This is a genomic window from Pseudarthrobacter enclensis (genome assembly GCF_001457025.1).
GTDB lineage: Bacteria > Actinomycetota > Actinomycetes > Actinomycetales > Micrococcaceae > Arthrobacter > Arthrobacter enclensis.
In genome coordinates this window covers 285,060-341,401 of record NZ_KQ758599.1, presented here as the reverse complement: position 1 = coordinate 341,401, position 56,342 = coordinate 285,060, and the positions used below count along the sequence as shown (strand labels likewise).

Genomic DNA, 56,342 nt, shown 5'->3' with positions numbered 1-56,342 from the left:
CCCCCTGCTGGGTGCCGGGCTGATCCTTGCCGGCGGCTTTGCCCTGCTCTTCGGCGTCCTGGCGGCGCTGGCCGCGGCCACGGCCGTCTGGGTTCTCGCCGCCGTGCCGCACCTGGAGCCGCTGCCCCGGCCGCGGTACACGGTGATGGACCTGGTGCGGCAGGTGGGCGAGCGGAGGTTCCTGGTTCCCACGCTGGTGCTGGCCGCCTCCACCGGTGCCCTGGGCGCGGCCATTGGGTTCCTCCCGGCGCTCGCCACCCGGCACGGCCTCGACGCGTTCGACGGCACCGCGGCGGTCAGCGTCCTGGCGCTGGGCTCGGTGCTCACCCAGCCGTGGATGGGCCGGCTCCGGGACCAGGGCCGGGTCACGGACAACAAAGGCACGACGGCGGGACTGCTGTTGATTGCCGCCGGCATCGCCCTGCTCGCGGCTGCTCCCGCCGCGGTCACCATTTTCGTGGCCGCCGCGGCCATCGGCACCGGTATCGGCGCCGCGACCCCGTTGGGGTTCGCGCACCTGGCTGACAGCACCCCGCCCGAGCGGATGGGCCGGACCATGGGATCGGCCGAACTGGGACGGGAGCTCGGCGACGCCGGCGGCCCGCTGCTGGTGGGCGGCGTGGCCACGCTGACTGCGCTGCCGTGGGGCCTCGGAGCCCTGGCCGTGGTGGTGGCTGCGGCCAGCATCCCGCGGCTTCCTGGCCCCGCCAAGTAGCCTCCCAGCTTTTTGTGTCACCCTTAACGGCGATGACTTCCTCACGGCAAACGCAGCTCAGGACGCCTGCCCGGCCCGCACCGGGCTCGGGTTTCCTCTTCACGCTTGCCACGCTGGCCTGCATCGCCGGCCTGGTCGCGACGTACCACTACTTCGTACAAACCACCACGGGCCAGTTCATTGACGAGTCCGCGCTGGTGGAAGCCGTGGACATCCACGGTCCTGCCGGCAAGGCGAGCACGCGGTTCCTGGACCTGCTGCCCACCATCTCCCTGGTGATGGCCGCCGTCGTGGTCCTGTTTGTCACGGTGATCCGGAAGCACTGGGCCGAGGCCGGCATCGCGGTGTCGGCCTGCATAGCCGCCAACATCGCCACCCAGGTGCTCAAGGACCTGTTGCCGGCCCGACCGGACAAGGGCGTGGTGACGCTGGAACTGAATTCCCTGCCGTCCGGCCACACCACGCTGGCGGCCTCGGCGGCGGCGGCGGTGTTCCTGATGGCCTCGCCGCGGTGGCGGCCCATGGCCGGGTTCGTGGGCGGCACGTTCGCGATTGCCTCCGGCGTCTCCACGCTGATCAACCAGTGGCACCGCCCCGCGGACGTGGTGGCGGCCTTCCTGCTGGTGGGCGCGTTCATGATCCCGGCCGGGTGGCTGATCCTGCGCCGCGGAACGTGGATCGCGTGGGAGGGCTTCAACCGGCATATCGGGTCGGCCAGGGTGTGGCTGGTCCTGCCGGTGCTGATCGGGCTGGTTTCCGCCGCGGTGGCGGTGTATTCGCTGATCCGGATCGCGCCCAGCCCGTGGCAGGAAACCAGCACCACCAACTACTTCTGGGCGGGCATCTCGCTGATCGTGATCGCGGGCTACCTGGCGACGGTGGCCACCACGTCCCTGTTCGCGTACGCCGCACGCCGCCGGGACTGACCGCACTCCCCGCCGTGCGGGCGCCGTCGGGTCCCCGGCGCTAACGCACGCCCGGAGGAGGACCCGGCGTCCCGCCGTCGGGCGCGTCATCGAGTGCCGCCGCGAGCTCAATGTCATCAAGGCAGCGGGCCGCGGGCCTGCCGGTCAGGAAGGCCAGCTCTTCGAGGCTGGCGAGGTGCTGGCGTGCGAGTTCGATGGCGACCTGTTAGACGATTCCTGCGCCGTTCCGCCGGGCGAGGCCTTCAAGGAACACGTGCAGCCTCTCCCCGGGCCGCCCACCGGTTTCAAGGTTTTCGGCCGCAAGCCTGGTCAAGGCGGCCGCAGCGCGGGCGGGCTTGTCGCTGAAGAGTTCCACCGCCACCCCTTTCCCGGTTCCCGGGGCCGCCAACCGGCCGCAGGTGCTCCGACGGTAGCGCGGATCAGGGCCGCCCGGAAGTGACTTCCTGCCCTGGGTGGGACACCTGTGCACAGCCCCGCACCGGTGCCGCAATCGTGACGCAACGTTGAGTGTTTCTTGCGGCAGATCCGGCGGAATGTTGATCCTGCTGCCGGATAGTAGCTGTTACCGGGTTGCTGGGACCCGGCCCCTGCGGCTCCTGACGGAGACGCCCCCAAAGCTCCTGGCGGCGTCTTGAAGTGGGCGCCGCCAGGAACCCCACCGGCAGCCATGAGAACCGCGCCCCACCGGGACGCGGTTCTTTTGTGTGCCCCGGCACGGCTGCCGCGCGGGACCCCAAAACGCCGCAAGCCCGGCAGAAGCCGGCGCCGCCAGTGGGGGGAACTGGCGGCACCCGCTTCCGCCGGGCTGGCGGGGTCGGGGTGGAATCAGAGCGTCGCGGACACGCAGGTGACCTTGTTGCTGTTGTTGCCCTGTTCGATCTGCAGCACCGCCGTGGCAGTGCTCTGGGTCTGGTCCGCGTAGGTGGCCGTCACACGGATGGTCAGCTGCGCCGTGTTCCGGTTGGCAGCGATGACGGGGGTATTGAAGTTGAGCACCACCGTGCTGGTGGTCCCCAGGGTGACCGAGTCCGAATAGGACGGCCCGTAGCTTCCGTTGGACTGCAGCGCCGCATACACCAGCGAGGCGGGCTTGGCGGTCGCGGCAGCGGACAGGGTGGCGTTGGTCCGGTTGCTGTCGTTGGAGCATGTGAAGCCGGTGAAGGCCTGCGCCGGCCAGGTGACCGTAATGGCCACGGTGGCGCTCTGCTGCCACAGCGCGGATGCCGCCGCTCCCCCAAAGCCGAGCATGAGGGTCAGCACAAACGCGCCGACCGCCAGCGCGGCCCCCGGCAGGTTCCGGAACTTCCGCATGTCAGACAACCGCCCGGAACCGTGCACTGCTGGGCCGCCGGACGGACCTGTACACCGTGATCGCTCCGTAGCCGATCAGCAGTACAGCCGCCACGATGGTCCAGGTGCCGCGGTCCGAGTTGCCCAGCGCGTTGGCCAGGAATCCCACGTACGGTACGGCGTAGAACAGCTTGCCCTTGACCTGGATGGCGCGGACGGGCTCGGGATCGTTGGCGCCGTTGTTGTCGCCCTTGGTGATCAGGGTCTTCTCGCCCTGCTGCGTCGCTCCGAAACCGATGATGCGGTGCGTTTCCACCTCAGGCCGGCCGGAGTACATCTGGAAGGTGATCACGTCGCCTGCCTTCAGCTCATCGAACGCGGCCGGCTTCATCACCATGAACGTCCCCGGCGGGAATTTCTGCTCCATCGACTGGGTGAGGATGGTGTAGGTGTGCGAGCCGGTGGCCACCGGGATCACGATGAGCACCACGGCGGCGAACAGGGCCACCAGCATCGCGGACATGCTCGCGATGCGTCCGACGGCGGCCCACGCCCCCGTGCCTTTGCGGCGGCTTACGGCGGCGGACGACGGCGACGCCTGGGCCGGGCGGGACGTCTTGCGTGCAGCGCGGGGAGGCAGGGCCCGGCCGGCGGTCAGGTCAGCAGCCACCGGACACCCCGCATTGACGGGCGGTGAGCGGAAGGGTGATGTTCACTGCTTGTCCTTTCACGGAGGTGGGGGCGCCCGGGTTCAGGCTGACCTGGAAACAAAAGATGGCCGATGCCGTCTTTGCCACGGGGAGCGAGGCCAGCCCTGTCCCGATGCCCAGGTACCCGGTGGCGTTGCCGCACTCGGCGGTGGTGGCGGCCAGTTTCCCGCTGACGCTGATGTAGCCGGCCAGGGTTCCGCCGTTGACGTTCGCGACAGCCGGCGTGCCGGCCGTGATGACGGTGTTGAACTGGCCGCCGGCGTTGGTGTCGTTGGTGACCACCAGGGCCCCGTGGACGGGAGTGCCCGGGCCCAGCGTCCCGTTGGGCGACAATGCCACTGTGGCAGCGGTCCCGTTGGACAGAGTCATGGTGGTGGCCTGGCCGGTGCCCGGGGTGAGCACCATGTCGAACGACGCGGCGCTGACCGTACCGGGGGTTGCCACTGCCGTCGCGTTCCAGAGGGCGTAGGTGCCCTGAACGGTGAAGAGGCCCAGGAGCACTGCAGCGGCGATCAGTGCCGCCGCCTGCAGTGAGCGCTTGATGCGCATTATGTCTCCTCCTGGTCAGTGTCCTCATCCTGGGTGGCCGGGCAGCCAATGGACCGCCCGGCCACGTTTCATCAGGAGAGACCGGGCTGGGTCACCTGGGTCAGCTGGAAGGCCACGTTGTTGAAGTTGTAGCTGGCAGTGGTGTCTGCGCGGCCGGTGGTGCTGGACAGGAATTCGAAGGTGATCGTCGCCGTCACGGTCTGGGCCGAAACCGTGGGCTTGAGCGGGTTGGCCACCGGGGCGGAGCCGACAGTGAGCGCCGGGGCGGAAACGGAAACGTTGGCGGAGGTGAAGCCGTTGGTTGCCGTGATGCCGGTGGTGCTGACGTCGGCCGCCATCTTGTTGCCGACGAGGGTGACGGTCAGGTCCTGGGTGAAGGTGAGCTTGTCGCCCGGAACCACCTTGTAGTTGTTGATGTCAGGGATGACGGTGCCTGCGCGGTCCTTCCAGACGCCGGCTGCGGTCTTTGCAACGTTCAGGTCGCCGGCGACGATGGTGCCGGGAGCGGTGGTGGCCTCTGCGTTCCAGTTGGCCAGGGTTCCGCCGCCGCCCAGCAACAGTGCTGCGCCAACGGCGATGGCTGCGGTTCCCTTGATCAGAGTGCTGTTCTTCATGATGTGTCCCCTCAGACTTTGCTTACTTTGGTGGAAGTGGTCCTGCTGGGGACAACAATGCACAGCCAAACTCAGGAACATAGCCCGAAAACGGGCAAAGAATGCTCAAGGTATTTGAAAGTTAAACCACGCCCTGAACAGCGGCGATGCCGCGAGGAACCAAGCGGGGGCTCACAGCTCGGGCAAAGCCAGCTGTTCGGTGATGATCCGCGCGGTTTCCGGGTCGCCCAGGATCCGGAAGTGTCCCGCCGTCGGCAGTTCGATGTTGGTGGCCCCGGGCAGGATGCTGCCCTCCGGGATGTGGGGGTCGAAGGGGCCGTAGACGGAGGTTATCCGGCTGTTGATGGTTTCCTCGCGTGCCAGCTCCAGGGTCAGGGCGTTGCGGGGAGAGAAGATGCGGAGGCTGGGCAGCAGCATGTAGCGGGCGTACCGGGAACCGGAGAACGGGGTGCACACGGTGATCATCCTGTTGATCCGGTGCTCCGGGTCCAGCATCAGCATGGCGTACTTGCCGATCAGGCCGCCCTTGCTGTGGGCCACGATGGCGGCGTCGTGCAGCCCCGCCTCCTCAATGTGCTGCGCCACCAGCCGGGCCCCCGCCGGAATCTCCAGCTTGTTGCGCTGCAGCACCGTGACCACGTGTACCGGATGGCCGGCGTCGTGGATCCGGTGGATGAGGGGCAGCATGAACTGCCAGTTCTCATAGACGCCGGGGATGATCACCACCGGGTTCCGGGTGCCTTGGTGGAACGAGCCGGGCTGCACGCGGGAGAGCAGCCCTTCCGCCTGGCAGAGCGCTGCGTAGGCGTAGTCCTGCCCCCACCACAGCGCTTTCTGCAGCAGGCCGATCCGGGCTGGCGTCCCCGTTGCACTCATGTGTCGAGGATAACCGGGGACCGCCGTCTACCCACCAAACCCGCCAGGCAAACACCCGTTTTGCCTGTCAGCGGACCGCGCGAACGTCAGGCGCCGGCGGGGTGCTCCGGCCGGAACCCTACGCCGATGAAGCGTGCGGTGGCGCGGCGCAGGACCGGGGAGAGACCGCGCAGGGCCCAGGACACGGGCCGGGGAACCAAGCGGCTCCCCCGTGGCCGCCGGGCGATGGCCCGGTGCCCCAGTCGCTGGATCCGCTGCATCTTCCTGACGGGAACCTGGCGGCGCTTCTGGACGTCGGCCAGCGTCCGGTCTGACACGGTCCCGCGGGCCAGTTCCGGGATGACGGCGTTGGCGAGCGCCACGGCGTCCTGGATGGCGTAGTTGATGCCCACGCCGAACATGGGTGACATGGCGTGCGCGGCGTCGCCGATCGCGATGAACCCGGGCCGGTGCCACGTGTCCAGGCGGTTGATCCTGACGGACAGCAGCTTGATCTGCTCCCAGCCGGTGATGCTCCGGGCCGGGCCGGCGAGGTGCGGAGCGGCGGCGGTGAGGCGGTCCCGGAACGCCTCGATCCCCTGGGCCTTGATGCCCTCGAAGCCGTCCTTTGGAATGACCATCCCGGACTGGTAGTAGCTGCCGCGGTCGAGGGTCAGGACCAGGCCCCTGGCGGAGGCGTAGCCCAGCGTGGCGGGAACCGGCTGCGGCGGTTTGGGCAGGTGGAACCACAGCACGTCGATCGGTACGCCGAACCCGGTGGGATGGAGGCCTGCGTCGTTGCGCAGTATTGATGCGCGCCCGTCAGCGGCGACCGTAAGCGGTGCGCGCAGCTCGAGGCTCCCCTCCGGTCCGGTGGCCCGGACGCCGGCGATGCGGCCGCCGTCGTACACCAGTCCGTCTGCCCGCGTGCTCATCCGCAGTTCGAATCCTGGGAGGGACGCCGCTTCTGCCGCCAGGAAGTTCAGGAAGTCCCATTGCGGGGCGAAGACCAGGAAGTTGTCCGGCCCGGGCAGCGTACCGAAGTCGGCCATGGTGAAACGGTCGCCGTCGAACACCACATCCAGGGTGCTGATGCGGGTTAGCGGCAGGTCCAGGAAGCGGTTCCGCAGGCCCAGTTCGCCCAGCAGGGTGATGGTGGAGGGGTGGACCGTGTCGCCGCGGAAGTCGCGAAGGAAGTCCGCATGCTTTTCCAGGACGGTGACCCGAAGTCCCGCACGGGCCAGGAGGTAGCCCAGGACCATTCCGGCCGGTCCCCCGCCGGCGATCACGCAGTCCCGCTCGATTTTCCGGTTGGCATCAGCATCCATGGGACCAGTGTCCTCCACACCCCGTTGCCCCATCACTTGGAGTCCCCAAAATGCGGTTTTAGGGACTCCAACTGATAGAGCAAGTCAGTAGTTGCGGCGGTGCTTCAGGCGTGGAATCACGACGGCGAACACGGCCGCCGCGGCAAAGCCCAGGACGCCGGTGGCGGAGATCCCCGCGCCCAGGGATGCGGCGGCGGTCACCGCGGAGAGCAGCACGGGCCCGCCCGTTGACCCGGCATCGGCCATGAACCGCCACAGTCCCAGGAACTGGCCGCGGCCGCGGTCCGGCGAGAAGTCGGCTCCGAGGGTCATGACCAGCCCGGAGCTGATGCCGTTGCCGAATCCGATCAGCAGCGCCGCCAGCAGCAGCCCGGTGAAGGAGCCGGTCAGCGGGATCAGTACCAGGGCGGCGCCCATCAGCAGCGTGGATGGGACCGCCACGAACTGCCTGCCCTTGCGGTCCATGAGCTTCCCGGCCGGGTAGAACACCAGCATGTCGATGGCCCCGGACAGACCGTAAATCAGTGACGCGGACGTGGCGTCCATGCCCAGGTGGTCCGCCCACAAAGGAATGACCACCTGCCGGGACGAGCGGAGGGCGGACAGCAGCAGGATCCCGATCCCCACCGACAGAAAGACCCCTGCGTGGGAGGCCGCGACGCTCCGCAGCGTCGGCTGCGGTCCCGCCGCGCCGCCGTCGGACGCGTCCGGAGCCGCCAGGTCCGGGATGGTGAGGGACAGCAGGGCCGCGGCGGCCATGGCCACCACCCCCACCCAGTAGGCACCGTTGGTGCCCCCGAACTGCATCACGGCTGCGCCCAGGAACGGCCCGATGAACACGCCGATCCGGTTCACGCCGCCCAGCGTGGACAGGGCGCGGGCACGGAACTCCACCGGCACGGCCTCGGTGAGGTACTTCTGCCGGGCCAAGCCAAAGACGCTGCCGGACATTCCGACGACGGCCATCGCCACGGCCAGCAGCCACAGTCCGTTGGGCGCCAGGGAAGAGAGCCCTGCGGCGGCAAGTGCGAGGCCGGCGGCGACAGCTGCTCCCACGATGGACCAGCGCTCACCGAACCGGAGCGTTACCAGGGATGCCGGGAGATTGAAGAACCAGGAGCCCAGGCCCATGAGGGTGACGATGAGGGCTGCCACCGGCACCGAGGCGCCCAGGTCGCGGGCGGTCAGGGCCACCACCGGAAGGATGGCTCCCTGGCCGAGCCCGAACAGCAGGGTTGGTCCGAAAGCGGCCACGGCAATGCCGCGCAGGCTGAACGGTTGGGAGTCGTCGGGGGAAGTCATCAGATTTATCCTAGGGCTGCGCCCCTGTTGCCCTGCGCACGGCGTCAACCTGCGAAACAGTCTGTGGCAGGAGGCGGCCGCCGGCTCCCTCCGGGCCGGCCGGTTACTGCCGTGCCCGGGAACCGGCCCCTGTCAAGGAACGAAACAACGCCACTATCTCCGCCACCGCACCGATGACGGTTCCTGCCATGCCGAGCACCAGGAAAGCCCTGGCCACGGCGGTCCACCCGGACCAGCCACCGGAAAAGTCAAAGGGGGAAGACGTCCCAGAGCCGGATCAGGGCGGCCAGTCCAAAGGCGAGAACCACCAGGTTCCCGAGGGCCTGCAATCCCCGCGACCTCACAACCGCGAAGAGGAGGTTTGCGGTGATGCCGGCGATGAGTGAGGCGTTGACAGCGCCGAGCACCAGCTCCACGTCCCCGGTGAGGAAGGGAACCGCGCGCCAGCCCGGCCAGATATTGATGGCCCACAGCAGCACGGCGTTGACGAGTGCGGAACCGATCCCACCGGCTGGGCCCGTCGACGTCATGCCAACAGGGTGGCCCGCGTGCTGGCCAGACGGTAAGGGGCGAAGGTCCCGCAGGAGGGGCGTCCCGCGGCATCGAGGCCAACGTGAGTGCCAGAAATTCGGGGGTCACAAACGGCGCCAGGAGGAGTAAATTTCGCCTTAGGGGTGCTGTTCCGCGCCCTAAGCCAAGGGGAGGTCATTCGATGGGTGAAGTGTGGATCCGCACGCTCGGCAACGGGCTGGTCCGGGCAGACAGAATCACCGAGATTTCGTCCACCCGGGGGTCCCTCCATGAGGACCAGGGGTTTTTGCTGAAGGTCATTGTGGAGGGCAAAAGCCACGTCCTCATCGATGACTCCGAACTGCAGGGCAGCCTGGGCGAACGGCTGGAGTACGCCCGGCACATGGAGGACGCCCTTTTGCTGGCCATGGACGAGGCACGGGCCAGCGACGCGTCCGCGGTGGTTTCGTTTGAGCCGGAGCGGCAGCGCTGGTCAACGGCGCCGGTGGCGGTGCTGACGGGCCGGCTTCCCGACGTCGCCGGCAGGCTGCCCGAGGTGGTGGGCTGAGCCCGGCGTCACAACATCAGCATCGGCGGCTTCGGTAATAAATTCGTAAACCTGTTGCGTGGATCACATTCAGCCCCTAATCTGTATGAGGCTGAAGAAAACGGCCATGCAAAAAGCTGCAGCGTCGCAGCCTATGCCGGGGAAGGCTTTACCACTTGAATTCGAAGCTGAACATTGTTGTCCGTGTAGATCTCGACCGTGCGCGTGCGAAGGTGATTGCAAAGGGGCATATCACCGTTCACAGCGTCAACGCCTTATACGTAGTAGCAAAGCGGGCCAATTCCCTCAGGGAAGGCCTGGACCTGGAGCTGGATATCTCGCAGGCCTTCGTGGATGAAGCTGCGCTGGACATGCTCCATACCGCGTCCCAAACCCGCCACCTGCCCGCCAGGATCGATCCCCACCAGGCGCCGTGCACCATCAGCGTCCTGGCACCGCGGCGGCCCGTTCCCACAGCGGCCGCCCGCCTGGCCGCATAGCGCAGGTCCGGCACCATAGAGCCCCCCGATCGGGCCAGAGTGCCGGCCAAGTCTTTGATAGTCCCGCCCTCCGTCCTGTCCCACGATGCCGCTGTACCCGCAGATACGGGTAGCTGCACCGGACAGGGCGGAGTGTGCTTTAAGCGTTGGCGCTGAGCCATTCCCTGAGCCGCTGCTCCGGCAGCGGGCGGGCGAACAGGTAGCCCTGCGCAAGGTCGCAGCCCATGGTCTGCAGTGCCTCCACCTGGCCTTCCGTTTCCACTCCCTCGGCCACGGCCCGGATTCCCACCGCGTGGGCCAGGCCGATGCAGCTTCCCACAATGGCTGAGTCACCGGTGTCGGAGCCGAGCCCCATGATGAAGGACCGGTCGATTTTCAGTTCGTTGATGGGGAACTTCTTGAGGTAGGTAAGGCTGGAATAGCCGGTGCCGAAGTCGTCCACGGCCAGCCCGACGCCCAGGTTCTTCAGGGCGGTGAGTGACTCCAATGCCGCTGTGGGGTCCTGCATCAGGGCCGTCTCGGTAATTTCCAGCAGCAGCATCGCAGGGTCCATCTCCGTGCGCCGGAGTGCCCCCTCCACCATGGACACCAGCCCCGGATCGTTGAGCTGCCGGGCTGAAAGGTTCACTGCAAACTCCAGCGCGGCGCCGGCTTGGCTGTCCCGGCGCAGGCTCTCCGCCAGTTTCAGGGTTTCGTCGAGTACCCACGCACCCAAGGGCCTCACCAGCCCGGATTCCTCGGCCATGGAGATGAATTCCGACGGCGGCAACAGGCCCCGGGTGGGGTGCTGCCACCTCACCAGCGCCTCCACTCCGCTGGGCCGGCCGGTGTGAAGGTCGATCCGCGGCTGGTAGTGCACCCGGAGGGCGCCTTCGCCGATGCCGCGGCGCAATTCGCCCAAGGCCCGGAGCCGGTCCACGTTGGGGTCGGACGGCGCCGGCCGATGCAGCTCCCACCGGTTGCGGCCGCGTTCCTTGGCACGGTACATGGCGATGTCGGCCCGGCGGATCAGGTCGTCCACGGTGTCTTCGCCGTCCCTGGCGATGGCGATGCCGATGCTGGCCGACGTGATGATTTCCAGGCCCTCGATGTTGATGGGCGCTGCGAGCACTTCCAGCAGCCGGCCAGCGAGCGCTGTTGCGTCTTCGGCCCCGGGTAATGCCCCCAGCACGACGAATTCATCCCCGGACAGCCTTCCCACCAGGGCCGTTCCCTCGACGGCGGCGGCCAGCCGTTCCGCCGCGGACACCAGCAGCGAGTCCCCCGCCCCGTGGCCCAAACTGTCATTGACTGCCTTGAAGTGGTCCAGGTCGATGAAGAACGCCGCCAGGGTCTCCCCGCTGCCCCCGGACGTTAGTTCGTCGAGGCGTGCCTTGAGTCCTGCGCGGTTGGGCAACCCGGTCAGTGCATCGTGCAGGGCCAGCCGCTGGAGTTCCCGTTCCGCCTGGGCACGCCTGGCGTCCGAGTCCTCGGCGGCCCGCAGGGCGGACACCAGTTCTTTTTCGAACTGCCGGCGCTCGTGGGCGCTGAAGATGATGACCCGGACACTGTCCGTGCCGCCGCCGGCAGGCGCAAAACGGGAGGCGGACAGGAGCGCGGGGCGGCGGATGCCGTCGGCACCGATAAAGTCCACCGCCACTTCGGAGACAGACCCGGTGATGCCTAATTGCGGGATACAGTGCGTTGCATACAGGATCTGGTCGCCCACGGGCATGAGGGACTGCAGGGTGCGCCCCAGCAGGGCCGCCCGGCTGAAACCGGTCCACCGCACAAAGGTGTCATTGACGGCGGCGATGCGGCCGCCGTCGTCCGTGATCAGGTAGCCGCACGGCGCCTGGTGGAAGAGTGCTTCGAAATTGGCCACGGGCCGTCCGGCGGTGTCCGTCATGGGCGCTGCCGAAGGTATCGGCGGATGGCCTGCGCGGTGGCCCCGGGTGCGCTGACGTGCGGGCAGTGCCCGGTGGCCTGCAGGCGGACCAGGGAGCTGTGGCCAAGGTGCCGGTGCACGTAGGATCCCACTTCCGTGGGAGCCAGCAGGTCATCAGAGCATTGCAGCACCAGGCTGTCGGAGCGGACCCGGTCCAGGATGTAGCGGCTGTCCGAGAGGAACGTGACCCGGGCGAAGTGGCGTGCAATGGCCGGGTTGGTCCGGCAGAAGCTGCTCCGGAGCTCTTCTGCGTATTCGGGCGCGTCCGGGTTCCCCATGGCCATGGGAGCGAGGGCTTCGGCCCAGGCGAAGTAGTTGCTGTCCAGGGATGCCAGCAACCCGTCGATGTCTTCCTGCGTGAAGCCGCCAAGGTAGCCGTCAGCGGCGTCGTTGGTGTAGCGGGGCGACGGGGCCACCAGCACCAAGCGGGAGAACCGCTCCGGTTCGTTGGCTGCGGCGATCAGGGCGATGATGGCGCTGACGCTGTGCCCCACGAGGACGACGTCGGTCAGGTCAAATGCCGCGCAGATCTCCAGGATGTCGGCGGCGTAACCGTCCAGTGTCCCGTATTTTTCCCTGTCGTAGGCCTCGATGTCGGAGTGGCCGGCGCCGACGTGGTCGAAAAGCACCACCCTGTAGTCGTCGGCGAAGTAGGGTACCAGCCGCCGCCACACGTCCTGGTCGCACCCGTAGCCGTGGGCGAACAGCATCACCGGCCCGTCCTGGCGGCCTAACACCGTGACGTTATTGCGCCGGGCCACCGCCTCCGCGGTGAGTGCTTCGACCATGATCCAACCCCAAACCAGTAAGCAGGGTGACTTCTTACTCAGATACTAATGGCGCGGGCCCTGGAACCAACCACAAGTTTGCCGCAAGAGGCAGGGCACCCGGCCAGCGGCTACCTGGCGGCGTCGGTGAGCAACTGGCGGAACTGCTGTTCGGTGTCCAGGGTGAGCTTCTTGCCATTGAGGAAGAACGTCGGTGTACCGGTGACGCCCAGCGCCTTGCCGTCGGCGATGTCGCGGCGGATCCTTTCCTTGGTCTGCTCGTCCGCGACGGCGGCGTCGTACGCGGCCAGGTCCAGGCCGAGCTCTTGGGCAAACTGCCGGAACACCCCGGCCTGGGAGTCCTGCTTCCCGCCCCACTGCGGCTGGGTTTCGAAGAGTCTGCCGGCCATCTCCTGGTACTTTCCCTGCTGGGCCGCCGCTTCCACAGCGAGCGCGGCAGTGCCTGAGTTCCGGTGGCCGGGCAGCGGGAAGTAGCGGTGGACGAACGTGATCCGGTCCCCGTATTCCTGCTTGAGTTTGGCGACGAGGGGTTCGGCGGCCAGGCAGGACTCGCATTCGAAGTCGAGGAATTCCACGAGCTGTGCCTTCTCCGTGGCGGGAGCAGTGACCCGGTGGCTGTCTTCGCGGACCAGCCGGGCATCGGTTGCGGGCTGGACGTCCGGCGGTGAGGGTTGGGCGGCGGTGGCGAGGACGTACCACGCCACTCCCCCGGCAACAATCAGGCCGAGGAGGATCCAGATGGCCAGGCGAATCCGGGCGGCGCCGCCCGGGGCTGTGCGGGATGTGGTGGGTGTCTGTGTCATCAGTGTCGGATGGTTTCCTGGTCGCGGTGGGCGGCGGGCTCGATCTGGAAGGTGGAGTGTTCGATGCTGACGTCGAAGTGCTCGGCAACGCAGCGCTGCAGGTCTGCCAGGATGGTGGCGGCATGCCCGTCCTTCATGCAGGTGTCCTGAACCGTGACGTGGGCCGACAGGACCGGCGTGCCGGACGCCACCAGGGAGGCGTGCAGGTCATGGACATCGATGACGTGCGGCAAGGCGAGGATGTGGTCGCGGACCTTGCCCAGGTCCAGTCCGGCAGGGGCGTTCTCCATCAGGACGTTAACGGTGTCCCGCAGCAGTTTCAGCGTCCGGGGAATGATCAGCGCGCCAATGAGCAGGGAGACCAGGGCGTCGGCGCGGGTCCAGCCGGTCAGGGCGATGATGACGGCGGCAGCAATGACGGCCACCGATCCCAAAGCGTCGTTCAGGACTTCAAGGAACGCTGCTTTCATGTTGAAGTTGTGGTGCCGCCCGGACGCCAGCACCGCCAGGCCTACGGCATTGCCCGCCAGGCCGATGACGCCGAACCACAGCATGGTGGATCCGGCCACTTGCGGCGGTTCGAGGAGCCTGCGGATGCCCTCGACGATGACGAACCCGCCCACCCCGAGCAGCAGGGCCGCCTGCCCCGCGGCCGCAACGATCTCGGCTCGCTTGTATCCCCAGGTCCGTTCCAGGGTGGCGGGCTTGAGGGCCAGGGACGCCGCGATCAGTGCGATCAGCAGGCCGGCGGCGTCGGTGAACATGTGTCCAGCATCAGCCAGCAGCGCGAGGCTTCCGGTGAGGAGCGCGCCGATGATCTCGGCAACCATGACTGAAGCCGTGACAGCGAAGACGATGATGAGCTTGGTCCGGTTGCTTGCTTCGTGGCTGTGGTCGTGTCCGCTCATTTTCCGTCTCCCTTGGCCGGCAGCGGCATGCCCAGGGACTGCCGGCCGGGCTGCTGCCCGGCTTCTGCTGCGCAGCCCTCGCAGCAGCCTCCGGCGGAGGATTCCTGGCCGGCGGTGTCCGCAGCGTGCGGGACGGAGCAGCACACATCGCCACGCCAGGCGCTGATGCCCTCGCGGACGGCGATGGCGGCGATGACCAGGGCGGCCCCGGCATCTGCCCACCACCAGCCCAGCGTGCTGTTCAGGACCAGGCCCGCCAGGAGCACGGCGGAGAGATACGTGCAGAGCAGTGTCTGCTTGGAATCGGCGACGGCGGTCCTGGAGCCCAGTTCCCTGCCCGCCCTGCGCTGCGCCCAGGACAGCACAGGCATGACCGCCAGGCTGAGTGCGGCAATGACAATGCCCGGGAGCGAATGCCGGGCTTCGCCGCCTCCGGCCAGGGAGCGGACGGCGTCGAAGGACACGAACGCTGCCAGGGCGAAGAAGGACAGGGCGATGATCCGCAGCGTCAGGTGTTCCCGGCGTTCGGGGTCCCTGGACGAGAACTGCCACGACAGGGCAAGGGCGGACGCCACTTCAATGACGGAGTCGAGCCCAAAGCCGATCAGCGCCGACGAGTCGGCGACGCCGCCGGCCCACAGGGACACAACCGCCTCGATGATGTTGTAGGTGATGGTGGCGGCGGCGAACAGCCGGATGCGGCGGACCAGCACGGCACGGCGCCCGGGCGCCGCGGTCAATTGCAGGCCGCTCACGCCACACACTCCCCTTCAGGGGTGCAGCACGCGGGGTCGACGGCGAGCACCACGCCCAGCAGGTCACGGATGGCATGCCCCAACCGGGCATCAGAGAGTCCGTAACGGGTCCGGCGGCCGTCCGGGACGCCCACCACCATCCCGCAGCCGCGAAGGCAGGTCAGGTGGTTGGACATGCTCTGCCGTGAGACGCCCAGCGTCTCGGCGAGCTCCGCCGGGTAGGCGGGGGCCTCCGCCAATGCCAGCAGGATCCGGGCACGGGTGGGATCGGACACGGCATAACCGAACCGGGCCAGGACGGGTGCATGGGTCAGGGTTGTCACCCCTACAAAGTACATTCTTGGATGTACTGAGGCAATCGGTCCACCGGCCCCACCCTTGTACGCTGGTTGTCATGGTGTTGACAACCCAACAGCCGGCTATGACAAACCTGTAGATTCGGGCGGCGTTCTTTTGTAGGCTAGTCCTGTCAGTGCTTGGGGGGCCGACAAACCGGAGTCAACTTTGTCCGGCAGACCGAGCAGGAACAACATCGGTCAAAGACAGGGTCCCAGGTATGAAAACGCCGTCCGCACGCGTCCGTAGAATCGCTGCTTTCGCATCAGCTCCCGTTGCCATCCTGATCGCCGGAGGAATGGTCTGGCAGGGGTCACAAGCTGCCTTTAACGCCACCACCCGCAACGCCGGCAGCTCCTGGAGCACCGGCAGCGTGGTCCTTACCGACGACGACAACGGCGCCGCAGCATTCACCGTGGAGAACATCGTTCCCGGCCAGACCGGCCAGAAGTGCATCGTAGTGACGTCCCAGTCGAACGTGCCGGGCGAGGTCCGCGCCTACACCCAGAACCTCGTCACGTCCAAGGGGCTGGAAAACCGGATCTACTTCGACCTGGAGCAGGGCACCGGCGGTTCCTTCAATGACTGCACCGGGTTCACCCCCACAGCCAACCAGGTTCCTGAACTTCCGCTGTCCCAGCTGGCCACCGTCAACCGCGACTTTGCCACAGGCGGCGCTCCGTGGGATACAGCCGGCACTCCGGGAGAAACGCAGAGCTACCGGGGCACCTGGCGGTTCGACACCACCGGGATGAGCCAGGACGAGGTCAACGCCCTGCAGGGCGCACGCGTCAGCATCGACCTCGTCTGGGAACTGCAGTCCGACAACGCGCCCACGCCGTAATCCGGGCGCAACAACAGTAACGCGGTGAAGCGGGAGAGGCCCGGGTCTTCCCCGGGTCCCTCCCGGACCGGGGCGATATTTTCGGTCGACGGATGGGGATTGTTCCTGGCGTCCCTGGCGTCCCGGCTGTACCTGGGCATCCTGCTAAGCCTTGCCCTGTTCGCGGTGGTTCCGGCAGCGTTCGGCTGGCACGGCACCGTAGTTCAAAGCGGTTCCATGGAACCGCACATCTCCCCCGGCGACGTCGTCCTGGCTTCCGACCTGGACCCTTCACAGCCGGTGCCTGTGGGAAGGGTGGTGCAGTTCCGCAGTCCCGCCTCAGCGGAACCCAGCGGGGTTGAGAAGACCCGCCTGCACCGCATCGTCACGGCCAATGACGACGGCACCTACGTGACAGCCGGCGACGCCAACGCCGATGTGGACAGCACTCCCCTGACCCGCGAACAGATTACCGGGCAGGCACGCCTGCTGGTCCCCGGCGTCGGATTGCCCGGACTCTGGCTGAACAGCGGTAACTTCCCTCCCCTTGCCCTGTGGTCCGTCATCACCCTGGCTGCCGTGGCCGCCGCCGTCTTCGGCGGTGTCAGCCCCCGCGGGAACGGCCGGGAGTACCCCGGCGGCGGGGACACAGGAGACGGCGGAGACAGTCCGGGAACGGACGACGGCGGCCCACCCCCCTTTGCGAAGGCCGGGACCGCCGTCGGAATCATCGCAGCCCTGTGCACCGTGGTAGTGCTGGGCGCCAGCGTCTTCTCAGCGGCGGCGTTCACCGCCAGGACGGCCAACGCCGCCAACTCGTTCGCCACCGCCGCGGACTGGTCCCCGCCGTCAGTCAGCCTCAGCAGTCCCGGGCCCACCGTACGCGGCACCGTGGTGCTGTCCGCGGAGGCCACGGACCCTGAGTCCGGCATCCGCAACGTGGCCATCCAATACGCGGCAGCCGGAAGCAGCACCTGGGCGACGCTCTGCACCCCGGTGTCCGCCCCGTACTCCTGCGCCTGGAACACCACCGCGGTTCCAGACGGCCAGTACACCCTGCGGGCGATCGCCACGGACAACTCCGGACTCACCAGCACCACACAGCCTGTCAGCACCGCAGTGTCCAACACGTTCTCCGTGGTCCTCAGCGATCCCGGTGAGACGGTACGCGGCACCACCTCACTGGCCGTGGCCCTCAACAACGCCGGCGCAGGCCTCTACACGGTCCGGGTGGAATACTCGGCGGCCGGGGCCAACAAATGGAACACCCTGTGCCTGAACCTGCTCTCCCCGTACAACTGCACGTGGAACACCGCCGCCTTCACCAACGGGTCCTATGACCTGCGCGCCGTCGCCGTTTCCGGCCTGACCACCACCTACTCGGCCATCATCGCCGACGTCATGGTGGACAACACGGCACCCTCCGTCACCTTGACGGACCCGGGCGCCACCCTCCGCGGTACCAGTACCTTCGCTGCAACGGCGTCGGACGCGGACTCAGGAGTGGCGCAGGTGCAACTGCAGTACCAGCGCACCGGGACCAGCACCTGGACCGCAATGTGCACCGCTGCAGATGTGCCCTATTCCTGCAGGTTCGACACCACCACCCTGGCCAACGGCACCTACAACTTCCGGGCGGTGGCCACCGATGCCGCAGGAAACACCGCGGTCTCAACAGTCGCCTCCACCAGGACGGTGGACAACACCGTGGCCTCGGTGTCCATGGAGGACCCCGGCGAATACCTCACCGGCACCGTCCCGCTGACCGCCTCGGCCAACTCACCGGCCGGGATCAGCAGCGTGCGCATCCAGTCCGCTCCGGCAGGGACCGCCACCTGGACCACCCGGTGCACCATCACCACCGGCCCGTACACCTGCGCCTGGAACACCACCACTGTGGCGGACGGCCTCTACGACTTCCGCGCCATCCTGCTGGAACCCACCGGCAGGGAAACCACCTCCGCCACCCTTGCTTCACGCAGGGTGGACAACAGCCCGCTGCGTGGCGCCGACGTCCAGGCCGTCAACGGCACAGGCACCGCTGGACGCCTTGACGCCGGCGATGTCCTGACGTTCACCTACAGCCAGCAGGTCAATCCGGGGTCAGTCACGTCCGGCTGGAACGGGGCGGCACTTCCCGTGACCCTCCGGCTGCGCGACGGGAACCTCCTGGGCTTGGGCAATGGAGCCGACACCATCGACCTTCAGCGCACCGGCGGCACCGTCAACCTGGGTACGTTGAACACCAAGGGCAACTTCGCCAAGAGCCGCAAGACCGTAACCTTCAACGCCACCATGACGGCCACCACGGTCACCGTCAACGGAATCCCCCGGACAGCGGTCAGCGTTACGCTCGGGTCTGTTGCCAGCGGTGCGTCATCGCTGCGGACGGTCTCCACTGCAGCATCCATGGTCTGGAGCCCGACGGCGGCCGTCACCTCGCTGGCCGGCGTCCCCTCCTCCACCGCCCCGGCAACGGAAACCGGAGCCCTGGACCGCGACTTCTAGCGTCAGGCCTCGGCCGGTTCCTCCACGTCGGCGTGGGCGTAGGACTCCGAGACCCTGCGGTACACCGGCGTGAGGAAGGCCAGGAGTGCTGCCACGATCATGATGATGCCGGCCACCAGGAACACCAGGGCGATGCCGCGGGACGTCCCCTCGCCCAGGAGCGGCGCCAGCTGCGCGGAACCTTCGCTCGACCGGGCCCAGGGGATGATCCAGTACTGCGCCAGCGGTGCGATCAGGAAGGCGGTGACGGGCGCCGCTGCGGACTCGAAGGCCATGGCGAAGCCAAAAACACGGCCCTGGCGGTGCAGCGGAACGACGCGCTGGATGACCGTCTGTTCGGCGGCTTCGACGCAGGGCACCAGTGCCAGGTAGAGCCAGATGCCCAGTACGTAGAGCCATGCCCATTCCCGGATGGTGAACAGTGCCCCGAGCGCACCCATCAGCACCACGGCGATCAGCAGGGTCCGCAGCGGGTTGGCGCCCAAGCCGAACTTTCCGATCAATGCTCCGCCCACGATGAACCCGGTGGAGCCCACGGCAAAGAACACGCCCCACAGCTCGACGGGGAACATCTCGAGCCCGTACGGATCCATCAGGGCCATGTACACGCCGCCGATGAAGTTGTTGAACGTGGAGAAGATGATGAGCGCGAACAGACCGCCCACGGCCAGGACAGCGGCGATGGCGCCGCGCACGTCGAAGCCGCCGTGGGCGTCGCTTGGTGCCACCTCGGTTTCTTCCGGAATCCGCAGCGTCAGCAGGTGCAGGAAGGCCAGGGCGGTGAGGCCGACGGCGACCGCGATGGTCCAGCCCATGCCCAGCAGGCCCACCGACAGGCCGGACAGCACGGAGGTGACAATGAAGGCGAGCCCCTGGACCATGCCCACCATCCCGTTGGCGTTGGCCCGCCGGTCCGGATCAATCAGGATGGTCACGGTGGTGGACAGGGCCACGTTGCGCATGTTCTCCACCACGGCACCGATCAGGATGATCAGGGTGAAGATCCAGAACCAGGGCTGGCCGAGGTCCAGCAGGGCGGCTTCCGGCGTCAGGAGGAACATCACCCCGGCCACCACAAACATCACCAGGGTGAACGCGGCGGCGAACCGCATGACCGCCAGCTTGCGGTAGCGGTCCACGAAGGTGCCGAAGCTGATGCTGGAGAGTGCGATCAACAGCATGTACGCGCCGCCCACCACACCGGTGGCGATCACGTTGCGGGTTTCAAGGTAGACCCAGAACGTGAGGGCGAACCACAGGTAGCTCGTGGTGATGTTGGCCAGTGCGGTGTTGATGAGGATGCCCGCGAACGTGCGGGAGCGCTCCTCCGGAGTACGCAGGGACGTGTCGATGGCAGCTTCCTGCTCGGACATGGGTCCCAGTCTACTGAGAACCCGGCGCCGCGGACATGGCCGGCCCTCCCCTACCGCTCCACCGGGGACGTGCCGGCCCTAGGATGCTGTCCATGAGGATTGCCGTAGCGGGTGGTACCGGCACTGTTGGCCGGTACGTGGTGGAGGTGGCGCGGCTGCGCGGGCACGATGTTGTGAGCCTGAGCCGCTCCGAAGGGATGGACCTGGTGACCGGCCGCGGCCTGGAACAGTCGCTGGCCGGCGTGGACACCGTCATCGACGTCGCCGGGATCAACAGCACAGCCACCAAGAAAGCGGTGGACTACTTCACCAACGCGTCGCAGAACCTGCTGGCGGCAGAGAAGCAGGCAGGGGTGAAGCACCACGTGGCGCTGTCCATCGCGGGCATTGACCAGGCACGCTCCGGCCTCTACGCAGGCAAGCTGGTGCAGGAGGACACCGTGCGGCACGGCGATGTGCCATGGACGCTCCTGCGGTCAACCCAGTTCCACGAGTTCGTGCCCTTGGTGGTCCAGGCGGCCTCCGCGGGACCGGTGGTGATGGTGCCGAAAATGTTTACCGCGCCCGTGGCCGCCAGCGAGGTTGCCGAAGCCCTGGTTGCAGCCGCGGAAGCCGGCCCGCAGGGCAGGGTTCCGGACCTCGGCGGCCCCCGCACGGAGCAGCTGGCCGGCCTGGTACGGGCTTACCTTCACAGGACCGGCCGGACCGGGAAGAAGGTGCTGGAGGCACCCCTCCCCGGCCCGATGGGCAAGGCCATGCGCAGCGGCGCGCTGATCCCGGCGCCGGGTTCCGCCGTCGGACGCCAGGCGTTCCAGGAGTGGCTGGACGCGCTGCCGCACTGACCCGATGCCGGCAGGCGGTCAGCCGTGCGCGAGGATGGTGTCCACCAGCTGCGCAAGTTCGGGCGCATTGTCCGCAGACACGTTCGTCCCCGTCTTCACCGCCGTGGCGGCCAGGTTCCCCTTGATGCCGGTCATGGTCAGGGTGGTCTGGGCCTCCCCTGACGACGCCGTTTGCTTTGCCAGCGCGGCGAAGGACTGCTCGCCCTTGGTGGCGGCGTCGATCTGCTGGATTTCGGTGGTGATCTTTTGCCCCGCCAACTCAAGGGTGAAATTCCGGCATGCGGCAACGGCGTCCTCGGATGCCTGCAGGTGGGCGGTGAGCTCCTTGGCGTCGGTCAGGGCGATGGCCGTGACCACGATTGCGGTGTTCTCCGCCGCCGAGACACTGGTGCCGGCTGCGTAGGTGCTGTCCTCCGGGATCTGGGCGTTGCTGTCGGCAAAGGCATTGCACTCCGGGGGCGTGAACACCGCACCTTTCAGGATCTCCTTGGCCTTGATGATGCCCTGGTCGATCTGCGCCGCGGGAACAACTGTCAGGGCCCGGCCCTGGGAGTCCTTCAACGTGGAGACGATGGAGCTGAGGTCCGCATCAGTGTAGGTTTTCGCCGGGCTTGGCGTGGGGCTGGGGGCCGGCGGCGAGGAGGTTTCGGTCTGGGTGGCTGTCCCCGTTCCACATCCGGCCAAGGCCAGAACGGCTGTGATCAGGAGGATGGTTGGTTTTAATCGCCTGCGCATAACTGGTCCCCGTTTCGGTGCGTGGCCCGTCCAGGCCCGCGGGATATTCCGCAGCCGTTGACGGACGTGATAGCGCCAACCTAGGGAACCACTCCGCCGCCGGACAGAGTGGCCACCACCTGCTTCATAAGCATGCTGAGTATCACCGGGCGTCCGGAAAGGCGGCTGCAGGTTAACCTGCGGCCATCCCGGCGTCCGTCCGGGCCCGCTGCTGCCCGGTTTCCTGGTGGCGTCAGCCAATGCGGGTGGAAGCGGCTGCGAAGCAGGTGGTGGCGGACCGGCCTAGGGGGCGAAGTAGAGTACACGCTACTCGTGTACCGGGACCCGGCTACGGCCTAAGTTTCTGGAAAAGCCGCGCATCGCCGCGTGGCAGGAACGGCGACGGGGGGACACAGGTGACACTACAACCGGCAGTAGGCGCCAGGCGCGCGGACCGGCCAGGGTTCCTGCTGGACCTGGTGACGGGCGCGGAGACGGACCTGGCGTCCGTCCAGAGGCTGGCCGAGGGGGCGGCTGTGTCCCTGGCAGGGGCGGCAGGCGTGGCCCTTGACGCTGCGGCCACGCTCACACGCGCGGGCAACCCGCCCGTCACCGCCGGAAGCGCCACGCGTGCCTACAACATCGCGTCCTCCGAGGACCGGTACAGCGACGGGCCCATGGCCCAGGCAGCAGCCTCCGCGGCCCCGGTCCAGGTCACAGGCGGCAGCGGTTCCCAGCGGTGGGAACGCTACCGCAGGCGGCTGACGGACGCCGGGTACGGAGTGGCACTGGCCGTTCCGCTGGAGCTGGACTCCCGGTCATCCTGCGCCCTGGTGTTCCTGGGACCTGTTGGTTTTGACTTCACCCCCGAACTCGTGGGTGAGGCTGCCTGGTTTGCCGGCGTCGCGGCGCAGAGCATGAAGCTCGCCATCGAGGTCCGCAGCGTCCGCTCCGCCGGGGACAACCTCAAAGCCGTGCTGGAGAGCCGGACGTCCATTGATGTGGCCTGCGGGGTGATCATGGCCCAGAACCGCTGCTCCTACACCGAGGCGTTCGGCAAACTGGCCGGAGTTTCCCGCCAGCGCAACCTCAAGGTGCGCAGCGTGGCGGAAAATGTCCTCAAGGCCCTGCCCAACGGCTCACCGGTGACACGGTTCGAGCCGCCGGCGCTCGCGTAGGGTAAGCGGCGGCGCCCGCTGGACGGACGCCGTCGGCTATTCGAAATCAGGAAACGTCAGGGACGAGCCGAAGTCCGCCGGTGGCTGGACAACCAGCCCGCGGCTCTCGGACAGGGCACTGCACGCTTCACAGCGGCCCACAAACTGGTGCGGGCAATCAAGGTCCTGGCCGTCAGGTGCCGGCAGTCGAACGCGCATGGCGGCCGCCTACCCCGAAACCGCGACGACGATGAGTCCCACCGCCACCAGCACGGCGACGGCGAGGAACGCGAACCCCTGGGCACTTCCCTTCGCGGCTCCGGGCAACCTGCGCCGTCCCCGCTTCCTCACAATTACTTCAGCCATGCAGAGAATGTACGTTTGCGGTCTGCCCGGGCACACGAGAACTCCGTACTTGTCTTCGTTAATTCCACTACTCGATTTAGCACCTGCCGGCCGCCCCGTCAGCGGGTGTCCTGCCCTGTTTTCTCCCCACCGGGTCCGGGTATGCGCCGGAATAGGCAGTATGCTTCAAAAACACCGACCTGCTGGGGGCGCAATGCTATTCGACCGGGGGGCCCGCTACTTCCGCACGCTCGGCCGCAGGGGCCGCACAGTACTGTTCCAGCTGCCGCTGTCCGGGACCATGCTGCTGGTCATCCTTTTGGCATCGGTGCTGCACCCGGACCTGAAGTGGTCGGCTGCCTTCGTGTCATCACTGGTATTCCACGCCGTCCTGCTTGCATCCTGCGCTGCCGTGCCGTGGGACCGGCTGCCCGAACGTGCGGTCCTCGCCATTCCGGTGCTGGATTGCCTGGCGATCGGGTTGTCCCGGGAAGCGGGCGATCAATACCTGTCGGTCCTGAGTTTCCTCCTGGTGTTCCCCGTGGTCTGGCTGTCCTATGGTCCACGCCGGAGCGGCGTGGTGCTGGCCATTCTGGCCGCAGTCCTGAGCGTCGCCGCACCGCCCATGATTCTCGGGTCCGGATACACGAGCGCCTCCTTCATCCGCATCGTGCTCCTGCCGGTGATTTTGGGTGCGGTTGCCTTAACGGCCTTCGGGGTGGCCAATGCGCTGCGCCTGCACCGGCGCCGGCTGGAGGAACGCGAGGCCGAGGTCAGGGAACTGCTGTCTGCCAGTGAGCACCGCGAACAGTTGCTGGCCACCGTGATGGACACGGTCAGCGTGGGCGTGTGGGCGCTGGACCGGAACGGACACACAATGCTGACTAACCGCCACGATGGCAGCTGGCCCGGGCTGCCGGCGGAGCAGGGCGCCGAAGGGGCCAGAACGCAGGTGTTTGGCATCGACCAGAAGGAGGCGCTCCCGCCGGAACAGTACCCGCATGCTCGCGCGGCCCGCTGGCAGCCCTTCACCGACGAACTGGTCTGGATAGGGTCCGGCACCAGCCAGCGCGCCTACTCTGCCACCTGCCGCCTGGTCCCCGCCCGTGACGGCGGGCAGGCCGGCGCCGTGCTGGCCCTGACGGACGTCACCGCCCTGGTGGAGGCGCTGTCCGCGAAGGACCAGTTTGTTGCCAGCGTCTCGCATGAGCTGCGGACGCCGTTGACCTCGATCCTGGGCTACCTGTCCGTGGCCCTGGACGAGGAAGGGCTGGACCCGGATGTAGTGCATTGCCTGGAGGTGGCCAAACGCAACGCTGAACGTCTCCTGAGCCTCGTGGCGGACCTGCTCACCGTCGCGTCGGGAACCCTCACGATCCAGCCCCGGCAGGCCGACCTGGCCCAAGTGGCGGCCCAGAGCGTCGAGTCGGCACAGCCCCGTGCCCGCGCCGGCGGCGTCACGGTGACGTGTGAGGCCGTTGGGCCCGCCGCCGGCCGCTTCGACCCGGACCGGCTGGGACAGGCCGTGGATAACCTTGTCTCGAACGCCATCAAGTACACGCCCCGGGGCGGCACTGTGACAGTCCGCGTAGGTACTGACGACGGCAACCTCGTCTGTTCGGTCACGGACACCGGCGTCGGGATGACCGAGGAGGACTTGGCACAGGCGTTCAACCGCTTCTTCCGGGCGGCCAACGCTCACTCGTCCGCGATCCCCGGCGCCGGCCTGGGCCTGGCCATCACCCGGTCCATCGTGGAGAACCACCGGGGCACCGTGACGTTGTCCAGCACGCACGGGCACGGCACGACGGCGACGCTGACGCTGCCCATGGCGCATACCGGCGCCCTGGCCGCCAGCCGTTAGTCCTTCTTGACCAGCGCAGCCTCGAGGTTGATCTTGACCTTGTCGCTGACCAGCACTCCCCCGGCTTCCAATGCAGCGTTCCAGGTCAAGCCGAAGGCCTTGCGGCTGATTTCCGTTTCGGCGGAGAACCCGGCACGCGTGGCGCCGAACGGGTCCACGGCCACGCCGGTGAATTCCACTTCAAGTTCCACCGGCTGGGTGACTCCCTTGATGGTGAGGTCGCCGGTCAGCGTGTATTCCTCGCCGTCGCCCTCGATGGACGTGCCGCGGAACGTCATTTCGGGGTACTTTTCGACGTCGAAGAAGTCCTCTCCGCGCACATGGGCGTCCCGGTTGGCGTCGCCGGAATCGAAGCTGGCGGTGGCCACCGTGGCGTGCAGGCTGGAGTCCTGCAGTGAGTGGCCCACCCGTGCCTCGGCCTCTGCCTGGGTGAAGCGGCCGCGGACCTTGCTGATGCCTGCGTGCCGGACGCTGAAGCCGATCTCGCTGTGGGACATGTCCAGGGTCCAGGTTCCGGGAGTCAGTTCCTTGGGAAGAGTCATGGCCTATCTCTCCTAACTCGGGGGTTTGCGGGCAAGGGAAGCCCGCTGCCGGCAGGTGCCGTCGCGGCCAGCCTATTACCGGCAGCGCCGCCGGGGCAGGGTCCATGGGCCATAGTTCATTCGCCGGCTACCTGGCCGTCACCAGTTCACGCGCCTTCTCGGCTTCAGGCGTGGGCGCAGGACGGACGACGGCGGCCTCGAGCCTTTCGTTGGCCCAGCGGCGGATGGGTGCCTCCACCAGGCGCGACGACGCGAAGGCCAGTGCTACGGTCAGCACCGCTGCCAGCGCCACCCGGACGGACAGGGACGGAACCACGGGGAGCAGCAGCAGGTAAACGGGAATGTGCCACAGGTACATGGCATAGGACAGTTCCCGGCCCGGCCAGGCCAGCCACGGGTGGCTGAGGATCCGGCCCAGGAAGGCGGCCGGCTGCAGGACCAGGGAGCCGATCAGAGCCGCGGCGAGCAGGGACAGGACCGTGGGCCCGAAGGACCAGAACGCGGTGAACCAGGGGCCGGGTGTGTCCGGCTCATGGAGCAGGAACAGCGCGGCCAGCAGGGAAGCTCCGGCGGCAGGCCCGGCCCAGCGCGCGGCTGACAGCAGCGCTGCGTGGACGCGGGAGCCGGTGCGGACAGCGGTGAAAAGCAGTGCCAGGGCACAGCCGATCAGCAGCTCGTCGGCGCGGGTGTCCGGGCCGTTGTAAAGACGGTTCAGCGGCGCGCCGGCCAGGACCAGCGCCCCGCGTTCCAGCATGAAGGCTGCAGCGAGTCCGGCAGTGGCCCAGGCGGTGGTCCGGATTGTGCAGAACCGCAGCATGGCCAGCAGGAGCAGGGGCCACACCAGGTAGAACTGCTCCTCGACGGCGAGCGTCCAGGTGGGGCCGAGGGTCTCCCCCGCGATCGAGTTCCCGAACGCACCAACGTGCGCGAAGTTCATCACATACGCCACCGCGGGAAGGATGAACCCGGCCTGCCCGCCCCAGCCGGAGCTTGGAAGGACGAAGCCGACGACGGCGATCACCGCGCAGAGTGCCAGCAGGGCCGGCCAGAGCCGGGCCAGGCGCTTGGCGTAGAACACGCCCATCCGGACGCCGCCGGTGGCCAGCCGCTCCTTCAGGATCAGCAGCGTGATGACGAAGCCGCTGAGGGTGAAGAAGACGTCCACGCCGATGAAGCCGCCCGGCATCTGGGCGGTGACGGTATGGAACAGGAACACCCCTGCGACGGCGATGGTGCGCAAGCCGTCCAGGGAGTGTTTGCGCCCTGAAATGATGCTGTTTTCGTGCCCTGTTTTGTGCGCCGAGCCGCGCTCCGGAACTGACGGATTTCCACTGCTTGACCTAAGAACCACCCAGCCAGCATATATAACGTTTCGGTAACTAGGCTAAATGGAGGCTGGGCGCAGCCTGTGTAAATCAGCCCGGAAGGAAGTATCCGGAGACGTCCGCGATCAGGTGCGTGGACCCGGCTGACCGGTTGAAGAGGGCGACTCTTCCGAACTGGCCGATCGGGGTGGTCACCGAGTTTGCAACGATCTGGCCCTTGTCGAAGTTGACGCTCGAGATGTCCGGACGGGTTGCCGCCATCGGGTAGGCGGTGGCAAAACCGTTCGACGTCGCCTGCGCCACGGTGAGGTTCAGCACCATCGCGGGGGCACCTTCGGGAACGCCGTGCTCCCGGGCAGCCTGGAAGGATGTTGCCTGGTCCGGCGAGACCGGGTAACCCGAGCGGGTGTCCAGGAAGCGCGTCGGTGCGGGCAGCGGCTGGAAGGTGCCGCCCGCCGTCGGGGTTCCGGACAGGTAGTAGCCGGAGACGTCCGCGATCAGGTGGGTGGCACCGTTGGAACGGTTGTAGAGCATCACTTTCCCGTCGGGACCCACGGGGACGGTCACGGAGTTGGGGATGATCTGCCCGGCGGCGAAGTTGATGTTGGAGGCGTCCGGCCGGTTGACCCCTGTGGGATACGCGGTGACGAAGCCGAAGGACTTTGCTTCCGCCACCGTCAGGTTCAGCACGACGGCGGAGACAGTGGCGGGCAATCCGTTGGCGCCTGCCACCTGGAAGGCCCGGGCGGTATCAGGGGCGACGGCGGTGGTGCTGCGGGTGTCCAGGAACCGCTTGGGCGCGATGGGCTGGAAGGCGCCTGCCGCCGTCGGGATCCCTTCGCGGTAGTAGCCGGAAATGTCCGCAATGAGGTGCGTGGCTCCGGCGGACCTGTTGAAAAGTGTCACCTTCCCGTCGGCACCCACAGGGACGGTGACGGAGTTGGCGACGATCTGCCCCTTGTCGAAGTTCAGGTTGGAAGCGTCCGGACGCTGCGTCCCGGAGGCGTAGGCGGTCACGAAGCCGAAGGACCGGGCTTCAGCCACGGTCAGGTTGAACACCACCGCTGAGACCTTGGCCGGGATGCCGTTGCGCCCTGCCACCTGGAAGGAGACCGTGGAGTCCTTGGCCACGATGGAACTGGTCCGGGTGTCGAGGGCCCGGAACGGGGTGACGGTGATCAGGGAACCGGCCACCGGAGCGGAAGTGGTGGCGTAGGTATGGAACCACTGGGCTGTGGCACCGGCCATCAGCGTGTAGCCCGGAAGTGAGCGTGCGAAGATGCTGACATTTCCCGCCCCTGCGTGGGGACCTGCTGGAAGGACGTTCCCGTCACGGACGTACTCGACGCCCTGCGATTCCGGCACGGTGAAGGTGTCATCGGCGGTGCCGTCCTTGTCGGAGAACGTCACTGCAGCAGGGATGACGGTGTTCGCCGGCAGGTCTGCTGACGTCAAGGCCAGGGCCTTGGCGGCGTCAAGCAGGCCGGCGCCGCAGCCTACGGGGCAGCCGCTGCCCAGGAGGGGCCGTGCCGTGGCTTTGAGCCGGGCTTCCACCATGTCCGGCGTGTAGGTGCTGCCCACCTCGGACATGAGCATGGCCGCGACCGCTGACACGAACGGAGCGGCAGTCGAGGTGCCTTCAACGTACTCGTAGGCTTCGGCGTCGCGCACGGTGGAGCCGTAGTTGGAGGTGGAGAGGATGCCGTACCGGTAGTCGGCGTCCATGTCACCACCGGGTGCCGTGATGTCCACGGCGGCACCGAAGTTGGAGTAGGAGGCGCGAGCCCCGTCGGGCCCGGAGGCTGCCACGGCAATGGTGTGCTGGCAGTTGGCCGGGGTTACGTCCGCTGCCGGACGTGCACCGTTGCCTGCGGCGGCAACCACTGTGGCTCCGGCGTCGTGGGCGAAGTTGATGGCGTTCTGCTCGGTGATGGAGCAGGAGGCCACTCCGCCCAGGCTGAGGTTGATGACGTGGGCGCGGTTCGGGTTGGCCGGCACGCCTGCCACGGCTCCGCCGGCTGCCCAGATGATGGAGTCGGCAACGTCGGACACATACCCGCCGCAGGAGCCGAGGGCGCGGATGGGGAGGACCTTGGCCGCGGGGGCTGCACCGCTGACGCCCTCGTTGTTATTGGCGAGGGCCGCGATGGTTCCGGCCACGTGCGTGCCGTGCCACGAGGACCGGGACGCCGGGGACCCGGCACCGCATTCGCCCTCTGCCGACCAGTCGCCCTGGTCCTGCGGGTTGGGGTCCCGGCCGTCTCCGTCACGTGCCCAAGCGGGTTCGGACAGCATGTCGTAACCGCCCAGGACGTTGGCGGCCAGGTCCGAGTGATAGGTGATGCCGCTGTCCACCACTGCCACGATGGCGCCCTCGCCCCGGTTGTAGTCCCAGGCTCCGGGCGCGCGGATACCCACATTGTCCTCCCAGAGTGCCCACTGCAGCGGGTACCAGGGGTCGTTGGGGGCCACGGCCGCCGCCTGGACAATGGTGTCCGGTTCCGCGTAGGCAACGTCGGGGCTGGAGCGAAGTGCCGCCAGGAAAGCGTTCGCGTCGGCGCCCGGAAGGGCCTTGCTGGTCTTGACCACCTGCGCACCGGTGGCTGTGCCCCGCACGTACTGTGCGGCGATGCCCAGCTTGCCCGCTGCGGAGCGTGCCGCTTGTGCCGTCACGGCGGCTTCGGAGGCGATGCCGCCCCGGTTCTTGAGCCCCACGATGAACTGGTCGGTTGGCACGGCGTCCGCTGCCGGCTGGGGTTGTGGGTCCCGCAAGGGCAGGTCCGCAGGCTCGGGAAGGTCGACGGCGGGCAACTGCACGGCCGGGCGAAGTCCGGCGCCGGTGTGGGCGGCCTGGGCGGGAAGTGCGGTCAGTGCCGCACCGGCGAGGGCAGTGGCGAGTGCGAGGGCAGCGGCAGTGAAGGGCCGGTGGTTGAACATGGGCGGGGCATCCTTGAGACGGGCGCGGGCCCCGAACGAGGGGCCTGGCACGGACAGCCGGGAATCACCAGCTGACCCCCGCCCTGAGTATAGCCATCAAATTGACAATTGGAAGTCCATTACGGGCGGCCCTTCCCCATTAGTCATGCAGTGTGCGGAGGCGGTCCCGGGCCGCGTGCTCCACTAGGACGGGAACGAAGTCCCTGAGCCTGCCCGCGTCCAAGGACCGGTGCTCATCCTGCACCACGTCTTCAATCACCCGGCGGGCAACGTCCGGGTGCTTTGCGGCGAGGCGGTCCACCACAGCGGACATGGCCCGCACTTCTTCGCTGACTCCCATCGGGACAGGATCCGGCATCGAGGTCCGGAGAACAAGACTTGACTGCGGCGCGGAGCAGCCACAGAAGCGATGCGCGCCGGTTCCGGATTTCGACGCGCATCATGGGCGTCCAGGCCCATGTGGTGGCGGCGCTGGACTGGCTTTCCGGAGGCTCCAGCGCAGGAATCCGCCCCTGAGCGACCCCTGGAAACTCGGGGAGTCTTGAGGCTTTCTTGATCGTTTCCAGCGCCGATGTTGAGCCTGGCAGGCCACAGTGTTGTCAAAGGCCGGGAGCGCATGGGGGTGCAGCTGGGAACTGAGGCCCAGTCAGCCCGCGCCTTAAGTCGGATATGTCCGATGGTCTCTAGCCTGGCGGCGTTGAGTACACGGCGCCGCCAAGCACTCCAACTTTCCAGGCAGGGGCCGGTGGCGGAGGCGGCGGATCAACGTCGATCCGCAATAGTCGCCGGCCCCCACACGTCACACCGCGCACGACGGCGGCAGGTCAGCTTTTCGCGGTCCGGGCACCTCAGTTTCACCGAGGGAAGCGTTGGCGGGGTACCGGCGGCGCCTTCCGGGCAGTGGGCCCGGCGGTCTCACGGACGGGCCCGGCGCCGCCGGTACTTTCACAGTAAAACCGTTCCGGGCGCCCCGCTGCACCAGTAGCCATTACGTCATTTTCCGCGTCCGCCAAGCCCTGCCCCACTTGGTGGTACTCGGCTGACCAGCGGCAACGCCTGTTTGGGCGGGAATTTCCGGGGTACGGCTGGGGCAAGGACTCCCCGCGGTACCGATATCCCCCGCGGGGTTTCCCGCCCAGCTGCGGCTATCTGGTGAGCTCGGCCCAGGACTCCAGGAATTTCCCGGCGATGTAGGCGTGCCCGGCACTGTTGGGATGGGCGCCGTCGGCGTCGAATCCCGGGCTGTTGGCATCCGTGAACCAGCCCGCGGCGATGGCGTCGATGAACGGGGCATGGGCCGCGTCGGCGCCGGCCCGGACGGCGTTGTTGACCTCGCGCAGGTCCCCGGCCAGGGGCTGCGGAGCCGACGGCCCCATCACCACCACCTGCACTCCCGGCCAGAACCTGCGGGCGGCCTCGATGGTCTGCCGGGTGGCTGCGGTGACTTCCCCGGAGTCAGCCTGGGCGTCGTTCTGGCCGCCCTGGAGGATCAGGAGGTTCGGCATGAACGCCGGGTTGGCGGCTGCGGTCTGCCGCAGCCGGACTTCATACTCGCCGCCCTGGTCGTCGCGGGCGCCGCCGCCCCACGCGAACCCGGTGCCGCCACGGCCGTCGATGTTGGTGGGATACCCCAGGGAGTCGGCCACCTGGTAGGCCCAGCCTTCCTCGGGCTGGTCCGCTCCGTCACCGAACGTGTACGAGTCACCCATGATCAACAGCACCGGGTTGGCCGGCAGTTCGATTCGCGGCTGCGCGGCGGGAGTACTGGCCGCCGGCGAGGCCGTGGCAGAAGCCGACGCGGTGGCTGTGGCAGTGGGAGTGGCGGCAACCTGCGTACTGACTGCAGCGGGCTCCGTATCCCCGGATTCGGGAGCGCCCAAGCCGTTGGGGTTCAGCAGCGCCAGGGCAGCGACGCCAAAAGCGGCAACCGCCAGCACCACCAGCGCCGCGTACTTGATCCACTCCCCCGCAGGCGCGCCCGGGCGCCGACCGTTTCCCCTCACCCGGACATTTTACGTGCCACTGCCCCGCGCACGGGCCTGGCCGCACGCCGGTCCTCCCTAGGCGGGCATCCGGCGCAGTGTCAGGTAGGAGCCCACTGCCAGGATCCCGGTGAGCAGCAGGCCCCAGAGGGTCAGGCCCAGGCTGCCGGTTTCGGTGAACCACCGGCCCACGGACGGCCACGCCTGCTGAAAGGTGGCCAGGGCCACCAGGCCCACGAGCACCAGCCCGAGGCCGAGCAGTGCCGTGGTGAGCCCCAGGGCGCCGAACCGCTTGAAGATGGTGGCGAACCAGAACCCGATGGTGAAGAAGAAAAGCGTGGCAGTGAAGTACGTCAGGCCGGCGGCAAAGGGGCCGGCCACCCAGATCCATTCCAGGTAGGCGAAGTAGCCGTTGATGCCATACCCGCCGGTGGCCTGCTCGAACAGGCCCAGGAGGACGAACACCAGGGCCATGCCGAATCCGCTGACTGCCGCAGCGGCCAGCGAGCCGATGAAGAACTCGCGGCGGGTCAGGCTCATGGCCTGGGAGAACGGGAAGGTCATGGTCATGGCCTGGATGCCGATGGCCAGGAAGTACCAGAGCGGCGCCTGCGAGCCGCCGCCGGCTTTGACGCCGTCCACGCCGGCGCCGCCGATGACCCAGAAGATGAGCATGGAGATCAGCCAGGCACCGCCCAGCACCAGGGCGGGCACCACCACGAAGGTCTGGGTGTTTACGAACTGCAGGCGAACCACGTTGAGCAGGCGGTTGCGGGGAACCTCGTGGTCCATCGCGGCTCCGGGGTTGAGGGTTGTCATCGGAGGCTTCCTTCCTGGGACTCCGCCGGTGAACGGTCGCGGCCGGCGGACCGCTGCTGGGTAAGGCGCACAATAAGCTGCTGGAGGGATACCGGCGCGAATTCGAGGCCCTGGGCGGCCATCGCGGCCCGTTCGGATGCCTCGGGGCGGCCTAGGAACGTCACCGAGGTGACCCGGCCCAGGCTTTCGCGGTGGATGACTTCCCGGCCGTTGACCGCGCGGTCCACCGCGGCGGCGTCGCCCACCACGTTGGTGGCCAGGGAGCGGGCGTCCTCGGCGGATTCGTCCATGAGGATCCTGCCGGCGTCGATCAGGAGCACCCGCTCGATGAGGTTGGAGACCTCGTCGATCAGGTGGCTGGACAGCAGGATGGTCCGGGGGAACTCGGCGTAGTCCGCCAGCAGCCGGTCGTAGAAGATCTGCCGCGCCACGGCATCCAGGCCCAGATACGGCTCGTCGAAGAAGGTGACCTCAGCCCGGGACGCCAGGCCAATTACCACGCCCACGGCGGAGAGCTGCCCGCGGGAGAGTTTCTTGATGGTCCGTTTCAGCGGGATCTGGAAGTCGTCGATCAGCTCCTCGGCCAGGCCCTGGTCCCATCGCGGGAAGAACAGCCGGGCCGCCGCGAACGCGTGCCGGGGATTGGCATCGTCCGGGTACTTCTGGCTTTCCCGGACAAAGCACAGCCGGCTGAGGACGCGGGCATTCTCATAGGGGTTCTCCCCGAAGACGCGCACCTCCCCGCTGGTGGGCAGGTTCTGGGCGGTGAGGATGGACATGGCCGTGGTCTTGCCCGCGCCGTTGCGTCCCAGCAGCCCGTAGATGGCGTCCTTTTCGATGTCGAAGCTGACATCGTCCAGCGCAACGGCGTCCTTGTATCTCTTGGTGAGGTTCCTGACCTGTATTACGGAGTTCATCGGGTCCTTCAATCTGGCAGGTTCATGGTTGTGCCGGTGTTGCGCCGGCACCTGTGCGGATCAGGTCCGCGACGTCGTCGGGGCCAAGCCCGATCCTTTGTGCTTCCGCAAGGAGGGGCTGCACGTACCGCAGCGCGAAGTCGTTGCGCCGCTCCTTGAGGAGGAGTTCGCGGGCACCCGGGGAGACGAACATCCCGATGCCCCTGCGCTTGTACAGCACGCCTTTGTCCACGAGCATGTTCACGCCCTTGGCCGCGGTGGCCGGGTTGATGCGGTGGAAGACAGCAAGCTCGTTCGTCGACGGGGCCTGCGCCTCTTCGGCGATGCTCCCGTCGAGGATCGATTCCTCCACCTGCTCGGCGATCTGCACGAACAGCGGTTTGCCTTCATCCATTGAGCGACCTTCCGGCTCTTTGGTTAGTTACTTGACTAAATAACCATGGAACCAGGGCAACGTCAAGGGCGGACGGGGAGCTACTGAAGGGTAGCCAAACCGTAACCTGGCGGCAGTTCCCCCGCCGGCCCGCAGCCACTACTGTCAACAGCACCATCCGGCACAAACGGTAAAGAGGCGACGATGAGCATCGACATCGGAATTGGTACCAGCCTCAGCAACGGGGACGCGGCGCACTTTGCGCTGCAGACGGAAGCGATCACCGCGGCCTCCCAGCAGGTCCGGATTTCACACCCTGCCTACAGCTGGGTGTGGACTCACGAGATCCGCTGCCGGGGCTGCAACGCTGCCCTGGAAATACCCGTCCTTGCCAGCACCAAAGCCAACGCGGACAGGGCCTTCGCGGCGCACCAGTCCGCCCAACTGGACGCGCTGCTGGCCGCGGACGGCTTCGGCTCCCCCGTTTAAGGACAGCGGACGACGGCGGCACGCGGCCGCCGTCGTCCCCGTCCGGAGCGTTGCGGGCGCGGGTGGTCCGCGGCGGCTTCGCTGCTAGCCGTCGAGGGACGCGGCGGTGCTGCCCTGCGGCACCACGACGTGGACGGCGTTGCGGTCGATGGCGAAGTCGGCGGGCGTGGCGGTGGCAATCTCGCCGTCGAGGTTCACCGGCAGCGGCGGATCGGTGACCAGCCGGACCCGCTGGGTGGTCAGGTGGTAGACGCCCTCGCGCTCCACGAAGCTGCCGTCCTTGAGCAGCCGCGCAATCCGCATGTGCTCGCGCAGCGGCGCCCCGGGGATGGCGTACACGTCCAGGGTGTGGTCATCGATTCCCGCGGTGGGCGAGACGGCGTTGCCGCCGCCGTAGTGCCGGCCGTTCCCCACGGCCACCTGCAGCATGTTCTCTAGGTCCAGGGTTTCGTGGTCCCCGTCCGGAAACTCGAGCCGGGCCCGGAAGGGCTTGTGCCGGGCGTAGGCGCGGACAGCCGCCACACCGTAGGCCAGCGGGCCCAGGGACCGCTTCAGCCGCGGGCTGAGCGTTTCGGTCACCCCCACGGACAGGCCCACGGACGCGACATTGAGGAACGGGTGGCCGTTGGCCCGGCCCAGGTCGATGTCCACCACCTTGCCGTCGGCGAGCGCGGCGCACGCCTGGCCCAGGTTGGCGGGGATTTCCAGCGTGCGGGCAAGGTCGTTCGCCGTGCCCAGGGGAAGGACGCCCAGCACGGTGCCGGTCCCGGCGAGCCGGCCCGCCGCATAGGACACGGTGCCGTCGCCGCCGCCCACAATGACGAGGTCGTGCCCGTCGTCCACCACCCGTTCCAGGATCCCGGGCAACTCCGCTCCGGAGGAGATGCGGTGCACCGCGGCCACCGGCAGGCCGGCCTGTTCGAGGATGCCGGAGGCCAGGTCCGGGGCTGACGCGCCCAGCCGCGCCCCGGCGTTGACCACCAGGGCGGCGGAGCGTGAGTCGCGGGCAGCCTTCATGGGGACCATGGTAGGCGGACGGGGCTGGGAGATTCCTGCATGCGCCGGACGCTACCGGGCGGAGTCGCCGTCGTGATTGGTGGGGGTGTGCCCCGCCGGTGCGTGCCCGGCTGCGGCTGCCCGGTGGTCGCCGGGCTCGTGCTCGCCGTCCTTCTTGCCAAACGGCAGGACCTTCAGCAGCGGGTTCAGGATGGCCATGATCACCAGGCCCCAGATGATGCCGACGACGGCGGAGCAGAGGGTGTTCACCAGCCAGGCCAGGAAGCCGCCCACCACGGCGATGTCCGCGAACGGGTGCTCCAGGGCGTGGACCAGGTCGTACGGGGCGTGCCAGCCGAGGTCGTGCGAGCCCTGCAGCATGATGTGGCCGCCCACCCACAGCATCGCGATGGTGCCGATGAACGTGATGGCGCCCAGCACTGCCGGCATGCCGCGGACCAGCAGGTTGCCCAGCCGCTGGGAACCTGCGGATTCCTTCCGGGCCAGGTGGATGCCGACGTCGTCCATCTTGACGATCAGGGCCACGGCCCCGTACACGGCGATGGTGATGACGATGGCCACCACCACCAGGATCAGCGCCCGCAGCCAGAGGGAGGCGTCCGGGACCTCGTTCATGGCGATGACCATGATCTCGCAGGACAGGATGAAGTCGGTGGTGATGGCGCCCTTGACCACTTTGGCTTCGGCGCCCGGTCCCCGGTCCACCGCCGGCGAGTCCTCCTCCGCGGTGTGGTGGCCGCGGAGTTTGTGCCACACCTTCTCGGCGCCCTCGTAGCAGAGGTAGGTGCCGCCCAGCATGAGGATGAACGGGATGATCCACGGAATGAAGGCGCTGATCAGCAGCAGCGCCGGCAGGATGAACAGGAGCTTGTTCCGCAGCGAACCCCAGAAGATCTTCTTGATCATGGGCAGTTCACGGGAGGGGTCCGCGCCGGAGACGTACTGCGGGGTGACGGCGGCGTCGTCGATCACCACGCCGGCGGCCTTGGCGCCCGCCTTGGCGGCTCCGGCGGCCACGTCATCCACGGACGCCGCCGCGATGCGGGCCAGGGCCGCGATGTCGTCCAGCAGGGCAACGAGTCCGCCGCTCACAGGGCACCCCCGTCCTGCACCAGGGCAGGCTGAAGCGGAAGCAGGTCACGGCTGAGGCTGATGATCGGCATACTGCGAGTGTATGTCCTCGGCGCGTCCCGGGGTGCTGCTGCGGGCCCTAGTGGTCCCGGTGCGTCTCCTGCAGCCGCTTGATGAACCAGCGTGACTGTTCGGGGCCGTAGGGCAGCACCGGGATGGCCTTGGTGGCGTCGTCCGGGGTGTCGCGGATGGACTGGCGGGCCTGCCGGACGGCGGTGGTCAGGGTATTGGCCATGGTCTTGACGAACTGGTCGCTGCAGGGCTTGCCGTGGCCGGGGATCAGGAACTCGTACCGGTGCCGCAGCGCCGAGATGTGCCGGAGCGCGTCCGCCCATTCCTCGGGGTAGGAGTCCTCGAAGGACGGGTGGGCGCCCTGTTCCACGAGGTCACCCACGTACAGGGTGGTGGGGGTGCCCACCAGCAGGTCGCCGTCAGTGTGGCCGCGGCCCAGATAGAAGAGCGTGGCGGTCAGGCCGCCCAGGTCCACCAGCACGGGCTGGTCTTTGACAATGGCGTTTGGCACCACCAGTTCAACGTTTTCGCCCTCGCCGGTGGACATTTCCGGTTCCAGGGTGCCCACATGGCGGCGCTGCAGGTCGCCGCGCTCATCGATCTCGGTGGCGCAGTTCTGGTGCGCCCAGAACTCGGTCACCCCGTCCGCCGCGAACACGGCGTTGCCGAAGAAGTGGTCGTAGTGCGCGTGGGTATTGACGACGACGAGCGGCAGCTGGGTCTTCTCGCGCACCGCGGCCAGGATTTCCTTGCCCTGGCGGGGACCGCAGCCGGTATCGATCACCATGGCCCGCTCGGATCCCACCACCAGCCCGGTGTTGAGCAGGGACCCTTCGGTCACCAGCACATAGTTGTCCGCGCCGACTTCAAGCCATTCCGACATTGTTTCTCCGTACCTCCGGCAAAGCAGTGTGCGTTCGTGTAGTGGTCGATTGTACCCACGGCCGCTTGGCGGGGCCTGTCATAACCCGCGGGCCCCATCGACAGCCGCCGTCGTTTTCGACGCGCACGCTCGATGGCGCACCCGATATAGGGGCCGCGCCATCGAGGACGCGCGTCGAAAACGGGCATGCGACTCGAAAGTCAGGCTCCGGGGGCGGCCACGGAATCGCGGACCACCAGCGGGCAGTCCAGGAGGGTGGGCTGCCGGGCCGCATCGTCAAGCACGGCGTTGCCTTCGATGGCGTCTGGAAATCCGTGCCCTTGCGGCCTAGCTGCCTACCGGCTCAGCTGACGGCGCATGCTGCGCAAGGTCCGACCGGAGTTCCTCCAGCGTGGGCGGGTTGGCACCGGGCCGGCGCACAGTGATGGCTGCGGCCTTGGCGGCCATCCGGCCCAGCGATTCCAGGACGGATGGCGCCATCCCGTCGGCGCCGCGCATGAGGAGCCCGTACACCAGGGCGGACATGTACGAGTCGCCGGCGCCGATGGTGTCCGCGACGGCGGACCGCACCGCTGGGACGGAGACCTGTGCTTCCCTGGTGGCCAGCAGGGACCCCTCGGCGCCGGCGGTGACGGCCACCAGAGCGGCGCCCAGATCCAGGATCCGCCGGGAGGCCTCTTCCAGGGTCAGCTGCGGGTAGAGCCACCGCGCGTCCTCGTCGCTGAGTTTCACGGCGTCGGTGAACTGGACCAGGTCCTCGAAGAGGGCCAGCGCTTCGGCGTGGCTGCCCAGCAATGCGGGGCGGATGTTGGGATCGTAGGTGACCATGCAGCGCCGGTGCGACTGCTCCAGCAGGTCCCGGACCACTGCCGCGCCCGGCGCCAGGAAGCTGGCAATCGAGCCGGTGTGCAGGATCTTGGGGAGGGTGGCCGGCGCTGTTGCGGGCAGAGCCCAGCGGATGTCGAAGTCGTACCGGGCGGACCCGTCGGAGGCCAGCACCGCGGTGGCGGTGGCTGTGGGGCCGTCGCCCCGGGAGCCGGGCAGCAGCCGGACTCCGGCGCTTTCCAGGTGCCGGCTGATGGCGTCGGCATGGTGGTCGCCGCCGATCGAAGTCAGCAGGCCGGTGTCCACGCCCAGCCGGGCCAGGCCGTAGGCGACGTTCGCGGGTGAGCCGCCGGGGTGCTCCACTGTGCCGTGCGGGGAGACGACAATGTCCACGAGCGCCTCGCCCACCACAATGACGTCGTAGGCGGGTTCGGGGCCGCGGTGCGGGTTCTGGAGGGCTGGCATTCGGACCTTTCCTGGCCGCCGTGAGGCGCGGCGACAGATACCCTGCTCCGTCGCTCCGGTAGCTGACGTCGAATTTTGGAAAAACGTTTTGTCGCCAACCTAGGGTCCAGCCCTGGACGTGTCAAGCAACACGCCACTCCGGGTTAGCCACGGGAGACCGCCCATACGTCCCTCAACACATGCAGGTCCCTCTTGCGGTGGCCTCCCGCCCGCTGGTATCTGCCCCACCCCGACGCCGGTCTCCGTTCTCGATGCGCAAAGGCGGTGGCGCTACGCAGATCTGCCTAGCGCCACCGCTTATGCGCGTGAGTCACGAATACGCGCGTCGAAATCCAGTGCAGTGTCGACAGGCTCAACCACCCGGATGGACCGGTTAGATGTCTACCAGGAGGCTCTGCGGGTTTTCTATCGCGTCAGCTACGAAGCGGAGGAAGCCTGCCGCGGTGCCGCCGTCGCAGACCCGGTGGTCGAACGTGAGGGTCAGCTCCGTGACCTTGCGGACCGCCAGTTCGCCGTTGACCACCCAGGGCTTGTCGATGATCCGGCCGACGCCGAGGATCGCCACCTCCGGGTGGTTGATGATCGCCGCGGACCCGTCGACGCCGAACACGCCGTAGTTGTTCAGCGTGAAGGTGCCGCCGCCCAGTTCGGTCGGGGTCGCCTTGCCCTGGCGTGCGACGTCGGTCAGCCGGCGGAGCTCGGCGTCCAGTTCGCGGGCACTCATCTTCTCGGCGCCGCGGACGGACGGGACCACCAGGCCCCGGTCCGTCTGGGCCGCGATGCCCAGGTTGACGCCGTCGAACCCGACTATCTCCTGCGAGCCGTCCTCCGCCGTCTCGATCCGGGTGTTCAGCTCCGGGTACTTTTTTAGCCCGGCTGTGACAAAACGGGCGATGAACGCCAGCAGACCCGGAACCTCGGTACCGTTGGCCTTCATGCCCTGGCGGAGCTCCAGCAGGCCGGTGGCGTCAACGTCCACCCACACCGTCGCCTCGGGGATCTCCGCACGGCTGCGGGCCATGTTCGCAGCCACTGCCTTGCGCACGCCGCGGACCGGGGTGCGGGAGGCAATGGGCAGGCCGGTGCGGACGTCGCGGTCCTGGCTGTTGACGGACCGTGTCTCGACCGGCTCAACCGCCGGGCTGGGTGCGGCTTCGGCAGGCTCAACCACCGGGGCAGCCACAGGTGCGGAGATCGCAGCCTCCACGTCACGGCGCATGATCAGGCCGCTCTCCCCCGAGCCGTGCAGCGCGCCCAGGTCCACGCCGTGTTCCTTAGCCATTCGCCGGACCAGCGGAGAGATCACGGCACCCAGCTTGCCGGGAACCCGGGTACGCAGCAGGGCGAGTTCGTCTTCCTTGGACAGCTTGGTTTCGACAGGCTCAACCACCGATACAGAAGACTTGCGGGCGCGGGTACGCTTGGCAACCCCGTGGCCGCCGGGGGTGCCGTAGCCGATGAGGACATTTCCAGATCCGGCTTTTTCTTCCTCCCGGTACGCTTCCGCCTCAGCCGCCGCGGATGATGCCGCCCCGGGAGTGGCATCGGGCCTGTCGGAGCCGGACGGCATGCTGCTTGCAGCATTGCCGTCCGGCGAAGGGGCGGGGGCGGCATCATCCGCGGCGGCCACAGAGCCAGACGAAAGCGGCGTCACCGAGATCAGCGGCTTACCCACGTCCAGGGTCTCCCCCGGCTTCCCGTGCAGCTCGGCCACGATGCCGGCGTAGGGGGAGGGCACCTCGACGGCGGACTTCGCGGTCTCCACCTCGGCGATCGGCTGGTCCACGGCGATGGTGTCCCCCACGGAGACGTGCCAGGACACCAGCTCGGCCTCGGTCAGGCCTTCGCCCAGGTCAGGCAGCAAAAACACGCGCGGTTCGCTCATGGTCAGTCCTCCCACTGAAGGTCGTCAACGGCGTCGAGGATGCGGTCCACGCCGGGCAGGTAATACTTCTCGAGTTTGGGCGCCGGATACGGGACGTCGAAACCGGTCACGCGGCGGATCGGGGCGGCCAGGTGGTGGAAGCAGCGCTCCTGCACCCGGGCCACGATCTCGGAGGACAAGGACGCGAACCCGTGCGCCTCGGCGATCACCACGGCCCGCCCGGTCCTGCGGACGGACTCACACACGGTGTCGTCGTCGAACGGGACGATGGTCCGCACGTCGATCACTTCCAGCGAGCGCCCCTCCAGCGCGGCGGCTTCGGCGGCGGCCAGGGCGGTGGGCACGGACGGGCCGTACGCGATCAGGGTCGCGTCGGTGCCGGGACGCGCGACGGCGGCCCTCCCCTCGGACCCACGTCCCGCCGTCGTGCGTTCCTCATGGGAGGAACGCAGCTCAACCAGGTCCACGGAGTCCTTGGTCCAGTACATCTTCTTGGGTTCCATGAAGACCACGGGGTCGTCGGAGTCGATGGCTTCGCGGAGCATGCGGTAGCCGTCCGCCACGGTGGCGGGGGTGTAGACCTTCAGTCCGGCGGTGTGGGCGTAGTAGGACTCGGAGGAATCGCAGTGGTGCTCCACTCCCCCGATGCCGCCGCCGTACGGGATGCGGATGACCATGGGCAGCTTGACCATGCCCTTGGTGCGGTTGTGCATCTTGGCCACGTGGCTGACGATCTGTTCGAACGCCGGGTAGGCGAACGCGTCGAACTGCATCTCGATGACCGGGCGCATCCCGTTGATGGCCATGCCCACGGCCATGCCCACGATCCCGGACTCGGCCAGCGGGGTGTCGAAGCAACGCTGCTCGCCGAACGTGGCGGTGAGCCCGTCGGTGATGCGGAAGACGCCGCCCAGGAGCCCTACGTCCTCGCCGAACACCAGGACGGAGGAGTCGGCGGACATGGCGTCGGCGAGCGCCGTGTTGAGGGCCTTGGCCATGGTGACCGGCTGCGGGCCGGTGGCTTCGGCGGTGGCCGCGGCGGAGGCGGCTGCCCGGGCGGTGGCGGCGGAAACGTTGCCGTTGGCCTCGGATGAGGTGGTGATGGTGGTGCTCACTTGCCGGCCTCCTTCGAATCAGTAGCTGCTGCGTCCGAATCAGTAGCTGCGGCGTCCCTCTCCAGTTCATCAGCCAGGAACGCGGACTGTTCCTTCAGCTGCGGGGTTTGCCGGGCGTAGACGTGGCGGAAGAGTTCCTGTGGGTCCACGGGCACGTCCTCGCCGAGGCCTTCGCGCAGCTGCGCGGCAACCGCCTCGGCGTGCTCGCGGATCCGGGCCTCGCCGTCGTCGTCCAATATTCCGCGGTCGGTGAGGTAGGTGCGCATCCGGGTGACGGGGTCCTTGGCCCGCCACTCGGCCACCTCGGCGCTTTCCCGGTAGCGGGTGTCGTCGTCGGCGTTGGTATGGGCCTGCATGCGGTAGGTGTTGGCCTCCACCAGCAGCGGGCCGGAGCCGTCCCGGCAGAGCGCAACGGCGCGATCCAGGACGGCGAGGAGGGCCACGACGTCGTTGCCGTCCACGCGTTCGCCGGCCATGCCGTAGCCCACGGCCTTGTGCGCGAGCGACGGCGCCACGGACTGGTGCGCCAGCGGCACGGAGATGGCGTACTTGTTGTTCTGGACGAAGAAGATGACGGGCAGGTGGAACACGGCGGCGAAGTTGAGGGCCTCGTGGAAGTCGCCTTCGCTGGTGGCGCCGTCGCCGCACATGGCCAGCACCACGGTGTCCTCACCGCGGAGCTTGGCGGCGTGCGCAACCCCGACGGCGTGCAGCAGCTGGGTGGTCAGCGGGGTGCACTGGATGCCCACCTTGTACTTCAGGGGGTCGTACCCGCCGTGCCAGTCGCCACGGAAGATGGTCATCACCTGGACGGGGTCCACGCCGCGGGTCATCACGGCCACGGCGTCGCGGTAGGTGGGGAACATCCAGTCACCGTCGGACAGGCAGAGCGCGGCGGCCACCTGGCAGGCTTCCTGGCCGTGGCTGGACGGGTAGACCGCCATGCGGCCCTGCCGGACCAGGGCGGAATTCTGGTCGTTGACACGGCGGCCGACGACGAGCTGCTCGTACGCTGCCAGCAGTTCCGCATCGCCGGGGACCGGGTATTCGTGGCCGGGTTCGGCGCCCTGCCCGCCTTCGGGGATCAGGCTGCCGTCCGGGGCCACCATCTGGATCTGGTGCCGGGCAGGGAGCATGTAGTCCTCGGCGGTGATGCCGAACTTCTTGACCGCCTCGGTGAGGGCGTTCTCTTGTGTGTCCGGGGCCTGCCTGTCCGGGGCGGTGTGGTTCGCGGAGATCGTCATTGTTCCCGTCCTTCTGTTGCCACTATTCCTTCCAAGTATCGACCTGTGGCAGGTTTCGTATCCACTGGAAGCGGGAATCGTGGAGAAGTTGCTTCTAGCGACCCGGGACGGGAGACGAATTGTCATTGTGAGCTGCGTTACGGGCAGGGGTTGTGGACGAAATGGCGTGATGGCTCAGCAGGCCGCCCGCCTCATCGCAGGTCGCCGACCGGGACAAACGTGTAGCCGAGATCCTTGATGCCTGCGACCGTCTGCTTGAGCAAATCGAGGTTCATGTAGGGATGGAAGAAGAAACTGGCCGTGGATTCCCGAACGACCAGGTTCGCTTCGGCCCGGTCGATGATGTAGTTCGGATCCCGGATGGCGTGGTTGTTTTGCTCCGTCTGGGTGATGTTGCCGAGGTTCTCGGGATACACCGTAGTGCCGTAGATATCGTGGACGGTGTACGGGAAGTATTGACTGTAGTAGGACGTGGGAGTGATCTTCTTGCCCGATAGCATGCCGGCGTAATAGTCGGACTGTTCATACCGCGCCTTGTATACCGCCGCGATCGCGGCATGTGCGTTGACGGATGCGGTGTAGTGGGGAGTCTCAAAAATCGTGGGTTCGCCCAGGCCGGCCTCGATCATCACCTGCCGGCCGTGTTCGATCCGGACGACGTGCTGCTCGACACTGTCCTCGGCGACCGGGCCGATCTTGGTGATATAGGAGTCGGCCTTGCACTCCCCGAATTCGTAGGGTGGCCGTTCGGTGGCCGTGCAGCCGTACCGGAAGAACTCGTAGTCCTCACCCGTTTTGCCGCTGTACGGGTTGTCGAGCGTGCCGTACTGATGGGTGGTGCCGTGCTGGATGAGTGTTCCGCCACGCGCTTGCATGTACTTCAGCGCCTCGACCACCTTCGGTGCGTCAAGCAGGCTTAGTCCGTACCAGCCGTCCCCGTCTGGGGTGCGGGCCACGTAGACGGGCATGACAGCCACTTGGAAGGGTACTCCGGCATCGCGCAGGTAATCGGCAACCCTCCGTAGGTCACCGGGATCGGTTTCGGGGCCCACGTCCTCCAAGCGCAGGGCAGCTTGCCGCACCGGTTCCGTCCCTGGCGCCAGCAGGTCATAGTACAAATCCGAGAAGATCAGGTAGAGGTCGTTCTGATCGATGTCCTGGAGTGGCACCTCGGCCAAGTAGGTGAGGTGGCCTGAGGTAACGGCCCACGCCAGTCGGGGCATCGATGGTTCGCCGTCAATGTCACACGCACGGGGGCTCTCCGGTTCACCGCAAACGAGGGTCGCAAGGGTCCGGACCTTCCCGGGGTCCACGATGCGGGGACTGTAGACGGTGTCCGCGTTGAGCGTGCTGCGGCGAACGGAACGGTTCTTGTACGACACGGATTTCACCTGGTCGTTGCTTACCATCAGAGGGGCGGTGGGATTCCAGCCGTATCGGGACACGAACCCCGCGATCGAGTCTGGCTTGGATCCGACAAGGTCATCGATGTTTTGCCCCACCCACAGCACGGGCACCGTGCCCTCCAGGACGTCCACGCGGAAGGCCTCTGGCGGCGTGGCCGCGGAGTCCTTCCCCAGGTAGATGACGGCGTCGAAGTCCTCCATCTCGTCTGCGGTGTAGTCCCCCAGGACCGCGACCTCCGCCTCGCCGAAGTGCGTGGCCAGATTCCCAGCGGCAATGCCGTGCAGTTCGGCGTCCTCCGGGGCGGTACCTGAACCGTCGTAGAGCACGAGCGTGCGCGCCCCTCCCGGTCGTCCGAAGCGCGAAGAAAATGTGGCGGTCTTTCCCTCGGCCACGTTGTTACCGGACGCCGTCACCGTGGTGTAACGCTGAGCGAGTGGGGAGTTCTCTCCTTCAACGGGGCTGGCGTCGATAAGGCCGGACACCACGCCCGCGGCGACCAGAGGCAGGGACACCAAGGCGATTACCCACCCCATGAACCCTCTTCTGGACAACTGGTACTGCTTCTCCATGGATCTTCCTCGAGGGTATGAGTAACGGCTCCGCTGGCCGGCGTCGATCCCGCATGCGGCGACTTTCAGACGACGGGGACGGCTCCTGCCCAGTCCTGGAACTCCTGCACGGTATCGTCATGTCCGTAGTAGCGGGCCATGGCCCGGACGGTCCGCTCGGCGGCGTGCCCGTCGCCGTACGGATTGAGCGCCCTCGCCATGCGCCGGTAGGCCTGTTCGTCCTTGATGAGGATAGACACCGCCTCCACGATCGTCTCCTCGTCCGTGCCGACCAGTTGCACGGCGCCCACGGCCACGGCCTCCGGTCGTTCGGTCGTATCGCGCATGACCAGCACCGGCTTGCCCAGCGAGGGCCCCTCCTCCTGCACTCCACCGCTGTCGGTGAGGATGATGGAGGAGCGCTCCAGAAGGGCGCAGAACTGTGCGTAGGGCAGTGGTTCCGTAACCAGGACGTTGGGGCAATGCTGCACGGCAGGCAGGATCGCCTCCCGCACCAGGGGATTGCGGTGCGCCGGGAAGACGAAGTCGTGGTCCGGGTGCGCTGCAGCCAGCCGGGCTATCGCCCGGCCGACCTGACGCAGCGGTTCTCCCCACGATTCACGGCGGTGTGCCGTCACGAGCACCACCGGACGTCTCGTCGCCAGCCGCGCGCCCAGTGCAGAGTCTTCAATCCTCGGCCGCGAGTCGACAGTGATGAACAGGGCGTCGATGACCGAGTTGCCCGTCACAACGATTGAATCCGAAGGAACGTTCTCGTGCAGCAGGTTGTCCCGCGCGGCCCACGTTGGAGCCAGATGGAGGGATGCCATCTGACCGGTAAGACGACGGTTAATCTCCTCCGGGTAGGGCGAGTATTTGTCGCCCGTTCTCAGTCCCGCTTCGGTGTGCACCACCGTGACACCGGCGTAGAAGGCCGCCAGCGACGCGGCGAACGTGGTCGTCGTGTCGCCTTGAACCATCACAGCGTCCGGCGGGCCTTCCTCGAAGACCTCCGCCAGTCCCTGCAGCGTCCGCATGGTGATCTGCGTGAGCGTCTGGCCGGCGGCATGAATGTTCAGGTCCTGGTCCGGGATGATGCCAAAGGACTGATTGACCTGATCCAGCATTTCGCGGTGCTGGCCCGTGACAACCACGCGGACCTCGAAGCGCGGATCGTCGCGCAGTGCGATCACGAGTGGTGCCATCTTGATGGCCTCAGGCCGTGTGCCGTAGATCGCCATGACGGAGATGGGCTTCCTGGGGGATGAGTGAGACATGGGATACCTCCTGGAGCGATGGGTGTCCGGTTGAGGGCCAGAAGCCCCCTCGTCAGTCGGAGGCGGCGTCAAGGATGTCCAGGTCGGAGAAGCGGACTCTCGCGTCCTCGGTGTACAAACCGATGGTTCCGCCGCGGTACGGTCTTTCGTCGTCGGTGATGGTCGCGAGTACACGCCCGCCGACGCTCACTGTCATGCGGGGCCAGTCGTGCTCCACTCGCACGCGGTAGTCCTGACCGATGGGGAACTGCGGTTCCACACCGGTGGTGATGAAGCGCTGCTTGCCGGGATAGACAGGGTCCTGTTTGGAAATCTCCCACCCGTTGGGCTTGAGCGCCACAGCGTAGAAGTGCTCGTCGTCGCTTAGATTCCACAGCACCCAACCCACTTCCCAGCCGTTCGGCGGACCGTCCCGTACCTGGAATTCGGTGTGCACCGTCACCTCGAAGGTGGGGTCCATATAGGAGCGGGTGGTGTGAACGAGACCGCCGTGGGTGATGTCCTCGGAGGCGGCCGACTTGGGCTCAAGCACCACTTCCTCGTCGTGTCCGGAGACCTCGCCGTACCCGGTGTACATCACGGTCCATCGTCCGTGGATCTCTCCGTCTGACCATGGGCCGGTATCACGCTGGCTCAGGACCACTGCGGTGGCGATGGAACCCACGAGCACGATCGTGACCCCGAGCAACAGTGCTGCCCTCATGCCGTTGCCGTCAATGGGTTGTCCAGCTCCTCTGCGGCCGAGTCCTGGTCCTCCGTGGTCCGATCCGTCTTCGCCCAGGAGTTCCGCCCCGAGAGGGAACGGAAGGCAGCTTTCCACCCCGCGACGTACCAGAGGAGGGCGTAACCGACATAGCCGTGCAGGACAACGAGGGCAGCCACCGGCCCAAAGCCATGATCGCGTTCGTGGCGCCAGTAGACGACTCCAAACATCAGCACGGGTCCGAACGCCATGGCGTAGGCCGAGACCCACCACCACGAGAAGTCGAGGGACCCCGAGACGACGCCAATACCGATGCTGACGATCCACAGGAAGAAGGCAGCGCTGAGAAAGGAGGTGAGCAGGAGGAGGCAAGGACTGGTCAGGTGGTAGAGCAGGTCCACGCGGCGCGCGCCGGTCAGGTCCCGCAGCACCCAGGGGATCAGCGTCCAGGACTGCAGGTGCCCCTGGAACCACCTGGTCCGTTGTTTGACCCAGCGCCGGACGTCCACGAGACCTTGCTGGTGCACGGCTGAGGTGAAGCAGAACTCAATGTTCCACCCCCTGATCAGCAGCCGCACGCCGAGGTCGAGGTCCTCGGAGAGGCTCCTGGACCAAGGGGCGGGGCCGAGGCTGTTGAGGGCCGAGAGCCGCACAAACTGCCCGTTGCCACCCAGCCCCACGCTCCCCAGGTGCCGGCGACCGCGCTGGAAGACCTCGGTGTAGAGCACGAACTCGATGTCCTGCATCCGGGCCAGCAGGTTCTGGTGGCGGTTGTTAATCCGGACGCCAATCTGAACAGCGCCCAGCCGGGGATCGGCGAAAAGCGGCATCACCTCGTCCAGGGCCCGCGGCTCCATCCTCCCGTCGGCGTCGACGACGCAGACGACGACGTCAGAGGCGTCGGCGTGGGCGCCGAGCGCCCCGGAGCGGATGTGCCGGATTGCCGCATTCAGCGCTTCGCCCTTGCCCTGCCGGGCGGTCGGCAGCCGTCGTTGCAGCAGGCTGACCCGGGGATCGGAGTGGGCTCGCACGATGGCCGCCGTGCCGTCGTCCGAACCATCATCTATTACCAGGACCTGGAGCCGTGGGTAGTCCATCTCCACGAGTCGATCGAGACTTGCGGCGAGGACCCGCTCCTCGTTGAGACAGGGCACCACGAAGATGACGGCTTTCTCGGCCGCGGTTGCGGGGAAGGTGACCGCTCGACGTCGCGCATACGCCGGTTCGAAGCGGGACAGCACGAGCATCAGCACACCGTACAGAACCGACAGGAGCACCAGACTCACGGCCAACATCAGGACGAAGTCGATGCGCTCGCCGTAGAGGATCATCATGCTCTTTACTCCTTACGCCCGTGCTCCATGGCGGCCAGCCTTGGAACCGACGCGCCACATCGCCGTCCCGGGCTGCGGCGCGCCCGACGCTGACAGCCTCTTGTGCGCGAGGCGCCGGCGGACGGAGCGACCCGTACTCAGAAGGCCTGACACCACGAGGGCGCCGACCATGAAGATCACGTAGGACACGAACAACGTCATGGAGACCATGAGCAGGAAGCGTTCCGCCAGGTGGAGCGCCGACTGCGCGGCCTCCGCAGATATGAAGACGCTGGTAATGAACATGGCCTGCCTCCGATCATCAACGGCTCCGGATTGGTCCAGCTAAGTTCCGCTGGCGTGACATATCCGTGATTGAGCCGTGATTAGCGGCTGGAGGGCCCTTTTAAAGCAGGCCAGTCACACGGCCGGGAACACCCGTGGACGCCTGTGACCCGGGACGTCGTTTCAAGGACAAGGTTGCACGCACAGGGATAACACTGGCTGTAACGCAGATCCCCTATTTTGAAATGCTGCATCCATTTCCATTGGTGGGGTCGTGGGGTATTTTGTGAAAAGTTCAAGCAGACGGACTTCCGGCGTCGCTTGACTTCCAAAGGCGGCAGTACGAGTACGCACTCTGGTGAGCCAGAAAAGGCCCACAGCACCGGCGTCCACTGGGGGCCGCAGGTTACGCGAGCTCGCGCGGTCCTATTGTGGCCGCGGCGACGTAATCAGCCCTTTGGGGGAAAGCATGACCCAGGACAGTGACGACGAGTTTAATCTCAACCTTTTCGGACGTTGGCAATTGCGGCACAACGGGACCGAAGTCCGCCTGGCGTGGCGGCAACAACGGCTGATCGCCGCGCTGGCCATCACCGGATCACGGCCCCGCCGCTACCTCAGCGGACTCCTGTGGCCGGAAAAGCCGGAAGCCCGGGCCATGGAAAGCCTGCGCACGTCCGTCTATTTGGTCTCCAGCCAGGTTCCCGGCCTTCTGGAGAATGACGGGCAGGTGCTGGCTTTGTCGGACCGGGTATCTGTGGACCTTCATGAGGTAGCCAACAGCATCAGACAGTTGGGGCAACCCGAATTTACCTTGTCGGATGAGAACTGCATGGAGTGCCTTCACTGCGGTGAGTTGCTGCCTGGCTGGTATGACGACTGGGTAGTCCTGGAGCAGCAGCGGTTGCGCACCCTCCGGGTGCGCGCGTTCCTTGTCCTGGCCCGCCGCTGGATTGACGACGGCGAGGTTCACAAAGCGGTTGAAGCGGCCGAGAGCGCGCTCGAGCTGGAGCCGTTGCATGAAAGCGCCGTGGCGCTGCTCATTAACGCGGAGCTTAAGTCGGGAAACCGTGCGCGTGCTTTACAGACCTTCCAGGCTTTCAGGACCAATCTTGGCGCCGAGCTGGGAATCGAACCCTCTGAGCAGCTGGCGAGAGTTGCCGCGGGTATTGATCCGAACGTGGGCTTGCTTAAGCCCTGAGATGGTGCAACTGCCCGCCGGAGCCTACTCGCGAGAGGTTCGGCCCGATCGCTCATAGCTGACGGGGTGCGCGGTAACCAAGTAGCGGCCCTTTCATAAACGAGTATCCCGTCCGGCCAATCAGGCCAGTCCGGCATCGTAGGGTGATGATCAGCAGCCGCCCACTCCAGAAGCGCCGGGTGACGGCCTGGGGGCCGGCTCCGTTGACCGGATGCCGGTTCCAGCCCAGGTCCCGCGGCACAGACTGGCAGGAGCTCTGCGCCCCATGGCCACATTCAGAGGCGTTCCCGCCCCCATCACCACGGCCGCCGTAGTGGCCGTGGTGGTAGTCCTCGCGGTGGTAGTGTCCGCCGTCGTAAGAATCTATGGATCGCTGCTGGCGGGGACCGAGGCCCAGGCGGCCTACGTGTCGCCCTTCCCAGCCCACCCGGTGGTCCGCGACGTTGACCCGCACCTCCCGGACGACGCCAACCAGTACGAGGCTCCCCCGCCGCGCGGGCAGGTTCCGGCAACACCCGGGCAGACCGTCGTCAGCCTCACGTTCGACGACGGCAACGCGTCGGATTCGCTGGCGGCACGCATGCTGGCGGACCGGGGACTGGTGGGGACGTTTTTTATCAGTTCCGGGTCGATCGGCAAACCCGGGTTCCTCTCCTATGACAGCCTCCGCGGGGTGGCCGCGCTGGGGCACGAGATCGGCGGGCACACAGTCAACCATCTGGACCTCACTGGCATGCCGGTGCAGGAAGCGCAGCAGGAAATCTGCCTGGACCGGGCAACGCTCACCCGGTGGGGCTTCAACGTCCGGAACTTCGCCTACCCGTTCGCGGAGGGAAGCGCGGAGGTGCGGCAGGCCGCCATGGCCTGCGGCTACAACTCCGCGCGGGGCCTCGGGGAGGTGCGGACCCGGTTCGGCTGCGAGGAATGCGATCCGGCCGCAGCGCTTCCACCCGTCCATCTCGAAGAAACCGCCGCGCCCGCTCCCGTGACCGTGGAATGGACCGTGGAGGACTTGAAGGAGAGCGTCCGGGCGGCGCAGCCCACGGGCGGCTGGGTGCAGCTGACCTTCCACAGCATATGCACCGTCAACTGTGACTACTTCGGCGTGACCGAGCCAGTGCTGTCTGAATTCCTTACCTGGTTGCAGGCGGAAACCCGGACCGGAAGCACCGTGGTTCGCCCGGTGGAGGAAGTCATCGGCGGACCGGTGCAACCTCTGGTGGACGCCCCGGCACCCGCCGCAACACCGCCGGCCGGGGCGAACGCCGTTCTGAACCCCGCGCTGGACGTCACCGGTTCCGTCCCTACGGAGCTGCCGCCCAACGCCAAAGCAACGGGTCCCCTCCCTGAGTGCTGGCAGGTGGAGGCGTACGGCAACCACCAGGCAGAGTTTGGTGCCTTCCCGCTGGCGAACACCGGCGACGCTGCGATGTCGCTGAAGGTGCAGGGGCATATGGACGGCGAAGCCAAGCTGATGCCGGCCATGGACCTGGGCCGGTGTGCCCCGCCGGTGTCCGCAGGGCGCCAGTACACGCTGGAGGCGTCCTACATGTCCACGGCCAGGCCGCAGTTCGCCGTGTATTACCGGGTGGAGCGGGGAGTGTGGGTTTACTGGACGTCCAGCGGGTTCTTTCCTCCCTCGGACAGTTTTGCCAAGGCGCAGTGGGTTACTCCTCCGGTTCCCCCGGGTGCCACAGCCATCAGCTTTGGCTTGGGCCTGGCGGAGAACGGGGAGCTGGTCACGGACGATTACGCCTTGATGGAGACCCCAGGTATCCACACGGGATAAGGGGTCACCCGAGCCCCTGCCGCAACACGGACTCCAGTTTATGGACCGTCCGCTGGGCGCACTGAAGAATTTCCTGGAGGTGCGCGGCAGCAAGCCCGGGCAGCAGTCGCCCCGGGTCCGGGGTGGCAGCTGCGCGGCGCACCTTCGCCTCGAGGGCCAGGGCCAGCCCGGCCAGCCGCGACGCGCCCACAGTATGTACGGCGGTCCGCAGGCTGACGACGGCGGCCAGCCCTCCACTGATGTCACCGCTGGTGAGTGCGCTGCGCAGGCGGGCGATCCGGCCGGGCAGTTGTGAAATGAAGTCGGTCACCAGGACTTTCCAGAGCCCGTGGCCGGCATCTGTGACCGCGCTCAACCGCGCCAGGACCGCGGTGTCCACCAGGGGCGCCTTATGGTCGCCTTTCTCCATTTCTGCGTTCTCCCCTGCCGTGTCCGTGGTTGCCTTGCCCCGACGGTAGGGGAAGGGCAGCGGCTGCACACGAGTGGCCACTACCCGGTTTCTGAAGGGCCGATGCTGGGATCCGCAGATGCAGGGCGGACTGCCTGGGAGCGGGCTTGGGAGAAAGGACGACGGCGGCACTTCACTTTGGGAGGGGCGTCCGCGCACGTAGCGCCGGCCGCGGAAAACAGGTACCCGCCCGGCGGCCGGGTGCACGCGGCGGCACCTAGCATTGACTCACAGGAAGGCCCGGACAGCCCCCAGCGCAACATCCGGCGGTCAGGAGGTTACCGGGAATGAGGCAACGGTTTGATGCGCCGGGCATTCGTGGCGGGGTCATTGCCGGTGCGGTGCTGGTCACGGTGGCGGCCAGCGTGGCCTTGGCGCTGGCCGTGCAGAACGGTTCCCGCCGTGTGGACCGGGAGTATCCCTGGCACCGTGACATAGTGGCAACGGTCTTTTGGGTGGGCGAGGTGTTCGACTCCAACGCCATCGACGGCAGCCAGGTCATCTCCGCGTTCGACTCGCGCTGGATGGAAAACTATGGGGGCTGTGACGGGGTCCTCATCAACGGGGTGTGCCAGACCGAGGCCCGGGATGCCTCCAACGGATACTTTCCCAAGAACATGACACCGCGCCAGAACCCGTTCTACCTTGACCTGCCGTTCGACGACGTCAACAACGACGGGGCCTTCGCCCGCCGCGGGCAGGTGGTTCCGTGGGCGAATGATCCCGGGTACGCCGGCCGGTCGCAGGACAAGGGCTTCAGCTTCATGAAGAACCGTTGGGTTCAGATGGAGAAGGACGGCCGTGTCTGTTACGGCCAGATTCAGGATGCCGGACCGGGCGAGTACAACGATGCCGAGTACGTCTTCGGCGGGAACGACCGGCGCCCGGCAAACACCAGGTTCAACGGCGCCGGAATGGACGTGTCCCCCGCGTTGGCGGGCTGCCTGGGCTTCCAGAGCCTCAACGGCCAGGAGGACCGGGTGAACTGGCGGTTCGTCGCGGAGCACGATGTCCCGGACGGCCCGTGGAGGAAAGTCGTCACAACGTCTCCGGTGGTGCCATTCTGAAGGCGCCTCGCCGGCCACGGGCCAGGGGCCGCTACAGGGTCATCCGGTAGCCCACGCCGTGCACCGTTTCGATCCATCGGGGACGCCGCGTGGTCTCCCCCAACCGCTTGCGGAGGTTGCTGACCTGCACTTCCACGGCGCGCTCTTCCTTGGCGCTGACGAAGGAACCGGTGTGGTAGGGCTCGTTGCGGAGCCTCCGGACCAGGTCCGTCTTGGTCTGGATGGTCCGCCCGTTTTCCATCAAGACCAGGAGGATGTCGAACTGGCTGCGCGTCAGGCTGACCGGAGTTCCGTCGACAACCGCCTGCCGGGTGGCCTCGTGCAGGGTGAGTCCCCGATGCGAAAAATCGATTTGTCCCAAGGCCTGTGCGGTCATGTTGGCGGCCACTGCCGTCCCGGCAGCGTCTACCGCCGGGACGGCATGATCCAGCGCAGAAGGAGCAGCGTGGCCGGCAGGAACCGGGAGGGCGTGCGCCCTTCCGGCAGCCTCAATAATCCGTGGCCTGCGGAACATGGCCCGCACCCGGGCCTTGAACTCCCGTGGACGGAATGGCTTGATGAGGTAGTCATCGGCACCGGCCTCGAATCCCATCAGGGCGTCGGCTTCATCCGACCTCCTGCTGACGATCATGACGTAGGCGTCGCTCACGGTCCGGATGCGCCGGGAAACTTCAATTCCGTCAAAGTCGGGGAGGCCGATATCCACGGTGACAAGGTCTGGGTTATGCTCGATCACCCTTGCGAGTCCCTCGGCTGCCGAAGAGGCCGGATGAACGGAAAAACCTGACTCCAGCAGCAGATCCGTTAATGCTGACCGGATTGCTACGTCATCCTCAATGACGACTGCTACGCCGCGCTGCCCCATAACCCTCCCCTACCTCATGGAGCTTCCGGCAAAGTTTTGGTCCGGCGCGCCTCCCCCATGGCTTTCGCTGCCAACTGTCCACCCGCGCAGCACAACGCGGTTGCCGTCTCCTGCTTTTCCTCAGGAGTTCGGCGCCGCGCGGTCCGCGGATGGACGCGGCCGTCGATGTGTTAGTTGATGAAGTCCTTCAACCAGGTTTTCAGGTCCTCGCCGAACTCCACCCGCTCCGAAGCCAGCGTGATGACGGCCTTCAGGTAGCTGAGCTTGTCGCCTGTATCGAACCGGCGGCCGCGGAACACCACGCCGTACACCCCTGCACCCTCGCCTTCGGCGGAAGCCAGCGTCTGCAGTGCATCCGTCAGCTGGATTTCGTTGCCGCGGCCCGGTCCGGTGGTCTCCAGGACACCGAAGACAGACGGGTGCAGCACGTAGCGGCCAATGACCGCCAGGTTGGACGGGGCGTCGGCCACGGCCGGCTTCTCCACGAGGCTGTTGACGCGCACGTAGTCTTCCCCGTCCACAGCGGTGATGTCTGCACAGCCGTAGGCGCTGATCTGGGACGGGTCAACCTCGATGAGGGCGATCACCGATCCCCCGGTCTTCTGCTGCACCTCGATCATGGTGGTGAGGAGCGACTCGGCCTCGTCGATCAGGTCATCGCCCAGCAGGACGGCGAACGGTTCGTCACCCACATGCTGCTTGGCGCACAGAACGGCGTGCCCCAGGCCCTTGGCCTCACCTTGGCGGACGTAATGGATGGGGCCCAGTTCCGATGCTGCCTGGATTGACTGCAGGCGGCCTTGGTCGCCCTTCTCTTCCAGCAGGCGCTCCAGTCCCGGAGCCCGGTCAAAGTGGTCCTCCAGGGCGCGCTTGCTGCGGCCCGTAACCATCAGGACGTCGTCCAGTCCTGACTTGATGGCTTCTTCCACCACATACTGGATGGCCGGGCGGTCAACCACCGGCAACATCTCCTTCGGCATCGCCTTGGTGGCGGGCAGGAATCGAGTTCCCAATCCGGCAGCAGGAATGACGGCTTTGGTAACAGCTTTCCCCATAGTCATGGGTGAACCATATAAACGCCCCGCACCAAACAACAAAGTCAAATACTCATCTGGAAAATGACACTTTTCACAGTTCTCACATGAGCACCACCACAACGAGCCGGAAATCACCCTCAGGAGCCCTGAATTCCGCGAAAAAACGGAGGCTGGGTCTAGAAAAAGCCCCTTGGGGCCAGTTGCTTAGAGACGTTAATCACACCACATGAGGGCGACACAAATAACTAAATAGATCCACTGTGCCCTACCCTCAGCGCGCGGCCTCGCCCGCGCGCAAATACGCCCTGACCTGCGGTTATGGCGCAAATGATGAAAAACAATTGCGTTGCTGAGGAAATACTGAGAAGTACTCCGCAGGTTTACCAAGTCTTGAGCCACCGCAAAGAAGAAGCTGAGAAGTCACTGCTTTGCTGGGTATTCGGAGAACCAAGTATCGCGGTTTTGAAATTCGAGTACCCGCTACCCGTGCTAATTCCCCGCAGCGCCCGGTGTACTTGGAATGTTGAATTTCCGGCCTCCTTTGCAGGGGCCGGTTGAAGCCGGGGTCGACGGCGGTTGCCAGCCTCCTGAGACCGGGCTGGCACCCCCCAGTCCGCCGTCGACCCCTTCACCGTCCAACCCCACGCTCCCTCAAATTTAAGTTGTGAAAACAGCGCCTGCCGCGTCTCTTCACCGAAGAGAGACCGGCGGGCGTTTCCATGCCCGCCGTCAGCTGCACGCCGTGCCGGCGGCACCTCCGCCGAATGTCCGCCGTCGCCTGTCCTAGAGGAAAGAACCACATCTCTTGAAGTCTCTGCTGCAAGATTCGTACACCCGCCAGATGTCAACGATCATCGTCCTGGGGCTGGTGTTGTCGGCTTGTGTGCCCTTCGCCGTCCAGTTCTTTTCCGCCGGCTACCAGTTGCCCGTCTTCGTGGCAGCCGTCCTTCCCACGCTCGTGGCCCTTGCCCTGATCCTCCGGCCGGGCGTCGCCGGGCGGGACCGCTACGGCAATCAGCGTGCCACCGAACGGCTGGGCGCCCAGCTGCTCCTGTACTTGTCCCCCGTGCTGCTGCTGAACATCGTCTACCCGCTGGTCAGCCCCACCATGGCGGCGGTGGACGTGGACGGGGTGCCGCTGACCCTGGTGGTGCTGGCATCCTCCATCACCGTGCCGTGGATGGCCCAGGCAGCCTGCCTCCCCATCTACCGGGTCCTGGGGGACCTCATGGCAGGGCGGGATCTGGCCGCCATCACCCAGCGGTTCTGCCAGTACTGGCCCACCGTCTTCCTGCAGACCCTGCCCCTGATCGCCGCCTTCACCGTGCCCATGTGGCTGGCCACCGGCTGGTCAGCATCGGTCATCCTGCACTACGTGATCCTGTGCGTCCTGCACCTGCTCTTCGTCCAGTCACTGGTCCTGGCCAACGTGGCAAACCGCCGCGGCCTGTG

The 56,342-nt window shown here is 67.0% G+C and carries 55 protein-coding genes (2 of these 55 cut by a window edge); 14 read left to right on the top strand and 41 right to left on the bottom strand.

What is annotated here, in order from left to right; genetic code table 11:
• A protein-coding gene (locus AS031_RS01500) for an MFS transporter (RefSeq protein ID WP_058266376.1) crosses the window boundary here: on the top strand, nt 1-715 show its 3' portion. Its footprint begins 449 nt before the window's first position; the window shows 715 of its 1,164 coding nt (coding positions 450-1,164); its start codon lies beyond the left edge, outside the window; the stop codon is at nt 713-715.
• A 32-nt stretch (nt 716-747) separates the two neighbouring features.
• Nucleotides 748-1,641 carry a phosphatase PAP2 family protein gene (locus tag AS031_RS01495; RefSeq protein ID WP_058266375.1) on the top strand — a complete coding sequence of 298 codons (894 nt, stop codon included), beginning with the start codon at nt 748-750 and terminating at the stop codon, nt 1,639-1,641.
• 205 nt (nt 1,642-1,846) lie between these two features.
• Here AS031_RS01495 and AS031_RS20095 read toward each other — a convergent pair whose 3' ends face one another.
• The 9 genes from AS031_RS20095 to AS031_RS01450 all read right to left on the bottom strand — a co-directional run bounded on the left by AS031_RS20095 (nt 1,847) and on the right by AS031_RS01450 (nt 8,819).
• Nucleotides 1,847-1,996 carry a hypothetical protein gene (locus AS031_RS20095; RefSeq protein WP_228379540.1) on the bottom strand — a complete coding sequence of 50 codons (150 nt, stop codon included), beginning with the start codon at nt 1,994-1,996 and terminating at the stop codon, nt 1,847-1,849.
• 470 nt (nt 1,997-2,466) lie between these two features.
• Nucleotides 2,467-2,952 carry a hypothetical protein gene (locus tag AS031_RS01485; protein ID WP_058266374.1) on the bottom strand — a complete coding sequence of 162 codons (486 nt, stop codon included), beginning with the start codon at nt 2,950-2,952 and terminating at the stop codon, nt 2,467-2,469.
• 1 nt (nt 2,953) lies between these two features.
• Nucleotides 2,954-3,601, bottom strand: a complete 648-nt coding sequence (locus AS031_RS01480) for a signal peptidase I (protein ID WP_058266373.1) — start codon at nt 3,599-3,601, stop codon at nt 2,954-2,956.
• Nucleotides 3,591-4,190, bottom strand: a complete 600-nt coding sequence (locus AS031_RS01475; RefSeq protein WP_058266372.1) for a SipW-dependent-type signal peptide-containing protein — start codon at nt 4,188-4,190, stop codon at nt 3,591-3,593. Before AS031_RS01475 ends, AS031_RS01480 begins: the two co-directional genes overlap by 11 nt.
• 71 nt (nt 4,191-4,261) lie before the next feature.
• A complete protein-coding gene (locus AS031_RS01470; protein WP_058266371.1) occupies nt 4,262-4,804 on the bottom strand; it encodes an alternate-type signal peptide domain-containing protein in 543 nt (180 codons plus the stop codon).
• 171 nt (nt 4,805-4,975) lie between these two features.
• Complete coding sequence (locus tag AS031_RS01465; protein WP_058266370.1) at nt 4,976-5,680, bottom strand: esterase/lipase family protein; 705 nt, start codon at nt 5,678-5,680, stop codon at nt 4,976-4,978.
• Nucleotides 5,681-5,766: 86 nt separating this feature from the next.
• Nucleotides 5,767-6,987 carry an FAD-dependent oxidoreductase gene (locus AS031_RS01460; RefSeq protein WP_058266369.1) on the bottom strand — a complete coding sequence of 407 codons (1,221 nt, stop codon included), beginning with the start codon at nt 6,985-6,987 and terminating at the stop codon, nt 5,767-5,769.
• Between the two features lie 84 nt (nt 6,988-7,071).
• A complete protein-coding gene (locus AS031_RS01455) occupies nt 7,072-8,289 on the bottom strand; it encodes an MFS transporter (protein WP_058266368.1) in 1,218 nt (405 codons plus the stop codon).
• A 248-nt stretch (nt 8,290-8,537) separates the two neighbouring features.
• Nucleotides 8,538-8,819, bottom strand: a complete 282-nt coding sequence (locus AS031_RS01450) for a hypothetical protein (RefSeq protein ID WP_228379539.1) — start codon at nt 8,817-8,819, stop codon at nt 8,538-8,540.
• A 182-nt stretch (nt 8,820-9,001) separates the two neighbouring features.
• On the opposite strand from AS031_RS01450, the gene AS031_RS01445 reads away from it, so the two are divergent.
• Together AS031_RS01445 and AS031_RS01440 are read left to right on the top strand one after the other, a co-directional pair.
• A complete protein-coding gene (locus AS031_RS01445; RefSeq protein ID WP_058266367.1) occupies nt 9,002-9,367 on the top strand; it encodes a hypothetical protein in 366 nt (121 codons plus the stop codon).
• 155 nt (nt 9,368-9,522) lie between these two features.
• A complete protein-coding gene (locus AS031_RS01440; RefSeq protein ID WP_058266366.1) occupies nt 9,523-9,846 on the top strand; it encodes a hypothetical protein in 324 nt (107 codons plus the stop codon).
• A gap of 139 nt (nt 9,847-9,985) precedes the next feature.
• Here AS031_RS01440 and AS031_RS01435 read toward each other — a convergent pair whose 3' ends face one another.
• The 6 genes from AS031_RS01435 to AS031_RS01410 form a co-directional block, all read right to left on the bottom strand.
• Nucleotides 9,986-11,734 (bottom strand): putative bifunctional diguanylate cyclase/phosphodiesterase, encoded by a 1,749-nt coding sequence (locus AS031_RS01435; RefSeq protein WP_058266365.1) that lies wholly within the window; start codon nt 11,732-11,734, stop codon nt 9,986-9,988.
• Nucleotides 11,731-12,561 (bottom strand): alpha/beta fold hydrolase, encoded by an 831-nt coding sequence (locus tag AS031_RS01430; RefSeq protein ID WP_058266364.1) that lies wholly within the window; start codon nt 12,559-12,561, stop codon nt 11,731-11,733. Before AS031_RS01430 ends, AS031_RS01435 begins: the two co-directional genes overlap by 4 nt.
• Before the next feature lie 110 nt (nt 12,562-12,671).
• The gene (locus tag AS031_RS01425) at nt 12,672-13,364 is read right to left on the bottom strand and encodes a DsbA family protein (protein ID WP_058266363.1); all 693 of its coding nucleotides are present in this window, start codon (nt 13,362-13,364) and stop codon (nt 12,672-12,674) included.
• Nucleotides 13,364-14,272, bottom strand: coding sequence for a cation diffusion facilitator family transporter (locus AS031_RS01420; protein WP_058266362.1), 909 nt, complete (start codon nt 14,270-14,272; stop codon nt 13,364-13,366). Before AS031_RS01420 ends, AS031_RS01425 begins: the two co-directional genes overlap by 1 nt.
• On the bottom strand, nt 14,269-15,027 hold the full coding sequence (locus AS031_RS01415; protein ID WP_058266361.1) for a cation diffusion facilitator family transporter: 759 nt from the start codon (nt 15,025-15,027) through the stop codon (nt 14,269-14,271). Before AS031_RS01415 ends, AS031_RS01420 begins: the two co-directional genes overlap by 4 nt.
• Nucleotides 15,024-15,350, bottom strand: a complete 327-nt coding sequence (locus AS031_RS01410) for an ArsR/SmtB family transcription factor (protein WP_058266360.1) — start codon at nt 15,348-15,350, stop codon at nt 15,024-15,026. The genes AS031_RS01415 and AS031_RS01410 overlap by 4 nt, the downstream gene beginning before the upstream one ends.
• A gap of 233 nt (nt 15,351-15,583) precedes the next feature.
• Here AS031_RS01410 and AS031_RS01405 point away from each other — a divergent pair, with 233 nt between their 5' ends.
• Nucleotides 15,584-16,207: a hypothetical protein gene (locus AS031_RS01405; RefSeq protein WP_058266359.1), complete on the top strand. Its 624-nt coding sequence runs from the start codon at nt 15,584-15,586 to the stop codon at nt 16,205-16,207.
• A gap of 99 nt (nt 16,208-16,306) precedes the next feature.
• Nucleotides 16,307-18,694, top strand: coding sequence for an Ig-like domain-containing protein (locus tag AS031_RS01400; RefSeq protein ID WP_082641923.1), 2,388 nt, complete (start codon nt 16,307-16,309; stop codon nt 18,692-18,694).
• Nucleotides 18,695-18,696: 2 nt separating this feature from the next.
• On the opposite strand, the gene AS031_RS01395 is transcribed toward AS031_RS01400, so the two are convergent.
• Entirely contained in the window at nt 18,697-20,067 is a 1,371-nt protein-coding gene (locus AS031_RS01395; RefSeq protein ID WP_058266357.1) for an MFS transporter, read from the bottom strand.
• Between the two features lie 92 nt (nt 20,068-20,159).
• On the opposite strand from AS031_RS01395, the gene AS031_RS01390 reads away from it, so the two are divergent.
• On the top strand, nt 20,160-20,909 hold the full coding sequence (locus tag AS031_RS01390) for an SDR family oxidoreductase (protein WP_074446904.1): 750 nt from the start codon (nt 20,160-20,162) through the stop codon (nt 20,907-20,909).
• 18 nt (nt 20,910-20,927) lie between these two features.
• On the opposite strand, the gene AS031_RS01385 is transcribed toward AS031_RS01390, so the two are convergent.
• Nucleotides 20,928-21,593 (bottom strand): hypothetical protein, encoded by a 666-nt coding sequence (locus AS031_RS01385; protein WP_058266355.1) that lies wholly within the window; start codon nt 21,591-21,593, stop codon nt 20,928-20,930.
• Between the two features lie 446 nt (nt 21,594-22,039).
• On the opposite strand from AS031_RS01385, the gene AS031_RS01380 reads away from it, so the two are divergent.
• Entirely contained in the window at nt 22,040-22,801 is a 762-nt protein-coding gene (locus AS031_RS01380) for a GAF and ANTAR domain-containing protein (RefSeq protein ID WP_058266354.1), read from the top strand.
• 207 nt (nt 22,802-23,008) lie between these two features.
• On the opposite strand, the gene AS031_RS19920 is transcribed toward AS031_RS01380, so the two are convergent.
• The gene (locus AS031_RS19920; protein WP_158505820.1) at nt 23,009-23,146 is read right to left on the bottom strand and encodes a hypothetical protein; all 138 of its coding nucleotides are present in this window, start codon (nt 23,144-23,146) and stop codon (nt 23,009-23,011) included.
• A gap of 193 nt (nt 23,147-23,339) precedes the next feature.
• On the opposite strand from AS031_RS19920, the gene AS031_RS01375 reads away from it, so the two are divergent.
• Nucleotides 23,340-24,989: a PAS domain-containing sensor histidine kinase gene (locus AS031_RS01375; RefSeq protein WP_058266353.1), complete on the top strand. Its 1,650-nt coding sequence runs from the start codon at nt 23,340-23,342 to the stop codon at nt 24,987-24,989.
• Here AS031_RS01375 and AS031_RS01370 read toward each other — a convergent pair.
• The 8 genes from AS031_RS01370 to AS031_RS01335 all read right to left on the bottom strand — a co-directional run bounded on the left by AS031_RS01370 (nt 24,986) and on the right by AS031_RS01335 (nt 33,905).
• Complete coding sequence (locus tag AS031_RS01370) at nt 24,986-25,531, bottom strand: YceI family protein (protein ID WP_058266352.1); 546 nt, start codon at nt 25,529-25,531, stop codon at nt 24,986-24,988. The two genes, AS031_RS01375 and AS031_RS01370, sit on opposite strands and share 4 nt — an antisense overlap.
• Before the next feature lie 127 nt (nt 25,532-25,658).
• On the bottom strand, nt 25,659-26,882 hold the full coding sequence (locus AS031_RS01365; protein WP_082641922.1) for an acyltransferase family protein: 1,224 nt from the start codon (nt 26,880-26,882) through the stop codon (nt 25,659-25,661).
• 64 nt (nt 26,883-26,946) lie between these two features.
• Complete coding sequence (locus tag AS031_RS01360) at nt 26,947-29,793, bottom strand: S8 family serine peptidase (RefSeq protein WP_058266351.1); 2,847 nt, start codon at nt 29,791-29,793, stop codon at nt 26,947-26,949.
• A gap of 139 nt (nt 29,794-29,932) precedes the next feature.
• The gene (locus tag AS031_RS01355; protein ID WP_058266350.1) at nt 29,933-30,133 is read right to left on the bottom strand and encodes a three-helix bundle dimerization domain-containing protein; all 201 of its coding nucleotides are present in this window, start codon (nt 30,131-30,133) and stop codon (nt 29,933-29,935) included.
• An 805-nt stretch (nt 30,134-30,938) separates the two neighbouring features.
• Nucleotides 30,939-31,796, bottom strand: coding sequence for an SGNH/GDSL hydrolase family protein (locus AS031_RS01350; RefSeq protein WP_058266349.1), 858 nt, complete (start codon nt 31,794-31,796; stop codon nt 30,939-30,941).
• A 57-nt stretch (nt 31,797-31,853) separates the two neighbouring features.
• Nucleotides 31,854-32,594, bottom strand: coding sequence for a hypothetical protein (locus tag AS031_RS01345; RefSeq protein WP_082641921.1), 741 nt, complete (start codon nt 32,592-32,594; stop codon nt 31,854-31,856).
• A complete protein-coding gene (locus tag AS031_RS01340) occupies nt 32,591-33,511 on the bottom strand; it encodes an ABC transporter ATP-binding protein (protein ID WP_058266348.1) in 921 nt (306 codons plus the stop codon). Before AS031_RS01340 ends, AS031_RS01345 begins: the two co-directional genes overlap by 4 nt.
• Nucleotides 33,512-33,533: 22 nt before the next feature.
• Entirely contained in the window at nt 33,534-33,905 is a 372-nt protein-coding gene (locus tag AS031_RS01335) for a GntR family transcriptional regulator (protein WP_058266347.1), read from the bottom strand.
• Between the two features lie 183 nt (nt 33,906-34,088).
• Here AS031_RS01335 and AS031_RS01330 point away from each other — a divergent pair, with 183 nt between their 5' ends.
• Complete coding sequence (locus AS031_RS01330) at nt 34,089-34,373, top strand: hypothetical protein (protein ID WP_058266346.1); 285 nt, start codon at nt 34,089-34,091, stop codon at nt 34,371-34,373.
• 84 nt (nt 34,374-34,457) lie between these two features.
• Here AS031_RS01330 and AS031_RS01325 read toward each other — a convergent pair whose 3' ends face one another.
• From AS031_RS01325 to AS031_RS01270, 12 genes are all read right to left on the bottom strand, one after another.
• Nucleotides 34,458-35,390 carry a lipid kinase gene (locus AS031_RS01325; protein WP_058266345.1) on the bottom strand — a complete coding sequence of 311 codons (933 nt, stop codon included), beginning with the start codon at nt 35,388-35,390 and terminating at the stop codon, nt 34,458-34,460.
• Between the two features lie 51 nt (nt 35,391-35,441).
• Entirely contained in the window at nt 35,442-36,482 is a 1,041-nt protein-coding gene (locus tag AS031_RS01320; RefSeq protein ID WP_058266344.1) for a DUF808 domain-containing protein, read from the bottom strand.
• Nucleotides 36,483-36,600: 118 nt separating this feature from the next.
• Nucleotides 36,601-37,416: an MBL fold metallo-hydrolase gene (locus tag AS031_RS01315; protein WP_058266343.1), complete on the bottom strand. Its 816-nt coding sequence runs from the start codon at nt 37,414-37,416 to the stop codon at nt 36,601-36,603.
• A 327-nt stretch (nt 37,417-37,743) separates the two neighbouring features.
• Entirely contained in the window at nt 37,744-38,706 is a 963-nt protein-coding gene (locus tag AS031_RS01310; RefSeq protein ID WP_058266342.1) for a carbohydrate kinase family protein, read from the bottom strand.
• Nucleotides 38,707-39,079: 373 nt separating this feature from the next.
• Nucleotides 39,080-40,591 (bottom strand): dihydrolipoamide acetyltransferase family protein, encoded by a 1,512-nt coding sequence (locus tag AS031_RS01305; RefSeq protein WP_058266341.1) that lies wholly within the window; start codon nt 40,589-40,591, stop codon nt 39,080-39,082.
• Between the two features lie 2 nt (nt 40,592-40,593).
• Nucleotides 40,594-41,706 (bottom strand): alpha-ketoacid dehydrogenase subunit beta, encoded by a 1,113-nt coding sequence (locus AS031_RS01300; RefSeq protein ID WP_058266340.1) that lies wholly within the window; start codon nt 41,704-41,706, stop codon nt 40,594-40,596.
• Nucleotides 41,703-42,950: a thiamine pyrophosphate-dependent dehydrogenase E1 component subunit alpha gene (locus tag AS031_RS01295; RefSeq protein ID WP_058266339.1), complete on the bottom strand. Its 1,248-nt coding sequence runs from the start codon at nt 42,948-42,950 to the stop codon at nt 41,703-41,705. The genes AS031_RS01300 and AS031_RS01295 overlap by 4 nt, the downstream gene beginning before the upstream one ends.
• A gap of 191 nt (nt 42,951-43,141) precedes the next feature.
• Nucleotides 43,142-44,890 (bottom strand): DUF2334 domain-containing protein, encoded by a 1,749-nt coding sequence (locus AS031_RS01290; RefSeq protein ID WP_058266338.1) that lies wholly within the window; start codon nt 44,888-44,890, stop codon nt 43,142-43,144.
• A 101-nt stretch (nt 44,891-44,991) separates the two neighbouring features.
• A complete protein-coding gene (gene wecB / locus AS031_RS01285; protein ID WP_058266337.1) occupies nt 44,992-46,182 on the bottom strand; it encodes a non-hydrolyzing UDP-N-acetylglucosamine 2-epimerase in 1,191 nt (396 codons plus the stop codon).
• 52 nt (nt 46,183-46,234) lie between these two features.
• The gene (locus AS031_RS01280; RefSeq protein WP_074446903.1) at nt 46,235-46,885 is read right to left on the bottom strand and encodes a YfiR family protein; all 651 of its coding nucleotides are present in this window, start codon (nt 46,883-46,885) and stop codon (nt 46,235-46,237) included.
• Entirely contained in the window at nt 46,882-48,219 is a 1,338-nt protein-coding gene (locus AS031_RS01275; RefSeq protein ID WP_058266336.1) for a glycosyltransferase family 2 protein, read from the bottom strand. Before AS031_RS01275 ends, AS031_RS01280 begins: the two co-directional genes overlap by 4 nt.
• Nucleotides 48,220-48,231: 12 nt before the next feature.
• Nucleotides 48,232-48,504: a hypothetical protein gene (locus AS031_RS01270; RefSeq protein ID WP_058266335.1), complete on the bottom strand. Its 273-nt coding sequence runs from the start codon at nt 48,502-48,504 to the stop codon at nt 48,232-48,234.
• Between the two features lie 448 nt (nt 48,505-48,952).
• Between AS031_RS01270 and AS031_RS01265 the strand changes: the two genes are divergently transcribed.
• Nucleotides 48,953-49,684 (top strand): AfsR/SARP family transcriptional regulator, encoded by a 732-nt coding sequence (locus AS031_RS01265; RefSeq protein ID WP_058266334.1) that lies wholly within the window; start codon nt 48,953-48,955, stop codon nt 49,682-49,684.
• Nucleotides 49,685-49,949: 265 nt separating this feature from the next.
• Entirely contained in the window at nt 49,950-51,473 is a 1,524-nt protein-coding gene (locus AS031_RS01260; RefSeq protein WP_058266333.1) for a polysaccharide deacetylase family protein, read from the top strand.
• A gap of 4 nt (nt 51,474-51,477) precedes the next feature.
• Here AS031_RS01260 and AS031_RS01255 read toward each other — a convergent pair whose 3' ends face one another.
• A complete protein-coding gene (locus AS031_RS01255; RefSeq protein WP_141688731.1) occupies nt 51,478-51,963 on the bottom strand; it encodes an Hpt domain-containing protein in 486 nt (161 codons plus the stop codon).
• Nucleotides 51,964-52,208: 245 nt separating this feature from the next.
• Here AS031_RS01255 and AS031_RS01250 point away from each other — a divergent pair, with 245 nt between their 5' ends.
• Nucleotides 52,209-52,988, top strand: a complete 780-nt coding sequence (locus AS031_RS01250) for a hypothetical protein (RefSeq protein WP_058266331.1) — start codon at nt 52,209-52,211, stop codon at nt 52,986-52,988.
• Between the two features lie 31 nt (nt 52,989-53,019).
• Here AS031_RS01250 and AS031_RS01245 read toward each other — a convergent pair whose 3' ends face one another.
• Nucleotides 53,020-53,853: a response regulator transcription factor gene (locus AS031_RS01245; RefSeq protein ID WP_058266330.1), complete on the bottom strand. Its 834-nt coding sequence runs from the start codon at nt 53,851-53,853 to the stop codon at nt 53,020-53,022.
• Between the two features lie 170 nt (nt 53,854-54,023).
• On the bottom strand, nt 54,024-54,914 hold the full coding sequence (galU, locus tag AS031_RS01240; protein WP_058266329.1) for a UTP--glucose-1-phosphate uridylyltransferase GalU: 891 nt from the start codon (nt 54,912-54,914) through the stop codon (nt 54,024-54,026).
• Nucleotides 54,915-55,731: 817 nt separating this feature from the next.
• Here galU and AS031_RS01235 point away from each other — a divergent pair.
• On the top strand, nt 55,732-56,342 hold the start of the coding sequence (locus AS031_RS01235) for a hypothetical protein (RefSeq protein WP_058266328.1). The gene runs 805 nt beyond the window's last position; only the first 611 of its 1,416 coding nucleotides appear in the window; the start codon lies at nt 55,732-55,734; its stop codon lies off the right edge, out of view.

What these genes read in the sequence shown, in the direction of transcription:
- AS031_RS01495 (WP_058266375.1), top strand. Translation starts at nt 748, where the DNA reads ATGACTTCCTCACGGCAAACGCAGCTCAGGACGCCTGCCCGGCCCGCA.
- AS031_RS01485 (WP_058266374.1), bottom strand. Translation starts at nt 2,952, where the DNA reads ATGCGGAAGTTCCGGAACCTGCCGGGGGCCGCGCTGGCGGTCGGCGCG.
- AS031_RS01475 (WP_058266372.1), bottom strand. Translation starts at nt 4,190, where the DNA reads ATGCGCATCAAGCGCTCACTGCAGGCGGCGGCACTGATCGCCGCTGCA.
- AS031_RS01470 (WP_058266371.1), bottom strand. Translation starts at nt 4,804, where the DNA reads ATGAAGAACAGCACTCTGATCAAGGGAACCGCAGCCATCGCCGTTGGC.
- AS031_RS01465 (WP_058266370.1), bottom strand. Translation starts at nt 5,680, where the DNA reads ATGAGTGCAACGGGGACGCCAGCCCGGATCGGCCTGCTGCAGAAAGCG.
- AS031_RS01460 (WP_058266369.1), bottom strand. Translation starts at nt 6,987, where the DNA reads ATGGATGCTGATGCCAACCGGAAAATCGAGCGGGACTGCGTGATCGCC.
- AS031_RS01455 (WP_058266368.1), bottom strand. Translation starts at nt 8,289, where the DNA reads ATGACTTCCCCCGACGACTCCCAACCGTTCAGCCTGCGCGGCATTGCC.
- AS031_RS01450 (WP_228379539.1), bottom strand. Translation starts at nt 8,819, where the DNA reads ATGACGTCGACGGGCCCAGCCGGTGGGATCGGTTCCGCACTCGTCAAC.
- AS031_RS01445 (WP_058266367.1), top strand. Translation starts at nt 9,002, where the DNA reads ATGGGTGAAGTGTGGATCCGCACGCTCGGCAACGGGCTGGTCCGGGCA.
- AS031_RS01435 (WP_058266365.1), bottom strand. Translation starts at nt 11,734, where the DNA reads ATGACGGACACCGCCGGACGGCCCGTGGCCAATTTCGAAGCACTCTTC.
- AS031_RS01430 (WP_058266364.1), bottom strand. Translation starts at nt 12,561, where the DNA reads ATGGTCGAAGCACTCACCGCGGAGGCGGTGGCCCGGCGCAATAACGTC.
- AS031_RS01425 (WP_058266363.1), bottom strand. Translation starts at nt 13,364, where the DNA reads ATGACACAGACACCCACCACATCCCGCACAGCCCCGGGCGGCGCCGCC.
- AS031_RS01420 (WP_058266362.1), bottom strand. Translation starts at nt 14,272, where the DNA reads ATGAGCGGACACGACCACAGCCACGAAGCAAGCAACCGGACCAAGCTC.
- AS031_RS01405 (WP_058266359.1), top strand. Translation starts at nt 15,584, where the DNA reads ATGAAAACGCCGTCCGCACGCGTCCGTAGAATCGCTGCTTTCGCATCA.
- AS031_RS01395 (WP_058266357.1), bottom strand. Translation starts at nt 20,067, where the DNA reads ATGTCCGAGCAGGAAGCTGCCATCGACACGTCCCTGCGTACTCCGGAG.
- AS031_RS01390 (WP_074446904.1), top strand. Translation starts at nt 20,160, where the DNA reads ATGAGGATTGCCGTAGCGGGTGGTACCGGCACTGTTGGCCGGTACGTG.
- AS031_RS19920 (WP_158505820.1), bottom strand. Translation starts at nt 23,146, where the DNA reads ATGGCTGAAGTAATTGTGAGGAAGCGGGGACGGCGCAGGTTGCCCGGA.
- AS031_RS01375 (WP_058266353.1), top strand. Translation starts at nt 23,340, where the DNA reads ATGCTATTCGACCGGGGGGCCCGCTACTTCCGCACGCTCGGCCGCAGG.
- AS031_RS01370 (WP_058266352.1), bottom strand. Translation starts at nt 25,531, where the DNA reads ATGACTCTTCCCAAGGAACTGACTCCCGGAACCTGGACCCTGGACATG.
- AS031_RS01360 (WP_058266351.1), bottom strand. Translation starts at nt 29,793, where the DNA reads ATGTTCAACCACCGGCCCTTCACTGCCGCTGCCCTCGCACTCGCCACT.
- AS031_RS01355 (WP_058266350.1), bottom strand. Translation starts at nt 30,133, where the DNA reads ATGGGAGTCAGCGAAGAAGTGCGGGCCATGTCCGCTGTGGTGGACCGC.
- AS031_RS01345 (WP_082641921.1), bottom strand. Translation starts at nt 32,594, where the DNA reads ATGACAACCCTCAACCCCGGAGCCGCGATGGACCACGAGGTTCCCCGC.
- AS031_RS01340 (WP_058266348.1), bottom strand. Translation starts at nt 33,511, where the DNA reads ATGAACTCCGTAATACAGGTCAGGAACCTCACCAAGAGATACAAGGAC.
- AS031_RS01335 (WP_058266347.1), bottom strand. Translation starts at nt 33,905, where the DNA reads ATGGATGAAGGCAAACCGCTGTTCGTGCAGATCGCCGAGCAGGTGGAG.
- AS031_RS01330 (WP_058266346.1), top strand. Translation starts at nt 34,089, where the DNA reads ATGAGCATCGACATCGGAATTGGTACCAGCCTCAGCAACGGGGACGCG.
- AS031_RS01325 (WP_058266345.1), bottom strand. Translation starts at nt 35,390, where the DNA reads ATGAAGGCTGCCCGCGACTCACGCTCCGCCGCCCTGGTGGTCAACGCC.
- AS031_RS01315 (WP_058266343.1), bottom strand. Translation starts at nt 37,416, where the DNA reads ATGTCGGAATGGCTTGAAGTCGGCGCGGACAACTATGTGCTGGTGACC.
- AS031_RS01310 (WP_058266342.1), bottom strand. Translation starts at nt 38,706, where the DNA reads ATGCCAGCCCTCCAGAACCCGCACCGCGGCCCCGAACCCGCCTACGAC.
- AS031_RS01305 (WP_058266341.1), bottom strand. Translation starts at nt 40,591, where the DNA reads ATGAGCGAACCGCGCGTGTTTTTGCTGCCTGACCTGGGCGAAGGCCTG.
- AS031_RS01295 (WP_058266339.1), bottom strand. Translation starts at nt 42,950, where the DNA reads ATGACGATCTCCGCGAACCACACCGCCCCGGACAGGCAGGCCCCGGAC.
- AS031_RS01290 (WP_058266338.1), bottom strand. Translation starts at nt 44,890, where the DNA reads ATGGGGTGGGTAATCGCCTTGGTGTCCCTGCCTCTGGTCGCCGCGGGC.
- wecB (WP_058266337.1), bottom strand. Translation starts at nt 46,182, where the DNA reads ATGTCTCACTCATCCCCCAGGAAGCCCATCTCCGTCATGGCGATCTAC.
- AS031_RS01280 (WP_074446903.1), bottom strand. Translation starts at nt 46,885, where the DNA reads ATGAGGGCAGCACTGTTGCTCGGGGTCACGATCGTGCTCGTGGGTTCC.
- AS031_RS01275 (WP_058266336.1), bottom strand. Translation starts at nt 48,219, where the DNA reads ATGATGATCCTCTACGGCGAGCGCATCGACTTCGTCCTGATGTTGGCC.
- AS031_RS01270 (WP_058266335.1), bottom strand. Translation starts at nt 48,504, where the DNA reads ATGTTCATTACCAGCGTCTTCATATCTGCGGAGGCCGCGCAGTCGGCG.
- AS031_RS01265 (WP_058266334.1), top strand. Translation starts at nt 48,953, where the DNA reads ATGACCCAGGACAGTGACGACGAGTTTAATCTCAACCTTTTCGGACGT.
- AS031_RS01260 (WP_058266333.1), top strand. Translation starts at nt 49,950, where the DNA reads ATGGCCACATTCAGAGGCGTTCCCGCCCCCATCACCACGGCCGCCGTA.
- AS031_RS01250 (WP_058266331.1), top strand. Translation starts at nt 52,209, where the DNA reads ATGAGGCAACGGTTTGATGCGCCGGGCATTCGTGGCGGGGTCATTGCC.
- AS031_RS01245 (WP_058266330.1), bottom strand. Translation starts at nt 53,853, where the DNA reads ATGGGGCAGCGCGGCGTAGCAGTCGTCATTGAGGATGACGTAGCAATC.
- galU (WP_058266329.1), bottom strand. Translation starts at nt 54,914, where the DNA reads ATGACTATGGGGAAAGCTGTTACCAAAGCCGTCATTCCTGCTGCCGGA.